This is a genomic window from Rhizobium sp. BK491, from assembly GCF_014194925.1.
Lineage (GTDB): Bacteria > Pseudomonadota > Alphaproteobacteria > Rhizobiales > Rhizobiaceae > Rhizobium.
On record NZ_JACIAR010000001.1, the window covers coordinates 1,019,765 to 1,076,630 of the forward strand.

Annotated in this window: 54 protein-coding genes and 1 tRNA gene (2 of these 55 cut by a window edge); 26 read left to right on the forward strand and 29 right to left on the reverse strand. The window is 59.9% G+C overall.

Annotation, left to right across the window (positions count from 1 at the left end):
* The 6 genes from FHX05_RS05080 to glpK all read right to left on the reverse strand — a co-directional run.
* A protein-coding gene (locus FHX05_RS05080) for a DoxX family protein (RefSeq protein WP_183870849.1) crosses the window boundary here: on the reverse strand, window positions 1–52 show its 5' portion. The gene continues 377 nt to the left of window position 1, outside the view; the window shows 52 of its 429 coding nt (coding positions 1–52); its start codon is at window positions 50–52; its stop codon lies beyond the left edge, outside the window.
* A gap of 30 nt (window positions 53–82) precedes the next feature.
* Window positions 83–553: an SRPBCC family protein gene (locus FHX05_RS05085; RefSeq protein ID WP_183870850.1), complete on the reverse strand. Its 471-nt coding sequence runs from the start codon at window positions 551–553 to the stop codon at window positions 83–85.
* A 99-nt stretch (window positions 554–652) separates the two neighbouring features.
* Window positions 653–1,909, reverse strand: a complete 1,257-nt coding sequence (locus FHX05_RS05090) for an RNA polymerase sigma factor (protein WP_183870851.1) — start codon at window positions 1,907–1,909, stop codon at window positions 653–655.
* A complete protein-coding gene (locus tag FHX05_RS05095; RefSeq protein ID WP_015340707.1) occupies window positions 1,906–2,280 on the reverse strand; it encodes a YciI family protein in 375 nt (124 codons plus the stop codon). Before FHX05_RS05095 ends, FHX05_RS05090 begins: the two co-directional genes overlap by 4 nt.
* A 153-nt stretch (window positions 2,281–2,433) precedes the next feature.
* Window positions 2,434–3,237: a membrane-anchored protein gene (locus FHX05_RS05100; RefSeq protein WP_112604735.1), complete on the reverse strand. Its 804-nt coding sequence runs from the start codon at window positions 3,235–3,237 to the stop codon at window positions 2,434–2,436.
* A gap of 184 nt (window positions 3,238–3,421) precedes the next feature.
* On the reverse strand, window positions 3,422–4,918 hold the full coding sequence (gene glpK / locus FHX05_RS05105) for a glycerol kinase GlpK (RefSeq protein ID WP_183709373.1): 1,497 nt from the start codon (window positions 4,916–4,918) through the stop codon (window positions 3,422–3,424).
* A gap of 222 nt (window positions 4,919–5,140) precedes the next feature.
* Between glpK and FHX05_RS05110 the strand changes: the two genes are divergently transcribed.
* The 3 genes from FHX05_RS05110 (at window position 5,141) to xdhB (ending at window position 10,055) form a co-directional block, all read left to right on the forward strand.
* Entirely contained in the window at window positions 5,141–5,917 is a 777-nt protein-coding gene (locus FHX05_RS05110) for a 3-hydroxybutyrate dehydrogenase (protein WP_183709371.1), read from the forward strand.
* A gap of 71 nt (window positions 5,918–5,988) precedes the next feature.
* Window positions 5,989–7,455 (forward strand): xanthine dehydrogenase small subunit, encoded by a 1,467-nt coding sequence (gene xdhA, locus FHX05_RS05115; RefSeq protein WP_183870852.1) that lies wholly within the window; start codon window positions 5,989–5,991, stop codon window positions 7,453–7,455.
* 260 nt (window positions 7,456–7,715) lie between these two features.
* Complete coding sequence (xdhB, locus tag FHX05_RS05120; RefSeq protein WP_183870853.1) at window positions 7,716–10,055, forward strand: xanthine dehydrogenase molybdopterin binding subunit; 2,340 nt, start codon at window positions 7,716–7,718, stop codon at window positions 10,053–10,055.
* A gap of 32 nt (window positions 10,056–10,087) precedes the next feature.
* Here xdhB and FHX05_RS05125 read toward each other — a convergent pair whose 3' ends face one another.
* A complete protein-coding gene (locus FHX05_RS05125) occupies window positions 10,088–10,291 on the reverse strand; it encodes a hypothetical protein (RefSeq protein WP_112604720.1) in 204 nt (67 codons plus the stop codon).
* Between the two features lie 102 nt (window positions 10,292–10,393).
* On the opposite strand from FHX05_RS05125, the gene FHX05_RS05130 reads away from it, so the two are divergent.
* Window positions 10,394–11,290, forward strand: a complete 897-nt coding sequence (locus tag FHX05_RS05130; RefSeq protein ID WP_183870854.1) for a LysR substrate-binding domain-containing protein — start codon at window positions 10,394–10,396, stop codon at window positions 11,288–11,290.
* A 3-nt stretch (window positions 11,291–11,293) separates the two neighbouring features.
* Here FHX05_RS05130 and FHX05_RS05135 read toward each other — a convergent pair whose 3' ends face one another.
* Entirely contained in the window at window positions 11,294–11,629 is a 336-nt protein-coding gene (locus FHX05_RS05135) for a hypothetical protein (protein WP_183870855.1), read from the reverse strand.
* A 217-nt stretch (window positions 11,630–11,846) separates the two neighbouring features.
* Between FHX05_RS05135 and puuD the strand changes: the two genes are divergently transcribed.
* From puuD to FHX05_RS05150, 3 genes are read left to right on the forward strand one after another with little or no spacing between them, the layout of a single operon-like run.
* Window positions 11,847–13,085, forward strand: a complete 1,239-nt coding sequence (gene puuD, locus FHX05_RS05140) for a urate hydroxylase PuuD (RefSeq protein WP_183870856.1) — start codon at window positions 11,847–11,849, stop codon at window positions 13,083–13,085.
* Window positions 13,082–14,389, forward strand: a complete 1,308-nt coding sequence (gene guaD, locus FHX05_RS05145) for a guanine deaminase (RefSeq protein ID WP_183870857.1) — start codon at window positions 13,082–13,084, stop codon at window positions 14,387–14,389. The genes puuD and guaD overlap by 4 nt, the downstream gene beginning before the upstream one ends.
* Before the next feature lie 47 nt (window positions 14,390–14,436).
* Complete coding sequence (locus FHX05_RS05150; protein ID WP_183870858.1) at window positions 14,437–15,576, forward strand: alpha-hydroxy acid oxidase; 1,140 nt, start codon at window positions 14,437–14,439, stop codon at window positions 15,574–15,576.
* Here FHX05_RS05150 and FHX05_RS05155 read toward each other — a convergent pair.
* From FHX05_RS05155 to FHX05_RS05190, 8 genes are all read right to left on the reverse strand, one after another.
* A complete protein-coding gene (locus FHX05_RS05155; RefSeq protein WP_183870859.1) occupies window positions 15,573–16,313 on the reverse strand; it encodes a metallophosphoesterase family protein in 741 nt (246 codons plus the stop codon). The genes FHX05_RS05150 and FHX05_RS05155 overlap by 4 nt on opposite strands.
* Before the next feature lie 3 nt (window positions 16,314–16,316).
* The gene (gene uraH / locus FHX05_RS05160; RefSeq protein WP_183709359.1) at window positions 16,317–16,673 is read right to left on the reverse strand and encodes a hydroxyisourate hydrolase; all 357 of its coding nucleotides are present in this window, start codon (window positions 16,671–16,673) and stop codon (window positions 16,317–16,319) included.
* Window positions 16,670–17,170, reverse strand: coding sequence for an ureidoglycolate lyase (locus FHX05_RS05165; protein WP_183709357.1), 501 nt, complete (start codon window positions 17,168–17,170; stop codon window positions 16,670–16,672). Before FHX05_RS05165 ends, uraH begins: the two co-directional genes overlap by 4 nt.
* A gap of 7 nt (window positions 17,171–17,177) precedes the next feature.
* Entirely contained in the window at window positions 17,178–17,540 is a 363-nt protein-coding gene (locus FHX05_RS05170) for a HepT-like ribonuclease domain-containing protein (RefSeq protein ID WP_183709355.1), read from the reverse strand.
* Window positions 17,541–17,769: 229 nt separating this feature from the next.
* Window positions 17,770–18,267, reverse strand: coding sequence for a 2-oxo-4-hydroxy-4-carboxy-5-ureidoimidazoline decarboxylase (uraD, locus tag FHX05_RS05175; RefSeq protein WP_183870860.1), 498 nt, complete (start codon window positions 18,265–18,267; stop codon window positions 17,770–17,772).
* Window position 18,268: 1 nt separating this feature from the next.
* Window positions 18,269–19,192 (reverse strand): allantoinase PuuE, encoded by a 924-nt coding sequence (puuE, locus tag FHX05_RS05180; RefSeq protein ID WP_183709352.1) that lies wholly within the window; start codon window positions 19,190–19,192, stop codon window positions 18,269–18,271.
* A 117-nt stretch (window positions 19,193–19,309) separates the two neighbouring features.
* Window positions 19,310–20,017, reverse strand: coding sequence for a DUF1045 domain-containing protein (locus FHX05_RS05185; protein WP_183870861.1), 708 nt, complete (start codon window positions 20,015–20,017; stop codon window positions 19,310–19,312).
* Between the two features lie 103 nt (window positions 20,018–20,120).
* Complete coding sequence (locus FHX05_RS05190) at window positions 20,121–21,305, reverse strand: FAD-binding oxidoreductase (protein WP_183870862.1); 1,185 nt, start codon at window positions 21,303–21,305, stop codon at window positions 20,121–20,123.
* On the opposite strand from FHX05_RS05190, the gene mnmD reads away from it, so the two are divergent.
* Window positions 21,304–22,038, forward strand: coding sequence for a tRNA (5-methylaminomethyl-2-thiouridine)(34)-methyltransferase MnmD (mnmD, locus tag FHX05_RS05195; protein ID WP_183870863.1), 735 nt, complete (start codon window positions 21,304–21,306; stop codon window positions 22,036–22,038). The two genes, FHX05_RS05190 and mnmD, sit on opposite strands and share 2 nt — an antisense overlap.
* 39 nt (window positions 22,039–22,077) lie before the next feature.
* Here mnmD and FHX05_RS05200 read toward each other — a convergent pair whose 3' ends face one another.
* A complete protein-coding gene (locus tag FHX05_RS05200) occupies window positions 22,078–23,007 on the reverse strand; it encodes an AraC family transcriptional regulator (RefSeq protein ID WP_183871189.1) in 930 nt (309 codons plus the stop codon).
* Window positions 23,008–23,089: 82 nt separating this feature from the next.
* Between FHX05_RS05200 and FHX05_RS05205 the strand changes: the two genes are divergently transcribed.
* On the forward strand, window positions 23,090–23,917 hold the full coding sequence (locus FHX05_RS05205; RefSeq protein WP_112604682.1) for an oxidoreductase: 828 nt from the start codon (window positions 23,090–23,092) through the stop codon (window positions 23,915–23,917).
* A gap of 68 nt (window positions 23,918–23,985) precedes the next feature.
* On the opposite strand, the gene FHX05_RS05210 is transcribed toward FHX05_RS05205, so the two are convergent.
* Window positions 23,986–26,799 (reverse strand): response regulator, encoded by a 2,814-nt coding sequence (locus FHX05_RS05210; RefSeq protein ID WP_183870864.1) that lies wholly within the window; start codon window positions 26,797–26,799, stop codon window positions 23,986–23,988.
* 217 nt (window positions 26,800–27,016) lie between these two features.
* Here FHX05_RS05210 and FHX05_RS05215 point away from each other — a divergent pair, with 217 nt between their 5' ends.
* The 3 genes from FHX05_RS05215 (at window position 27,017) to FHX05_RS05225 (ending at window position 31,080) form a co-directional block, all read left to right on the forward strand.
* A complete protein-coding gene (locus FHX05_RS05215) occupies window positions 27,017–28,603 on the forward strand; it encodes a trimethylamine methyltransferase family protein (RefSeq protein ID WP_112604676.1) in 1,587 nt (528 codons plus the stop codon).
* A gap of 146 nt (window positions 28,604–28,749) precedes the next feature.
* Window positions 28,750–29,064 (forward strand): hypothetical protein, encoded by a 315-nt coding sequence (locus FHX05_RS05220; protein ID WP_015340735.1) that lies wholly within the window; start codon window positions 28,750–28,752, stop codon window positions 29,062–29,064.
* A 375-nt stretch (window positions 29,065–29,439) separates the two neighbouring features.
* Window positions 29,440–31,080, forward strand: coding sequence for a DEAD/DEAH box helicase (locus FHX05_RS05225; protein ID WP_183870865.1), 1,641 nt, complete (start codon window positions 29,440–29,442; stop codon window positions 31,078–31,080).
* A gap of 51 nt (window positions 31,081–31,131) precedes the next feature.
* Here the strand turns inward: FHX05_RS05225 and FHX05_RS05230 are convergent, their stop codons facing one another.
* Window positions 31,132–32,025 (reverse strand): DMT family transporter, encoded by an 894-nt coding sequence (locus tag FHX05_RS05230; protein ID WP_183870866.1) that lies wholly within the window; start codon window positions 32,023–32,025, stop codon window positions 31,132–31,134.
* 398 nt (window positions 32,026–32,423) lie between these two features.
* Between FHX05_RS05230 and FHX05_RS05235 the strand changes: the two genes are divergently transcribed.
* The 3 genes from FHX05_RS05235 to FHX05_RS05245 are packed head-to-tail and all read left to right on the forward strand — an operon-like array spanning window position 32,424 to window position 35,618.
* Window positions 32,424–33,833: a circularly permuted type 2 ATP-grasp protein gene (locus FHX05_RS05235; protein WP_183870867.1), complete on the forward strand. Its 1,410-nt coding sequence runs from the start codon at window positions 32,424–32,426 to the stop codon at window positions 33,831–33,833.
* A gap of 6 nt (window positions 33,834–33,839) precedes the next feature.
* Window positions 33,840–34,781, forward strand: a complete 942-nt coding sequence (locus tag FHX05_RS05240; protein ID WP_183709339.1) for an alpha-E domain-containing protein — start codon at window positions 33,840–33,842, stop codon at window positions 34,779–34,781.
* A 12-nt stretch (window positions 34,782–34,793) separates the two neighbouring features.
* Window positions 34,794–35,618: a transglutaminase family protein gene (locus FHX05_RS05245; RefSeq protein ID WP_183870868.1), complete on the forward strand. Its 825-nt coding sequence runs from the start codon at window positions 34,794–34,796 to the stop codon at window positions 35,616–35,618.
* Between the two features lie 65 nt (window positions 35,619–35,683).
* On the opposite strand, the gene araD is transcribed toward FHX05_RS05245, so the two are convergent.
* From araD to chvE, 6 genes are all read right to left on the reverse strand, one after another.
* Window positions 35,684–37,429 (reverse strand): L-arabinonate dehydratase, encoded by a 1,746-nt coding sequence (araD, locus tag FHX05_RS05250; protein ID WP_112411546.1) that lies wholly within the window; start codon window positions 37,427–37,429, stop codon window positions 35,684–35,686.
* A 62-nt stretch (window positions 37,430–37,491) separates the two neighbouring features.
* A complete protein-coding gene (locus FHX05_RS05255) occupies window positions 37,492–38,925 on the reverse strand; it encodes an aldehyde dehydrogenase family protein (protein ID WP_112604662.1) in 1,434 nt (477 codons plus the stop codon).
* Between the two features lie 65 nt (window positions 38,926–38,990).
* Window positions 38,991–39,989: an AraD1 family protein gene (gene araD1, locus FHX05_RS05260; RefSeq protein WP_183870869.1), complete on the reverse strand. Its 999-nt coding sequence runs from the start codon at window positions 39,987–39,989 to the stop codon at window positions 38,991–38,993.
* Between the two features lie 116 nt (window positions 39,990–40,105).
* On the reverse strand, window positions 40,106–41,314 hold the full coding sequence (gene mmsB, locus FHX05_RS05265) for a multiple monosaccharide ABC transporter permease (protein ID WP_183870870.1): 1,209 nt from the start codon (window positions 41,312–41,314) through the stop codon (window positions 40,106–40,108).
* The gene (gene mmsA / locus FHX05_RS05270; protein ID WP_183870871.1) at window positions 41,311–42,849 is read right to left on the reverse strand and encodes a multiple monosaccharide ABC transporter ATP-binding protein; all 1,539 of its coding nucleotides are present in this window, start codon (window positions 42,847–42,849) and stop codon (window positions 41,311–41,313) included. Before mmsA ends, mmsB begins: the two co-directional genes overlap by 4 nt.
* A gap of 104 nt (window positions 42,850–42,953) precedes the next feature.
* Window positions 42,954–44,018, reverse strand: coding sequence for a multiple monosaccharide ABC transporter substrate-binding protein (gene chvE, locus FHX05_RS05275; protein ID WP_112334212.1), 1,065 nt, complete (start codon window positions 44,016–44,018; stop codon window positions 42,954–42,956).
* A gap of 274 nt (window positions 44,019–44,292) precedes the next feature.
* Here chvE and FHX05_RS05280 point away from each other — a divergent pair, with 274 nt between their 5' ends.
* Together FHX05_RS05280 and FHX05_RS05285 are read left to right on the forward strand one after the other, a co-directional pair.
* Entirely contained in the window at window positions 44,293–45,300 is a 1,008-nt protein-coding gene (locus FHX05_RS05280) for a LysR family transcriptional regulator (protein ID WP_112334211.1), read from the forward strand.
* A gap of 71 nt (window positions 45,301–45,371) precedes the next feature.
* A complete protein-coding gene (locus FHX05_RS05285; RefSeq protein WP_183709334.1) occupies window positions 45,372–45,833 on the forward strand; it encodes a hypothetical protein in 462 nt (153 codons plus the stop codon).
* On the opposite strand, the gene FHX05_RS05290 is transcribed toward FHX05_RS05285, so the two are convergent.
* Window positions 45,834–46,097: a hypothetical protein gene (locus FHX05_RS05290; RefSeq protein ID WP_132717250.1), complete on the reverse strand. Its 264-nt coding sequence runs from the start codon at window positions 46,095–46,097 to the stop codon at window positions 45,834–45,836.
* Window positions 46,098–46,325: 228 nt separating this feature from the next.
* Between FHX05_RS05290 and iolG the strand changes: the two genes are divergently transcribed.
* From iolG to FHX05_RS05310, 4 genes are all read left to right on the forward strand, one after another.
* The gene (gene iolG, locus FHX05_RS05295) at window positions 46,326–47,318 is read left to right on the forward strand and encodes an inositol 2-dehydrogenase (RefSeq protein ID WP_183870872.1); all 993 of its coding nucleotides are present in this window, start codon (window positions 46,326–46,328) and stop codon (window positions 47,316–47,318) included.
* A gap of 153 nt (window positions 47,319–47,471) precedes the next feature.
* Entirely contained in the window at window positions 47,472–47,786 is a 315-nt protein-coding gene (locus FHX05_RS05300) for a metalloregulator ArsR/SmtB family transcription factor (protein WP_183870873.1), read from the forward strand.
* Window positions 47,783–48,142, forward strand: a complete 360-nt coding sequence (locus tag FHX05_RS05305) for an SRPBCC domain-containing protein (RefSeq protein WP_112411543.1) — start codon at window positions 47,783–47,785, stop codon at window positions 48,140–48,142. The genes FHX05_RS05300 and FHX05_RS05305 overlap by 4 nt, the downstream gene beginning before the upstream one ends.
* A 44-nt stretch (window positions 48,143–48,186) precedes the next feature.
* Window positions 48,187–48,810 (forward strand): ATP-dependent Clp protease proteolytic subunit, encoded by a 624-nt coding sequence (locus FHX05_RS05310; protein ID WP_183870874.1) that lies wholly within the window; start codon window positions 48,187–48,189, stop codon window positions 48,808–48,810.
* 57 nt (window positions 48,811–48,867) lie between these two features.
* Here FHX05_RS05310 and FHX05_RS05315 read toward each other — a convergent pair whose 3' ends face one another.
* Entirely contained in the window at window positions 48,868–50,109 is a 1,242-nt protein-coding gene (locus tag FHX05_RS05315; protein ID WP_183870875.1) for an ROK family transcriptional regulator, read from the reverse strand.
* A gap of 223 nt (window positions 50,110–50,332) precedes the next feature.
* Here FHX05_RS05315 and xylF point away from each other — a divergent pair, with 223 nt between their 5' ends.
* The 5 genes from xylF (at window position 50,333) to FHX05_RS05340 (ending at window position 55,237) form a co-directional block, all read left to right on the forward strand.
* Window positions 50,333–51,373: a D-xylose ABC transporter substrate-binding protein gene (gene xylF, locus FHX05_RS05320; RefSeq protein ID WP_112604649.1), complete on the forward strand. Its 1,041-nt coding sequence runs from the start codon at window positions 50,333–50,335 to the stop codon at window positions 51,371–51,373.
* A gap of 288 nt (window positions 51,374–51,661) precedes the next feature.
* A complete protein-coding gene (locus tag FHX05_RS05325; protein WP_112604646.1) occupies window positions 51,662–52,990 on the forward strand; it encodes a sugar ABC transporter permease in 1,329 nt (442 codons plus the stop codon).
* A gap of 15 nt (window positions 52,991–53,005) precedes the next feature.
* Complete coding sequence (locus FHX05_RS05330; RefSeq protein WP_015340760.1) at window positions 53,006–53,788, forward strand: ATP-binding cassette domain-containing protein; 783 nt, start codon at window positions 53,006–53,008, stop codon at window positions 53,786–53,788.
* A gap of 161 nt (window positions 53,789–53,949) precedes the next feature.
* Window positions 53,950–54,026: transfer RNA gene (locus FHX05_RS05335), tRNA-Arg, on the forward strand.
* A gap of 458 nt (window positions 54,027–54,484) precedes the next feature.
* A complete protein-coding gene (locus FHX05_RS05340; protein ID WP_246698842.1) occupies window positions 54,485–55,237 on the forward strand; it encodes a hypothetical protein in 753 nt (250 codons plus the stop codon).
* Between the two features lie 251 nt (window positions 55,238–55,488).
* Here FHX05_RS05340 and FHX05_RS05345 read toward each other — a convergent pair whose 3' ends face one another.
* Window positions 55,489–55,800 carry a hypothetical protein gene (locus FHX05_RS05345; RefSeq protein ID WP_183870877.1) on the reverse strand — a complete coding sequence of 104 codons (312 nt, stop codon included), beginning with the start codon at window positions 55,798–55,800 and terminating at the stop codon, window positions 55,489–55,491.
* A 288-nt stretch (window positions 55,801–56,088) separates the two neighbouring features.
* Window positions 56,089–56,866, reverse strand: the 3' portion of a protein-coding gene (locus tag FHX05_RS05350) for a porin (RefSeq protein WP_183870878.1). Its footprint extends 323 nt past the window's final position; 778 of the gene's 1,101 nt are visible here — the last part of the coding sequence; its start codon lies off the right edge, out of view — the gene reads right to left on this strand; it ends in the stop codon at window positions 56,089–56,091.

Sequence of the window (56,866 nt, forward strand, 5' to 3'; positions counted from 1 at the left end):
CGCGCTGAGCCCGCGTAACCGAAGGCAAAGATGAATCGACTGCATAAGACATCGTCGTATCCCCCGGAATTGAATCGGAAATTCAGATTCTGGCTGCCAGTGCCGCGAGCTGCTCGGCGCACTGGCCCCATCCCTGATGGAAGCCCATCTTCTCATGCGCTTCGCGATCTTCAGCCGACCAATGCAGGACAGTCGCGGTGTAACGGGTCTTGCCGCCAACGAGATCGTCGAGTTGGATCGTCACCACCATGAAAGGCTTGGTCGACGGCACCCAGGCGCTGGCGAAGGCGTCGGTGAAGACGATCCGCTCATTCGGAACGACTTCCAGATAAACGCCGTTGCCCGGATAATCCTCCCCCTCGGGGCTGCGCATGGTAATCGAGCTTGAACCCCCGGCTCGAACGTCTACGCTGGCGGCCGACACTGTCCATGGCAGCGGCGCAAACCATTGCTTCAGAAGCTCCACTTCGGTCCAACAACGGAAAATCTTCTCGCGCGGCGCATCGATGACGCGGGTCAGGGAAAGCTCGTGGCGCTGGTGCTGCTCAGTCATATCTTGTTTCTCCCTGCTGTTTGACGCGGCCTGTTCGGCCTATACCTTAATGACGTTCGAGACTGCCGTTTCCCGACAGCACAGACGCAAATTTTTTGATTATTTTGCAGCCGCAAAAGCATCCGCGCTCAGACGATCGAGCTGATAACGAATATGAGCTGCTTCAGCGGGCGAACGGGCGAGCGCGATCGCCCTGTCGAAGGCGACGTGTGCCTCCTGCGAGCGGCCCAGTTGTGCAAGCAGGCCACCCCTGACGCCATGAAAGTAGAAATAGCTATCGAGCTGTGCTTCCAGCGTTGCAATAAGCGCCAAGGCGGCCTCCGGCCCATTGAGCTTCGAGAGCGCAACCGACCGATTGAGCGTGACGACGGGAGAAGGCGTCAGCCGCTCCAGCATCTGGTAGAGAAGGTCGATCTCTTCCCAGTCCGTATCCTCAGCCCGCTTTGCCCGGCAATGCAGCGCTGCGATTGCCGCCTGAACCTGATAGGGGCCGGGCCGGCGATGGCGGATCGCCTTGTCGAGGAGGGCCAGCGCCTCATCAATTGACGTGCGATCCCAGAGCGAGCGATCCTGATCTTCCAGAAGGATGATCTGTCCATTGGCATCGAACCGCGCCGCCTTGCGCGATTGCTGCAGGAGCATCAGCGCCAGCAGCGCCATAGTTTCCGGCTCGGAGGGAAAGATCCGCAACAGCAGCCGGCCAAGCCGGATCGCCTCGTCGGCGAAGGCGGCCGCCTCGCGATGCGTCCCTCCGGCCGAATAGCCTTCGTTGTAGATGAGGTAGATCATGGCGCTGACGAGCGTCAGCCTTTCGCTCCGCTCCACCGCGCCCGGCGTCTCAAAAGGAACACCTGCTGCGGCGACGCGCGCCTTAGCCCTTGTAATGCGCTGCTCCATCGCGCTTTCGCTGACGAGGAAGGCGCGGGCAATCTGCTGCACCGAAAGGCCGGAAACGATGCGCAACGCCAACGCGATCTGTTGCGTTGCCGGCAGATCCGGATGGCAGCAGATGAAGAGCAATCGCAAAATATCATCGCGATATCCGGAGCCATCGAGCCGCTCGGCAAGATCGCTTTCGGCATCGCTCGTATCGGAGATCGTCTCCTCATCCGGCAGGCTCTGCAATTTGGCCTGCTTTCGCACGGTATCGATACCGCTATTGCGGCCGACGAAAATCAGCCAGGCGACGGGATCGCGCGGCGGTCCCTTATCGGGCCAGGTCTTCAAGGCCCTGAGGCAGGCCTCCTGAAAGGCCTCCTCGGCGGTATCGAGATTGCGGAAATAGCGCAAGAGCGCACCCATCACCTGTGGCCGGGCATTGGTAAGCGCGATATCGATCCAGGCAATGTCGGTCATGTTGCAACAGCTCCCGGCCGGAAGACGTAAAGCGGACGGATTTCATAGGAGCCGACGCCGGGATTGGCCGCGGCAAGCTCCTTCGAAAAACCGATGGCTTCGTCGAGGGTTTCGAAATCGACCACGTAGAAACCGAGCAACTGCTCCTTCGTTTCAGCGAAGGGACCGTCGATCACGATCGGCTCGTTCTTGCCCTTGCGCAGGGTCGTTGCTGCCGTCGTCGGCATCAGCCGTGCCACGGGCCCTAGCTTGCCAGCCTTTGCCAGCGGCTCCTGCACGGCAATCAACCGTGCCATTGTCGCGTCTTCCTGTTCCTTAGACCAGGCAAACACGGTGTCTTCGTCGTTGTAGCATAGGATCGCGTAAAGCATTGAGATTCCCTTCTCCCTTTAAAGACGAAGGAATATCACCTGCACCGACAGGCTACGTCAAAAAAATATGGAAGAGGGCGTCAGGAGTTTCCGCACCGGATCGCCCGGCAAGCGCAGCGTCAGCCGCAGATTGACCGTTGGCGAGCCCTTATCTCAAGAATTGATGACGGCCGCAGCCGTTAGCGGTGCCGGCCGCTTGCCCTGGGCATCGGCTTCCACCGTCCGGCCGGCCCCCGTTTTGCCCTTCCATAAAGGTAGACCGATCGATTGCGACACGGCTGGGTCGCTTGTAAATACCGGATAGCCGCGCTCGAGAAGCCGCTCGAGAACCTCTCGGTCCTTGCGCACATGCAGCCGCGCCAGATTTTCCTGATTATAGACGTGCCCGCCGGAATCGGGATTGATGCCGGTGATGATGACTTCGGTCGCGCCGTTATAGATCGCGAAGAGCACGGCATTTATACCGTTCGAGCATTTGTCGTCCGCACCGAGCTCGCTGCATTTCACCCCGCCGACGCGGTCGAGCAGCGCCATGCGCTTGTAGCGATCGACGATCTCCAGCTTGTCGTAGCTGTAATTGAACTTCCGCAACCCCTCTTCCAGCCGCTCGCGCTCCTTCCGCCAGAGCAGGACGTAGAGCATCTTGGTCCGTTCGCCGTTCAAAACGCGGCGCACCTCGACGGCATTGGTGTTCGTGCCTTCGATCTGGTTGAACTGGACGAGCGTCACGTCGGGCGCCTCGATCCCCCAGGCCTTCGTCACCATCTGCGAACCGTTGATGGTGATAACCTTGAAGCTTTCATCGAAATCCACCGGCTTGTTCGAAACCGGCGCCGAGCCGACCACCAGAACAGGCCCATCGAACCGCTCGGCGAGCATCGGCGGCTTCGGCCGGGTCAGATGATATTTGATCTGCCGATAGTAATGTTTTTTCAGTTCAGAAAATTGAGCAGCCATTATTCGCTTTATCGTCTCTCGAGAAGGCGTCCGCCCTTAAAAGGCGCGGTCCGGCGAAACGTGGCCCGCAATCTTCCCCGAGCCACGAACAAGACGAGTATCGCTGCGCGCACTTATATAAGCAAAATAAAGAAATCTTACACGGCATAACCTGGGGTGAGCAGTCGATGAGTACCGATCACCTCTACCGTGTACTCAAGGTGCGCGAGACCGCGTTCTTCCAGCCTTTGAGCTTCGCATTTCGGGTCTTGGCGTCCATATCAGGCTCGAAGCGCTTGTCGCGTGCCCAGGCCTTGGCGAAACCGGCGCGATCCGGCCAGACGCCGGCGCGGCTGCCAGCAAGCCAGGCGGCGCCCAGCGCGGTCGTCTCGAGGATCGTCGGGCGATCGACCGGTGCGTCCAGCAGATCGGCAAGCCGCTGCATGGTCCAGTCGGAGGCGACCATGCCCCCGTCGACGCGCAATACTGTCCCTTCCCCGTTGCCGTTGCGCCAATCCCTATGCATGGCATCCAGGAGATCGCGCGACTGATAGCAGACGGCCTCCAGCGCCGCTCGGACGATTTCCTCAGGTCCGGTATTGCGCGTCAGCCCGAAGATCGCGCCGCGCGCATCCGGGTCCCAATGCGGTGCGCCGAGGCCGGTAAAGGCCGGCACCAGATAGACCTCCTGCAGCGGATCGGCTTTGGCCGCCAGTTCGCCGGAATCCGAAGCGCGCTGGATGGCCTTCAGCCCATCGCGCAGCCACTGTACCGCAGCGCCAGCAATGAAGATCGAGCCTTCGAGGGCATAGGTCGTCTCGCCATTCAGCCGATAGGCGATGGTGGTCAAAAGGCGATTCTTCGAGCGCACCATGTCCGCGCCGGTGTTGAGCAACGCGAAGCAGCCGGTGCCATAGGTGGATTTCATCATGCCGCGTTCGAAGCAAGCCTGGCCGATCGTCGCCGCCTGCTGATCGCCGGCAACGCCGAGGATTGGGATTTCAGCGCCGAAATGCGTGACCTCCGTGACGCCGAAATCGGCGGCACAATCCTTGACCTCAGGCAGCATGGCAGCGGGAACGCGCAGGATATCGAGCAGCTCCTCGTCCCATTCGTTCGCGCCGATATTATACATCAGCGTCCGCGAGGCATTGGTGGCGTCGGTGACGAAGCTCCTGCCGCCAGTCAGACGCCAGATCAGGAATGTATCGACGGTGCCGAAGCAAAGCTCGCCCTTGGCAGCGCGGGCACGCGCACTCTTCACGTTGGTGAGCAGCCAGGACAGTTTGGTGCCGGAGAAATAAGGGTCGAGCAGCAGGCCCGTGCGGCGAGTGAATAGCTTTTCTAGGTCCTGGCGCTTGAGCTTTTCGCAATAACCCGCCGTGCGGCGATCCTGCCACACGATGGCATTATGGATTGGCTTGCCGGTCTCGCGATCCCATACGACGACGGTCTCGCGCTGATTGGTGATGCCGAGGGCAGCAATATCCTTAGCGGTGATGCCGGCGGCTTCGATAGCCTTGCGGACGGTGACGAGAACGGACGACCAGATTTCTTCCGGATCGTGCTCGACCCAGCCGGGCTTCGGATAATGCTGGGTGAATTCTTTCTGCCCGACACCGGCAACCTTCATCTTGCCGTCGAAAACGATAGCCCGCGTCGACGTCGTTCCCTGATCGATCGCCAAGACATAACCGCTCATGCATTCCTCCCGCCTGTTGCATCCCGAAGCAACAGATACGCGAGCAAAACGAATGTGAAAAGAAAGCAAAACGAAATTTTTTCGCTGAAGGCTACACTTTCCGGTTCACGGCATCGTGGCCAAAGGGCTGGCAGCATTACGATTGCCATATCCGCGGGTTTGGGACTAGGCTGAAACGGTTTTGCACTGCAGCAGGAAGCTGCGCTGTCCAAGGAGAAGATCATGGCAAGAACAGTTGTCGTCACCGGTTCCACAAGCGGTATCGGCCTCGCCATCGCGGCCGCCTTCGCCGCCAAGGGCGATAACGTCGTCATCAACGGCTTCGGAAAGCCCGAGGAAATCGATGCGATCAAGGCGAAGCTCGAAGCTTCCGGCGGCGGCAAGGTGATCTATCATCCGGCTGACATGACGAAGCCCGCCGAGATCGCCGATCTGATCGCGACTGCCAACTCCACCTTCGGCAGCGTCGATGTCCTCGTCAACAATGCCGGCATTCAGCATGTCGAGAAAATCGAGGATTTCCCGATCGAGAAATGGGATCAGATCATCGCGATCAATCTCTCCAGCTCCTTCCACACCATCCGCGCCGCCATTCCGCTGATGAAAGCGAAGAAATACGGGCGCATCATCAACATCGCCTCGGCGCATGGCTTGGTCGCCTCGCCCTTCAAAGCCGCCTACGTCGCGGCCAAACATGGTATATTAGGCCTGACCAAAACGGCGGCGCTCGAGCTTGCCGAATTCGGCGTGACGGTGAACGCCATTTGCCCTGGCTACGTCCTGACCCCGCTTGTGGAAAAGCAGATCCCGGACACGGCCAAGGCACGCGGGATGACCGAGGAGCAGGTCAAGAACGAAGTCATCCTCAAGGCCCAGCCCACGCATGAGTTCGTCAAGGCCGAGGAAATCGGTGCCCTGTCGCTCTACCTTGCGAGCGACGAGGCGCGCCAGGTGACCGGCACGCATGTCTCGATTGACGGTGGCTGGACCGCGGAATAACCATTGACGGTTAGGGCCGGATTCGCGTGAGCGCCTCCGGCCCCGCAAAATGGACAATAAACGGGAACGACATGAGCGACAGCATCCGCTTTATCCTCAACGGCGAGGATATCATTCTATCCAGCCTGCGCCCCACCGAGACGCTGCTCGACTTCCTGCGTCTCAACCGGCGGCTGACGGGAACGAAGGAAGGATGCGCGGAGGGCGATTGCGGCGCCTGCACGGTGCTTGTGGGACGGCTGATCGATGGCGGGCTGTACTATGAATCCGTCAATGCCTGCATCCGTTTCGTCGGCTCGCTGCATGCGACCCATGTCGTCACCGTCGAGCATCTTGCAGCTCAAAATGGCACGCTTCACCCAGTGCAGCAGGCGCTGGTCGATTGCCACGGCTCGCAATGCGGTTTCTGCACGCCGGGCTTCGTTATGTCGCTCTATGGCCTCTGGCTGACGACGGAAAAGCCGAGCCGGGCGCAGATCGAAAAGTCGCTGCAGGGCAATCTCTGTCGTTGCACGGGGTATGAGCCGATCGTCAAGGCCGCCGAACAGGTGAGCCAGAAGCGGCCGAGCGCGCTCTTCGATCCGCTCGAAAAGACCAGGGCCGATATCATCGCCCGCCTCTGGGCAATGCAGGGTGGCGATACCATCGAGATTTCCGAGGGCGAGGATCGTCTCATCGTGCCCGGTTCAGTATCGGCACTGGCGCAGGTGCTTGCCGACGAGCCGACCGCGACCGTCGTTGCCGGGTCGACCGATGTCGGCCTCTGGGTCACCAAGCAGATGCGCCGGCTGAACCCGGTCGTCTTCATCAACCATCTGACCGATCTGCAGAAAATTACCCTTGAAGATGCAGGCCTGACCATCGGCGCCGGCGTCACCTACAGCCGCGCCTTTGCTGTTATCGCCGAAAAGATCCCCGCTTTTGCCAACCTCATCAACCGTATCGGCGGCGAGCAGGTGCGCAACATGGGCACGATCGGCGGCAATATCGCCAACGGCTCGCCGATCGGCGACACACCCCCGCCGCTGATCGCCCTTGGCGCAACGGTTAGGCTGCGTTCGACGGCAGGCACGCGCAACCTGCCGCTCGAAGATTTTTTCATCGATTACGGCAAGCAGGACCGCAATCCCGGCGAATTCGTCGAGAGCATCTTCGTGCCCTATCCGGCCAAGGATGCGCATTTCGCCGTCTACAAGATCTCCAAGCGCCGTGACGAGGATATTTCGGCCGCCTGCGGCGCCTTCCATCTGTCACTGGATTCAGCCGGTAATGTCGCAGATATCAGCATCGCCTTCGGCGGCATGGCCGGTACGCCGAAGCGCGCTCGCACCGTCGAGGCGGAATTGATCGGCAAGCCGTGGACGGAAGCAACCGTCATGGCCGCACGCAACGCCTTCGACGCCGATTACACGCCGCTCACCGACTGGCGCGCCTCGGCCGAGTATCGCCAGCTGACTGCCAAAAATCTTCTCATCCGCTTCTATCTTGAGACATCAGGCGCGCCGCAGGAATTGAGACGCTTCGAGGTGCTGGCATGATGACGGATTTCGGGTTTATCCGACCGTATTTCTCAGGCACGGCACGGCACTTTTCGCCGGATGACGGCAGCCGCTTCCTTCCCCCTTCTCCCCTCGGGGAGAAGGTGCCCGAAGGGCGGATGAGGGGGTTACACGGCAAAGAGCATGCTTCCTTTTATCCAGTCTCAGGACACGCATCGCTTCGCGATGCATCCCCCTCATCCGGCCTGTCGGCCACCTTCTCCCCACTGGGGAGAAGGGGAACCCTGGAGGCTTGAAGCATGGACAAATCCACCTTCGAAGAGCGCAAGGTTGTCATCAACGGCTCGATGCATGGCTCGCTACGCCATGACTCCGCGCACAAGCACGTCACCGGAGCCGCCGATTATATCGACGATATTCCCGAACCCGCCGGGCTGCTGCATGGCGCGCTCGGCCTTTCCGACCGTGCTCATGCCGAGATCGCCGGCATCGATCTCTCGGCCGTCAAAGCCTATCCCGGTGTCGTCTGGGTCTTCACGGGGGCCGATATTCCCGGCGTCAACGACACCAGCTCCAACGGTATGCATGATGAGCCGCTGCTCGCCGAGACCAAGGTCGAATTCCACGGACAGCCGATCTTCGCTGTCATCGCCGAGACCCGCGATGCCGCCCGGCGTGCCGCGCGCCTTGCCAAGATCGATTATCGCGACCTGCCGCATTGGAGCGATATCGATGGCGCGCTCGCCAATGGCGCACCGCTCGTCTACGAGCCGATGACCCTGAAGCGCGGCGAGCCCGAAACCGAGATGGCGAATTCCAAGCATCGGATCAAGGCGCAGATGCGCATCGGCGGTCAGGAGCACTTCTATCTCGAAAGCCATATCGCCATGGCGATCCCCGGCGAGGACGATGAGGTTGCCGTCTGGTCGTCGACGCAGCATCCGAGCGAAATCCAGCACATCGTCGGCCATGTCCTGAACATCCCGTCCAATGCTGTGACCGTCAATGTGCGCCGCATGGGTGGCGGCTTCGGCGGCAAGGAAACGCAGGGCAATCAGTTTGCGGCGCTCGCAGCCCTCGCCGCCAAGAAGCTCGGGCGTGCCGTTAAATTCCGGCCCGATCGCGACGAGGACATGAGCGCCACCGGCAAGCGGCACGACTTTCTCGTGGACTACGAAGTCGGCTTCGATGACGAGGGCCGCATCCACGCCGTCGACGCCACCTATGCCGCACGCTGCGGCTTCTCCTCCGACCTTTCCGGCCCGGTCACCGACCGCGCGCTGTTCCATGCGGATTCCAGCTATTTCTATCCGCATGTGCATCTGGTTTCGAAACCACTGAAGACGCATACCGTCTCCAACACCGCTTTCCGCGGCTTCGGCGGCCCGCAAGGGATGGTCGGCGGCGAGCGCATGATCGAGGAGATCGCCTATGCGCTCGGTAAGGATCCGCTCGAAATCCGCCGCGCCAATTTCTACGGCCAGCCGGGCTCGGGCCGAACGCTGACCCCCTATCACCAGGAAGTCACCGACAATATCATCAACCGCGTCGTCGACGAGCTCGAACAGAGTTCCGACTATCAGGCACGGCGCAAGGAGATCATCGAATTCAACCGTTCCAGCCGCTTCATCCGCAAGGGCATCGCGCTGACGCCGGTGAAATTCGGCATCTCCTTCACCATGACCGCCTTCAACCAGGCAGGCGCGCTGGTGCATATCTATCAGGATGGCTCGATCCACCTGAACCATGGCGGCACCGAAATGGGCCAGGGCCTCTATGTGAAGGTGGCGCAGGTTCTGGCCGATAGTTTCCAGGTCGATATCGACCGCGTGAAGATCACCGCGACGACTACAGGCAAGGTGCCGAATACATCGGCGACAGCGGCCTCCTCCGGCTCCGACCTGAATGGCATGGCAGCCTATGACGCTGCCCGGCAGATCAAGGAAAGGCTCGTCGCCTTTGCGGCCGAAAAATGGGGTGTCGGTGCCGAGGAGGTACAGTTTCTGCCAAACCGCGTGCGTGTCGGCGAAGACGAAATCCCCTTCCCCGATTTCGTCAAGCAGGCCTATTTCGCCCGCGTCCAGCTCTCGGCTGCCGGCTTCTACAAGACGCCGAAGATCCATTGGGATCGCAAGGCCGGCCGCGGCACGCCCTTCTATTATTTCTCCTATGGCGCCGCCTGCTCGGAAGTGTCGATCGATACGTTGACGGGCGAATACCTGATCGACCGCGCCGATGTCCTTCATGACGTCGGTCGCTCCCTCAACCCCGCGATCGATATCGGCCAGGTCGAAGGTGCCTTCGTGCAGGGCATGGGCTGGCTGACGACGGAGGAGCTCTGGTGGGATGCGAAGGGCCGGCTGCGCACGCACGCGCCGTCCACCTACAAGATTCCGCTCGCTTCCGACCGTCCGAAGATTTTCAATGTGCGGCTGGCGGAATGGTCCGAAAATACCGAGGCCACCATCGGCCGCTCGAAGGCCGTGGGCGAGCCACCTTTCATGCTGCCGATCTCGGTGCTGGAGGCACTATCGATGGCGGTCGCCAGCGTCGCGGATTATCGCATCTGCCCGCGCCTCGATGCGCCGGCGACACCGGAACGGGTGCTCATGGCGGTCGAGCGGCTGAAGGGGATGTGATTGTCCTTCTCTGGGCTTTCACTCCCTACCCCCTACAACAGTCGGCAGTCTTCATAACGCGGCTCCCGCCCATCAAGAAATCCAAGGTCCCGCTTCAGGCGGTCCGACATCTCATCAAGATCGAGATGCGGCGACGGCTCCGCGTGGCTGACAAAGGCCTGCGTCACCGATTCCAGAAGACGAGCCAGAATGCTTGGCCTTGCGGTTTCCACCTGTTCCACGACATAGCAATCCATGACGATACCTCAGTCAGATCAACGATATGAATTGCAGTCTGGCGCGAAAAATGCTGAAATTCCAATCGAACTATCGTCTGCATACATAAAGAGAACTTATCCATGAAATTGTCCATGCGCTTTCCGCTGAATGCGCTCCGCGTCTTTGAGGCCGCCGCCCGGCACGGCAGTTTCACGCGGGCCGGCGAAGAGCTTGGCATGACACAGACGGCGGTCAGCTATCAGATCAAGCTGCTGGAAGAGACTTTGGGCGAGCCGCTATTCCTGCGCCGCCCGCGGCAGATCCTGTTGACCGAAGCGGGAGAGCAGCTCGCGCCGAAAGTGGCTGAAGCCTTTGCCCTGCTACAGGAGGCCATGGCCTCGATCAGTGGCGATGCCGAGACGACGCTGCGCATTCATTCGACACCCACCTTCGCCTCGCAATGGCTGGCTCGTCATGTCGGCTCGTTTCAGCTCAAGCATCCCAATATCGCGGTCCGGTTGGATACCTCCGGCTCGATCATCGACTTCGCCCGGGAGCCCTCCGATATCGCCATCCGCCACGGGCGTGGTCAATGGCCGGGACTACGTGCGCACCTGCTGATGAAGGTTTATTTTACGCCGATGCTAAGCCCGGCGCTTGCGGAGACGATCGGCGGCATACACGAACCGGCCGATCTCCTGAAGCTCCGCATCATCGACGCAGGCGACCCATGGTGGGCTCAATGGTTTCAGGAAGCCGGTGTTCCAGACCCTGGCCTTCAGGGCCGGCCGCGCAGCAGGCTCGGCGCCCAGTCCTTCGAGGCGAGCGCGGCATTGGCCGGTCAGGGCGTCGCCATCCTGACCCCGGAATTCTATGCGGATGATCTCGCTTCCGGCCGGCTGATCCAACCCTTTGATATTCTTTCGTCCGACAATACGGACTACTGGATCGCCTATCCGGAAAACAGGCGTCATACGCCGCGAATCCGCGCCTTCAGGGATTGGCTCCTCTGCGAATTCGGCATGCCGCTGGAATAGCGCTCAGTAATCCATGTCGGGCGCATAAAAGCAACGCGGGGTGTTCTCGTCCGGAAACAGACAGAGATGATAGGCTCCGTCCGGGGAGCGCATCGTCTTACCCTGCGGCAGATTGAAGATATGCGCGTGCGTTACATAGCGATGGTCGCCAGGATTGAGCGTCACTCGATAGCCGCCGGGCACGATGGTGACGGTGCGCGACGGAATCATCTCGCAATCGCCCGTCTTGCTGTCGCCATTGCAGCAATAAGGGTCGTAGGACCAGCCGGAGGGCGCATCGTGCGCCAGAGCAAAGGTTGCTGAGAGAAGAAAAAATACGAACGCCAGAATACCACGCATGGGCAATTCTCCGTCGAAAAAATAGACGGCTGCCGCGGACACGGCCCGCTCCAAGCAGCCAAGGGCATTCTATTAAATAACTGCCATAATCTGATCTAATGCGCCCCGGACGCTAGACAAGACTGCTGCTTTTTACCGGCACATCAAACACCCCTCTTCCATCCGCTCTCAACATTCTGCAAGGTATCGAGTCGGAGGAAGAAAAAAGGGGAACTGAATGTATGAATACGCCATAGCGTGGGAATGGCTGGCCTTTGCTGCCCGCTGGTTCCACGTCATAACCGCCATTGCCTGGATCGGTTCGTCCTTCTACTTCATCGCGCTCGATCTCGGACTGGTGAAGCGCCCGCATCTTCCGCCCGGCGCCTATGGCGAGGAATGGCAGGTTCACGGCGGCGGTTTCTATCACATCCAGAAATATCTCGTGGCTCCCGCGCAGATGCCGGAGCACCTGACCTGGTTCAAATATGAGAGCTATTTTACCTGGCTATCCGGCTTCCTGATGCTGTGCATCGTCTATTACGGCGGCGCCAACCTCTTCCTCATCGATCGCCACGTGCTCGATGTCAGCGTTCCCGTCGCGATCCTGATTTCGCTGGCGTCGCTCGCCATCGGCTGGATCATCTACGACCTGCTGTGTAAGTCGCCGCTCGGCAACAACACCTGGGGGCTGATGATCGTGCTTTATGCCGTCCTAGTCTTCATGGCCTGGGGCTATACGCATCTCTTCACCGGCCGCGCCGCCTTCCTGCATCTCGGTGCTTTTACCGCGACGATCATGTCTGCCAACGTCTTCATGATCATCATCCCCAACCAGAAGATCGTCGTCGCCGACCTCATCGCCGGCCGCACGCCGGACCCGAAATATGGCCGCATCGCCAAGCAGCGCTCACTCCACAACAACTACCTGACGCTGCCCGTCATCTTCTTCATGTTGTCGAACCACTATCCGCTGGCCTTCGGCACGCAGTTCAACTGGATAATCGCAGCGCTGGTGTTCCTGATGGGCGTCACCATCCGTCACTGGTTCAACACCACGCATGCGCGCAAAGGCCGCCCGACCTGGACCTGGATCGTCACGATAATTCTTTTCATCGTCATCATGTGGCTCTCGACCGTTCCGAGGGTGCTGACTGGCGAGAAGGAAGCGAACGCAGTCGCTCCCGCCTTCCAGCAATTCGCCTCCGACGCCCATTTCCCAGCGGTCAAGCAGATGGTCTCGACGCGCTGTTCCATGTGCCATGCGGCCGAACCCGTCTATGAGGGGATTGTCCGCCCGCCGAAGGGCGTAACGCTGGAAAATGACGCGGAAATCGCTATGCATGCCCGGGAGATCTATATCCAGGCCGCCCGCAGCCATGCCATGCCGCCCGGCAACGTCACCGACGTCACGCCGGAGGAACGCAAGCTGCTGGTCGCCTGGTTCGAAAGCTCCATCGGAGAAAAGAGCCAATGACCACCCTTCTGCGCGGCCGCCTGCTTTCCTTCAAGCGCCTGCCGCAAAGCCTTGATGATACCGACAGCTACGCTTATGAAAGCGATGGCGGGCTGCTGATCGAAAACGGCCTGATCGTCGCGACGGGCCGCTATGCCGAAATCAAGGCGCAGGCGCCGGAAGGTGCAACCGAAATCGACCATCGGCCGCATCTGATCCTGCCGGGCGTCATCGACATGCACCTACATTTCCCACAGATGCAGGTGATCGCCTCCTACGCCGCCAACCTTCTGGAATGGCTGAACACCTATACATTCCCCGAGGAATGTCGCTTCGTGGAAAGTGCGCATGCGGAGCGTATCGCCACGCATTTCTATGACGAGATGATCCGCCACGGCACAACAACGGCCGTCGCCTACTGCTCTGTGCACAAGACCTCCGCCGACGCCTATTTTGCCGAAGCCATGCGCCGCAACATGCGCATGGTGGGCGGCAAGGTGATGATGGATCGCCATGCCCCGCAGGGCCTGCTCGATACGCCCGAAATGGGCTACGACGAGACCCGCCAGGTGATCGCTGACTGGCACGGCAAGGGCCGCAACCATGTCGCCATCACCCCACGCTTCGCCATCACCTCCACGCCGGCGCAGATGGAGGCAACGGCCGCGCTCGCCCGCGAATTCCCGGATCTGCATATCCAGACACATCTTTCCGAGAACCACGACGAGATCAAGTTTACCTGCGAGCTTTATCCGGACGCGATCGACTACACCGATATCTACGCGCATTACGGTCTACTTGGACCGAAAAGCCTGTTCGGCCATGCGATCCATCTTTCCGAGCGCGAAGCCGACGCAATGAGCGAAGCCGGTGCCGTCGCCGTGCATTGCCCGACCTCAAACCTCTTCCTCGGTTCCGGCCTCTTCCCGCTGAAGGCGCTGGCTCGCCGAGAGAAACCCGTTCGCATCGGTGTCGCCACCGATATCGGCGGCGGCTCCAGCTACTCCATGCTGCGCACCATGGACGAGGCCTACAAGATCCAGCAACTGCTCGGCGAGCGGCTGAACCCGTTGGAGAGCTTTTATTACATGACCCGTGGGAATGCCGAGTCTCTCTCCCTCGTCGATAAGATCGGCACGCTCGACTCCGGAACCGAAGCCGATCTCATCGTCCTCAACGCAGCCGCAACCCCGGCCATGGCGCTGAAGATGGAGGTGACGAAAAGCCTCACCGAAGAACTGTTCCTGTTGCAGACCATGGGTGACGACCGCGCCGTCGTCGAGACCTATATCGCCGGACAGCCGATGAAATCGACCCTGCAATGAGGCAATCCGAACCCACCTCCGTATAACTATTCAGAAGGCAAAGAGCCATGACCGCGCCGCTGACCATCGCCGAACTGAAGACGCTCGCGCAGCGGCGCGTGCCGAAAATGTTCTTCCAATATGCCGATTCCGGTTCGTGGACGGAGTCGACTTATGAGGCGAACGAGGCGGATTTCGCCAAGATCAAGCTGCGCCAGCGCGTCCTCGTCGACATTTCCGACCGGTCGCTGGCGACCACGATGGTCGGCCAAAAGGCCTCGATGCCGGTGGCGCTGGCGCCGACAGGGATGACCGGCATGCAGCACGCCGATGGCGAGATTCTGGCCGCGCGCGCGGCCGAGGAATTCGGCATACCCTTCACACTGTCGACCATGAGCATCTGCTCGATCGAGGACATCGCCTCGGTGACGAAGCAGCCCTTCTGGTTCCAGCTCTACGTGATGAAGGATCGCGATTTCGTCCTCGATCTCATCCATCGCGCCAAGGCGGCAAAATGCTCGGCGCTGGTGCTGACCGCCGACCTACAGATCCTCGGCCAGCGCCACAACGATATCCGTAACGGATTGTCGGCTCCACCGAAAATGACGGCGAAAAACCTTTGGCAGATGGCGATGCGACCGGGTTGGTGCATGGGCATGCTGAAGACGAAGCGCCGCTCCTTCGGCAATATCATCGGCCATGCCAAGGATATTTCCGATATGACGACGCTGTCGCACTGGACGCATTCGCAGTTCGACCCCAAGCTTTCCTGGAGCGATGTCGCCTGGATCAAGGAGCAATGGGGTGGCCCGCTGATCATCAAGGGCATTCTCGATGTCGAGGATGCAAAAGCGGCCGTCGATACCGGCGCCGACGCCATCATCGTCTCCAATCACGGCGGTCGGCAGCTCGATGGCGCCCATTCCTCCATCAGTATGCTGCCGCGGATCGTCGATGCCGTCGGCGACAGGATCGAGGTCCATATGGATGGCGGCATACGCTCAGGTCAGGATGTGCTCAAAGCCGTGGCACTCGGCGCCAAGGGCACCTTCATCGGCCGCCCCTTCCTCTATGGCCTCGGCGCCATGGGCAAGGACGGGGTGACGCTCGCGCTCGAGATCATCCGCAAGGAGCTGGATATTTCCATGGCCCTCTGTGGCAAGCGGGATATCAAGGCCGTGGATCGGTCGATTCTGGCTGATTTCTAACGCAGCCAGCCCGTCGCAAGACCGCTCGCCCACTCCTCGCGGCCGTTCCGCGCCGCGAGCTTCGCCATCGCCATGTGATCATAGGCGACCTGCCGGAAGACCGGCAGCCAATGATCACCAGTCTTTTCCAGAATGGCGTAAGAAGCAAAGGGATGGCCGGCTTCCACCTTATGAAAATAGGGTAGATCATCGTCATAGGCCGGGCAGCCGACACTGCCGGGATTGACGATCAAGCGCCCATCGGAAAGCCTGACGGCACGCGGAATATGGGTATGCCCGCACAGGATGAGCGGAAGATCGATGCCGGCAGCCAGCGCCTCGATCTCTTCCAGAGGCTTCAGATAGACCTGACCGTCCGTAGAGACGGATTCGAGCCAATAGACATTGTCATCAGCCGGTGTCGCGTGGCAGAGATAAGCCTCATCCAGATAAACTGTGCTGACCGGCAAGGCGCGCAGCCATTCAAGGTGACGTTCCGTCAATTCAGAATGCGCTGCCCGATCTGAAACATGCATCGCCTCCGGCGCCAGTTCGATCAGATAGCGGTCGTGATTGCCGCGCACCGTCGGCGCATTCAATTCCAGCAGCATGTCCGCCGTCTTGCCCGCGGTAAGCGGGCCGCTGAAGCAATCGCCCAGATTGACGATATTGGTGATGCCCTGTCTGCGGATATCCGCAAGCACCGCCTCGAGCGCTAAATGATTGCCGTGGATGTCCGCAATAGCTGCAAAGCGCATGTCTCAGCTCCCGCGATAGGTGGAATAGCCGTAGGGCGAGATCAGCAGCGGCACATGATAATGCGCCGTCGTATCGGCGATGCCGAAGCGGATCGGCACGAGATCAAGGAAAGCCGGCTCCGGCAACTTGGTGCCGCTGGCACGCAGATAGTCCCCGGCCCGAAACAGCAGCTCGTAAGTGCCTGCAACGAAGCTGTCGCCGATGAGAATTGGACCACCATCCACGCGACCGTCCGAGTTGGTCGTAACCGTCTTCAAATGCCTGCGGGCATCGCCGTCGATCCTGAAGAGATCTATCACCAAGCCTTCGGCCGGCTTGCCGAGAGCGGTATCGAGCACATGGGTGGTCAGTCCGGTCATAGCGTCGGTGCTCCGATGATGAAGGGCGTGTCGAAGAAGTACTCTTCCAAATTGTTTCCAGGCCCATCGCGATCCACGATAAGGAAATCGCTTGGCTCGTCGAGTGCCATCAGCGGATAATGCCAGGCATTGACCCGGTAATTCACGCCCTGGTCGCCGCGCGCCAGGAAAACCTTCGGCCTGCCGGGCTTGCCGCCCTCATCCTCTGCGACGACGACGAGGAACGGACGGCCGTTCAGCGGCACGAAACATTGGCTGCCGAACGGATGGCGCTCCATCATGTCGATCGAGAAGGGAAAAGCCCGCGGCTGGCCGTGAAAGAGGTTCAGGATAACCCGCGCTCCCTCTCCGATAGCCTCGGCGCTGGACAAAGCATGGAAACGCTCTGTCGTGCCGCCATTGATGTACCGCATGGTTGCTGGATCGGCCTCGATGACATCGCCGAACGGCGCGAATGCGGCCTTTGTCAAAGGATTGATATCGAGATGCTGTGTCATTGAATGATTATTCGCCCTCCGCTCGCCAGTGGCGAATGGAGTCCAGTTGCAGGAGCAACTCCGGAAGAGATTTGTGAGCGATATCCCACAGGGCCGCCAACTCGATGTCGACATACCCTTGCGCAATCCGATTCCGGAAGTCCTGCATCACATGCCAAGGCAGCTCCGGATGGTCAACAACAAACTCCGGATAGTCCTCGGCAATGCGTGTGGCAGCCTCACCGACCAGCAGAAGATTCATGCCGACGGCGCGCTGTTTCTCGACATTCTTGGAGAATGTCACTTGATTGATTTCCCTAAGGAAATGGCCGGTTTCGGATGCAGCCTCCTGCATGCGTTCGAGGTAGGTAATCAGTCGATCCAGGCTCATGCTGGCTTTCCTCCGCCAGCAATACCCGATTCCGGTGCGATGACGCGCCTCTTGGCGTCACCAATCATCCATCCGCTTCTATCTCTGTCCAATGCGTTCCGTGGCCCCATGGCTTAGTATCCTGCCAAGCGGATACTAAGCCATGAGTAGATCGAAAAATAGCGCGTACCTCAATGGGAAAACCCGCGCTGGGCCAGACGCAGGAAGGACGCAGCCCTGAGGCTATACGTCAGGCTTCAGGCAGCATGGATTGCAGACGCAGCAAGGCGATCTTTTCGACCTGAGCTGCTGCGGTCGCAAACTCCGCATCCCTGCTATTATCTACACGCGTCTCGAAGGCGGCAAGAATATCGTCCTTGCCGAGCCCCTTGACCGCGATGATGAACGGAAAGCCGAATTTCGTCACATAGGCAGCATTGAGTTCGGCAAACCGGGCGTGTTCCTCGGGGGTCAGCCGGTCGAGCCCGGCTCCGGCCTGCTCCTTGCGGCTATCCTCGGTCAGCTGGCCGGCAATCGCCAGCCGGCCGGCGAGATCGGGGTGTGCCCGCAGCACGCCAAGTCGCTCCGCCTCGCTGGCGGCACGGAAGGCCCGAATCAGCGCAGCGTGCACGCCGCCGGAGGTCAGCGGCTCGACTATGGCGCCGGCATCATAGGCGCGCTCGGCAACGAAAGGCGAATGTTCGAAGACACCGCCGAAGCGGCCGACAAAATCGTCCCGCGAGATCATATCAGCGCGCGCCCCCGGGAAGGTGATTCTCATACCAGTGGTTGGCGATCTCGATCCGCTTCGGGATCCAGACCTTGTCGTGCTTCTGCACATATTCGATGAATCGGCGCAGGGCCGCGGCGCGACCGGGGCGGCCGACGAGACGGCAATGCAGGCCGATAGACATCATCTTTGGGCTACCATGCTTGCCCTCTTCATAGAGCGTGTCGAAGGCATCCTTGAGATAGGTGAAGAACTGGTCACCGGAATTGAAGCCCTGCGGCGTCGCAAAGCGCATATCGTTGGTCTCAAGCGTATAGGGGATGATCAGGAACGGCTTGCCGTTGAGACCATCGACCCAGAAGGGCAGATCGTCGGCATAGGAATCGGAGGAATAGAGGAAACCGCCCTCCTCCATGACGAGCCGCAGCGTATTGTCGGACGGCTTGCCCTGGTACATGCCGTAGGGCCGCTCGCCGGTGAGTTCGGTATGCAGCCGTACGGCTTCGAGAATGTGCTTGCGCTCCAGATCCTCGGAGAAATCCTTGTATTCCAGCCAGCGATAGCCGTGGCTGGCGATTTCCCAGCCGGCTTCCTTCATCGCGGCAACCGCTTCCGGATTGCGCGCCATGGCCAGCGTCACGCCATAGACCGTCGCCTGAACCTTGAGTTCGGTGAACATGCGCCACAGCCGCCAGAAGCCGGCACGCGAGCCATATTCGTAGATCGATTCCATATTGAGATTGCGCTGGTTCGGCCAGGAGGCCGCGCCAACGATCTCGGACAGCAGGTTTTCCGACCCAGGATCACCGTCGAGAATGCAGCTTTCCCCGCCCTCCTCATAATTGATCACAAACTGCACCGCGATGCGGGCATCGCCAGGCCATTTCGGATCCGGCGTGTGGCGGCCGTAGCCGATAAGATTACGGGGATAGATTTCCGACATTGAAGCACCTTCTCTGATCGCGGAACGGTAGCATCCACGCCGCGAAAGTCGAGACGGAAAGTGGGAAAATCACTTTCGCTTCAAAGCGGGGTATTGGCGTGAACGCCATCCGCTAATCTAGGCGATCTTGCGGGCGCTGACCTTTCCCATAGGATGCAGCGAGTGTACTCGGAAGGGACCACCGGCGCCTTCTTCCATCATGAGCGCGATGTTGGAAACGGGGATGGACGCAGCCAAGGCAGGCTCGAAGAAATCGCGCAGCGCACGCTCGATGCGCGCCATGTCGGCGGGGCTTACCGTACCCGTCAGCATCATCTGAAAGCGGAACTCGTCCATGACGTGCGGATGCCCCCAGCGATGCAGATTGGCAAATTGCGTCGCCGACAGGCCATCCGGATCGATGCGCTCTATTTCGGCTTCGCTCAAGGGAGCCCTGTATTGATCGAAGGTCTGCACCAGCGATGCCGCCAGGAAATGCATCTGCTGGCTTGGAGCGGAGGGAACGAGGCCCAGCGCGCCGCCGAGCCGCGCGACCTCAAGCCTCGGGATTTCGAAGGGCGCGACCGTGCCGGAGAACCGCATCAGATCGCGCAGCAGCCCCGCCTCGGACATATCCTCGGCCAACCGGAACGGCGCCTTTAAAATTCCCATGAAGCCATAGCGGCGCGGAACCGCGGTGTAGAAAGCGATCTCATGGATACCAAGCCCACGGACCGCCGGCGGATCGACCATCTCGCCGGAATAGACGTTGCGGCCGAGCCAATTCGCCGCCACAAGCGTCAGCGGATCGCTCGCAGACGGTGTGAAGCAAATGGCATACCGCATAAAATTCCTCCAGGGCGTAACGTCAGGCAGACCGAACCGGCACTGATCGCCAAGGAGATAGGTGATTTGCGTGACAGATTGACGACCCGAAAGAGGCTTGAATTCACGTTTTATGTGATATGACTGAAATATGACTCGCTAAAGTGAAACTCGGCGGCAAGTTGAAGCAACCGGGTGCGCCCACCGCCTCACCCACCGCCGCCTCCGCAAGCCTATGCGCCAGCCCAAAGCTCACCTTGAAGCCACCAGTCAGGGCAATCAGCGAGGGATGATCGGGATGCGCACCCACCATCGGATCACGATCCACAGCCTTCGGGCGCAAGCCCGCCCAACGCTCAACGACGTCCGCGCCAGCCAGCACCGGCGCCATGATGCGCGCCGCATTGAGCAAGTTATCGAGCTGCCCGTCCGTCGATAAGGGATCGTCAAATCGGTTCTCGCTCGTGCTGCCGACCGCGACCAATCCATTCTCATGCGGAACGATGTAGAGACCATCGCGGAAGATAACAGGCATGTCGCCGTCGACATCAGCCTTCAGCATCGCCGCTTGCCCTTTGACCGGTTGGCCGAGCGAGGCTTTGCGTCCCTCCGTTAATTCATCAAGGATCGGAAACGAGCGAAAGCCGGCAGAAAGGATGCAACGGCCGAAGCGAATGTCGCTATCGCTTGAACGCGCAATGCCCCGCTCCGGATCGATATTCTCGACGGTAACGCCCTCGCAAAGCCGAACATGTCGCGCCGCTGCGAGAAACCTCCGCAGGACCTCCAGAAACGCGCGCGGCGCGACGCGCGCCGCCAGCGTATCGTGGACAAATCCGCTTTCGGCAAGGGACGGCTCGACCCAGCCTTCGACGGGCGCCGCATCCAGCACATGCCAGTGAAACTGCCGATCCCCATGCCGCCAATGCGTTTTCGCATCATGGGAATGGCCAAGCGCGATCTGCCTAAGATGCGGCTTCGGCAGCGGAATCAACCGGCCGGCGCGGCGATAGCCAGCCGAAAGACCGGTCTCCGCTTCCAGGATCGAGATCTCTTCCTCGAGTGCGACAAGCGCATCGAACTGAAACTGCTTCTTGTCCGACCATTTATCCGGCATGTGCGGCATCAGCGCGCCAAGCAGGCCACCGCTCGCCCCCTGCCCGAGACGGCCAGCTTCGACGAGCAGCACTTGGATACCAAGACGCTCGGCATGAACGGCCGCCCACAGGCCCATGATCCCGCCACCGACAATCAACAGATCGACGGACGATTGACCAGCAACTCTTGGAGGATTATCGGCTCTTTCCATGACAAATCCAGTTTCCGATCGGACCAAGGCGTCCGAAACGTCTGCAGCAAGCGCGGAGCTCGAATGGCGCGACGGCGATATGCCCTATTCGACCGCATTTGGCGACCATTTTTATTGCCAGACCGACGGCCGGCTGGAATGCGGCCATGTCTTCCTGGCCGGCAATGGCCTTCCCGACCGCTGGCAGGGACAGCAGGATTTTCTCATCGGTGAACTCGGTTTCGGCACCGGCCTGAATTTCTGCGAAACCTGGCGCCATTGGCGGCAGAAAGCTGCCCCCGGTTCGAACCTGCACTTCATGTCCTTCGAACTCTATCCGATGCAGGCCGAGGAAATCGACCGTGCCTTGTCGCACTGGCCCGAGATTGACAGGGAGCGCCAGGCGCTTGCCGCCGCGTGGCCGGACAAGCCGCAGGGTGTCGTGTCACTGAGGCTAGATGCGCATACGCGCCTCAGCGTCGTCTGCGGTCCGGCTCTCGAAGGTGTCAGCCGCGCCGAACAGGGTTTTGACGCCTGGTATCTCGACGGTTTCGCACCCTCTCGCAATGCCGACATGTGGTCGCCGGAACTGATGCAGACGCTTCACGATAAGACGGTTTCGAACGGCACCTTCGCCACCTATGCGGCGGCTGGCTTCGTACGACGAAACCTGCAGGCGGCAGGATTTGTGGTGGAACGACGCCAAGGCTTCGCCGGCAAGCGCGAAATGCTCTGCGGCATCAAGCCGGCCTGAGGCCGATGTACAGGCCAGGCGGCAACCATCTCGTGAGATTCAGATGAGCTCGCCAAGATGCTGGCGAACCCACTTGGCCTCTTCCGAGGCCGTCCGCCGGAAGTGCCGTTTGAAGTCTCGGCTGAACTGAGCAGGACTGGCATAGCCGACCGATGCCGCCACCTCCGCGATCGTCTTGTCCCGACGCGCGATCATCAACCGCGCCTCGTGGAGCCGCATCGCCTTCACATATTGCATCGGACTGCTGCCCGTCAGGGCTTTGAAATGGACGTGGTAGGAGGAAACGCTCATCCCCACCTCACGCGCCAGCGCGGCAACCGAAATCTCGGAATTATAGGCTTCGCGCAATCGGGTCAGACTTCGCACGATCTTCCCGGAAATGCCCTGTTGCTGAAGAGCTGAGATCATCGCTCCGCCTTGCGGGCCGACCAGAACCCGGTAGTGCAGCTCACGCAGGATGCCTGTTCCCAGAACCGCAAGCTCAACAGGATCGCTGAGCGCCCGCAGCAAACGCAGCAAGACATCCTCGATCATCGGCTCCATTCTGCTCGATATCAGGCTTCTCACTTTGCCGGTCGCTGCTCCGGACTGTCTCGCCCCTACGTCCGAGGCGATCTCCGCAGCGAGAAGCATATCGAACTCGAGATAAACGGCAAGCAAAGGGCGTTCGACGCTGGCTGACGATTCCATCCGGAACGGAACGGGCACCGACACGGCCAGATAATGCTGCTCATCGTAGAGATAGACCTCGCCTTCAAGCATGCCCTGCTTTCGGCCCTGCAGGACGAAGACCGCGCCAGGTTTGTAGAGCACGGGAACATCATGAAGGATCGCTTCGGTCCTGAGAATGCGGACACCGGCAAGCGCCGTTGGATTGTATCCCTGGCCGGGCGCAAGACGGCCTGCCAGCTCTACCAACTCCCGGCGCTTTGAACCCTCATCGCTCTGTTTCATAGGATTTGGCAAGATATCCATAGTTTTTGCAATCGCAGGCGATGATTTCGAAGATTATCTGTCATAGGCATCAAGCAATCAAGACGAGATTTCGACCATGTCACAGAAGACTTTTTTCATCACCGGAGCGAATTCGGGCTTCGGCTTCGCAATTGCAGCCGCCGCGATCCGGAATGGCCACAAGGTTATCGGCACCATCCGCTCGGAACAGTCGCGGGCAGCCCTGGCAGAACGCTTGCCGGCAGTACGACCCGTCCTGTGCGATGTGACGGAGTTCGACCGCATAGCGGATGTCGTTCGGCAGGCGGAGGAAGATCATGGATTGGTAGACGTGCTAATCAACAATGCCGGCTACGGCCACGAGGGAATTCTTGAAGAGTCGCCCATTGAGGAGATGCGGCGCCAGTTCGACGTGAACGTCTTCGGTGCCGTTGCGGTCGCGAAGGCCTTCCTTCCGCGCTTCCGCGAAAGGCGCAGCGGCTTCATCGTCAACGTCACCTCCATGGGCGGCATGATCACCATGCCCGGCATCGCCTATTATTGCGGAAGCAAGTTCGCCCTTCAGGGCATCTCGGAGGTCATGCGAGCGGAGATGGCACCATTCGGCGTTCGGGTGACCGCCCTTTGCCCCGGCTCCTTCCGGACCGACTGGGCCGGGCGCTCGATGGTCCGGACCGAGCGATCAATCGCGGACTATGATGCGCTGTTCGATCCGATTCGGCAGGCGCGGCAATCCAAAAGCGGTAAGCAGCTCGGCGATCCCGACAAGCTTGCGGCTGCCGTTCTGGACTTGATCGAGTCCGACACGCCCCCACCGCAACTCCTGCTGGGCAGCGATGCTCTTGGACTTGTGACTGATAGGATCGAGCGCCTCAAGCAGGAGATCGAAGCCTGGAAGGCCGTTACCGTTTCCACCGATGGCTGATGGCTGCGACAGTTGCGATTGCACAAAGGCCGCATTCAGCCATGCGCTCAAGTCTAAAGATCGGAACCCTAGTTCTTGGACCGATCCTCCCGGAAAACGATATCACCGAGATATTGCTGGATCTTCGTCTCAAGGAGTTCGGGGCTGATCGGCTTGGATATGCAATCGTCCATGCCCGACTGCATGCACATCATGCGATCGACATCCAGGGCCTGCGCGGTCACCCCGACGATGGGAACATGCCATCCCTGCCCGGCCTGCGTCTCGAGCTGCCGGATCGTACGGGTCGCCTGATGACCATTCATGACCGGCATGGATACATCCATGAGGATCAGCGACGGCCGGAGCTGGCGCCATGCGTCCACGGCCGCCTGGCCATTCTCCACGACGAGAAACCGCAGGCCGGTCGCCTGCAGGATCTGCGTGAAGACGATCTGGTTCACCTCATTATCCTCGGCGACGAGAACGTCGATGGTATTGCCTGACTTGGCCGACGTCATCCGATCGGTGGCCTCGATCGCGGCTGCGGCTTCCGTCTCTATCGGTAGCCGACGTTCAACGGGGCCTAATCGCTCTCCAAGTTTCTTCCGCCGCGACGCGCGCACGACATCGATGATCGTGCCGCGCAGCACATTGGCCCTCACAGGCTTCATAAGATGTGCCTGGCCGTTGACGGCGGCGAATTCCCTATCGCTACCGGCGACGCCCATCGACGTCAGGAACACGATCGGCAGAGCGCAAAAACGCGGATCGGCGCGCAATGCGCTCGCGATCTGATAGCCATTCATGCCGGGCATGCTGTAGTCGACGATGATCGCATCGACCGACACGCCCATATCGAAGGCAGCTTCCAGAATGGCGAGCGCGGTCCTGCCATCCTCGGCGACATGCCCGTCGAAACCCCATTGCAGCAACTGTTCGCTCAAGATGCGCCGATGGATCACGTCGTCTTCCACGATCAGGACGCGGGCATCCCTGACATTGGCCGGCAGCTCCGCGACTTTGCCGCGCGCGGCAACCAGCGGCATCGGCAGATGGACGGTAAAAACCGATCCCTTGCCCCATTCGCTCTCCACCGACAGCGAACCGCCGAACAGATCGACGAGACCGGCCGTGATGGCGAGACCAAGACCCGAGCCCTCAAGCCGCCGCGCAAAAGACGAATCCGCCAATGAAAATTTGTCGAAGATCGTATCGAGCTTTTCTTCCGGTATGCCGATCCCGGTATCTTCGACACGCAGCATGAGCAATATGTTGTCGTCCGATGAGGGCTGGCTATCCAGCTCGACCAGCACATGACCGCGCTCTGTGAACTTGATCGCATTGCCGACGAGATTGGTCACGATCTGCCGAAAACGACCGGCATCGCCGAGTATCGCCGCCGGCACACCGGGAGCGATGCGCACCATCAGCTCGATATTCTTCTCCGATGCAGCCGCAGCCAACAGGGTCGCGATATCTTCGACAGCCTCGGCGGGATCGAATGCCATCTTGCGCAGATGCATTTCGCCGGTATCGATGCGGGAAAAATCGAGAATGTCGTTGATGATGGTCAGCAGCGCATTGCCCGACTTGACGATGATATCGACGAAGGTCTTCTGCCTCGCATCGAGATCGGTCTTGCCAAGCAGTTCCGCCATGCCGAGAACGCCGTTCATCGGCGTGCGGATTTCATGGCTCATATGGGTCAGGAATTCGGATTTCGCGCGATCGGCGGCATTGCTGCGCGCCAGGAGCAGCTGCAAATCCGCCTCGCGTTCCTTCATCTCGGTGACATCGGTCAGCGCCACGGTCCAGCGGCGATGCTCGCCGAGAGCGGCGTCCAGTTGCATCCAGCGGTCGCCTTTGATCTGGAATACACAGGAGATCGGCTTGCCGACGGCAATGCTCTCCCCCCAGGACGCCCGCAAAGTCTCGGCATCCTCACCGAAGTCCCCGCGTTGCGCGCAATAATCGAAGGCCGCAGACCAGTTTTTACCGACGTCGAGGAGATCGGCTGGCAGCTTCAACATATCCTTCAGCCGGTCGTTGGCCAGCATGATCGTCCCGTCCTGAACGATCAGTAGGCCTTGGGACATGGCCTGCATGGCATCCGCCATCAGCTCGCCGAGGCGTTCCAGCGCCAGCCGGGCTTCGGTGATCTCACGGAATTGCTGCTTGACGGCGGAGATGTCCGTATAAGACATCAGCGTCCGCCCATTGGCGATGCGGCGCGCATCGATGATGACGGATTTGCCGTCGATAAAATTCACTTCCGTTTGCAGATGCTCGCCAGCCTTGCGCAGTGCCGCCAGGCGCGCTTGATAAATGTCGTCGATGCTACGGCCGTCGGAATCGAAACGCGCCAGCTCATAGTGTTTTGCGATGAGATCCCGATAGGGGCGGCCTTCGAAGCGCTCGTCCTTCGAGAATTCGAAAATGTCATAGAAGGCGTCATTCACGTATTCGACGACGTAGCCGCTGTCATGGATCAGAACACCGATCGGCATCGAGCGAAGAATATTGTCGAGATCCTGATGCAGTCTCCTCGCAGGCGCTTCCAGAAACACACCGAAAATATAGACGCGGTCTTCCGATGGAGAAAAACTCTCGATCTGAATGCGCGATCGCTCACGGCCAGATGCGTCGAAGCAGAGCGCTACCTCTTCCGAACCGAAGACCAGCGCACGGCGCTCCCTATCTTCCCTGTCGGCGCTCTCCCCGGCATCGAGAAGATCATGACTGCGACTGCCGATGAAATCGGAGATATCGTGCCCGAAGAACCGCGCATAGGCATCGTTGACGGCGACGTAACGAAGCTCGCTGTTCTTGATGTAGGCGGGCCTGTCCAGACTGGCGATCCGGCGGCACGCTATGTCGAGCAGTTCACCGTCCAAGGTCAAACGGAGCCTCTCTTTTCACCGCGCATGATAGTTCATGGAACGACGCTTTAGCACAATTGGCTTTAACAAGGCGTTAACCATGTTTAAACCATCGCACCGACGTCGCGTTCAGACCATGCACTGTCCTATAACGGTCATGCCTTGGTCGCAAACGACGGCGGCATACCGGGGGAAACTCTGCCAAGAATCCGTCAACGGATCATTGGGAGCGAGCGCCATGAGCGACGAAGAAAGCCTGACCTTGAACGAAGCGCAGATCGCAACGGCAACGGGCGAACGGCGGCGGCGGGCTGGAGGACGCGGGGCCGAGCGCAGCCGCAAACCGAGCGGCACGAAATACCTCAACCTCGTCAACAATCTCGCTCGCACGGAGCTGCTGTCGCCCGAAGCGCTCGACGATATCCACGAGGCGTCGCTGACCATTCTCGAAGAGATCGGCATGGATATCATTCTGCCGGAAGCGCGCGAGCGCATGAAGGCTGCCGGCGCGGACGTTACGCCCGGCAGGGAACGCGTTCGTTTCGACCGCAACATGATCATGGAGCTGATCGCTTCGATCCCCTCGAACTTCACGCTGCATGCCCGCAACCCAATGAGAAACGTAGAGATCGGCGGCCGCAATCTCGTCTTCGCGCAGGTTGCCTCCGCCCCCTTCGTCGCCGACCGCGACGGCGGCAGAAGAGCCGGCAATCAGGAGGATTTCCGCAAGCTCATCAAGCTCGCACAGTCCTTCGATATCATCCATATGACCGGCGGCTATCCGGTCGAACCCATCGATATCCATGCCTCGGTGCGCCATCTCGATTGCCTTTCCGACATCGTGAAGCTTACCGACAAGGCCTTTCATTGCTATTCGCTCGGCCAGCAGCGCAATCTCGACGCGATCGAGATCGCCCGCATCGGCCGCGGCATCAGCATGGAACAGATGGAGCGCGAACCCTCGCTCTTTACCATCATCAACTCCTCCTCGCCGCTGCGTCTCGACGGGCCGATGCTGCAGGGGATCATTGAAATGTCCTCGCGCGGCCAGGTGGTGGTAGTCACCCCGTTCACGCTTGCGGGCGCCATGGCGCCGGTGACCATCGCCGGTGCGCTGGTGCAGCAGAATGCCGAGGCGCTCTGCGGTCTCGCCTTCACGCAGATGGTGCGCAAGGGCGCGCCAGTCATGTATGGCGGCTTCACCTCGAACGTCGACATGAAGACAGGCGCACCCGCCTTCGGCACGCCGGAATATATGAAGGCGGTCATCGCGGGCGGCCAGCTCGCCCGCCGCTACGGCATCCCCTACCGCACTTCGAACACCAACGCCTCGAACACGCTCGATGCGCAGGCCGCCTACGAATCAGCGCTGTCATTGTGGGCATTGACCCAGGGCGGCGGCAATTTCGTGCTGCATGCGGCCGGCTGGAGCGAGGGCGGGCTGACCGCCTCCTTCGAGAAATTCATCCTCGATGTCGACATGCTGCAGATGGTCGCGGAATTCCTGAAGCCGCTCGATGTCAGTGCCGACGCCCTGGCGCTGGATGCCGTGCGCGATGTCGGCCCCGGCGGCCACTATTTCGGCACGGCGCACACGCTTGCCCGCTACGAAACCGCCTTCTATTCTCCGATCCTGTCGGACTGGCGAAACAACGAGACGTGGACGGAAGCCGGGAGCCCTACGACTTACGATCACGCCAACCGCGTCTATAAGGAAACGCTCGAGCGTTATGAACGGCCCCCGCTCGATCCGGCAATCGAGGAGGAACTCGATGCCTTTGTCGCTAAGCGCAAGGCAGAGGGCGGCGTTCCCACAGATTTCTGATTGAAAACAAAGGCTTTACGCCTCAAATCATGGACGAAATTTAATGTCGCGAACCTCTTTTTGGCCGCGACTTCGCCCCCTTTCCTGCACAACGTCAAACTCGGCTTAGGCTAGGAGCCAGCCTGTGTTTTGGGAAAGGGATGTCAATGTCTGTGCTTCGCACATTAACGACGGCCGGTTTGATCGCGCTGACGCTTGGCAGCGCCGCCACCGCAACCGCCACTTCCGCCAACGCGTCCGGCCGCGGCGCCTTCTTCGGTGGTCTTGCCGCCGGTGTTGTGGGCGGCGCCTTGATAGCCGGGGCTGCGCGACCCGCCTACCCCGCATATTATCCAGCATATCCGGCCTACTACGACGGCCCGGTTTACGAGCGCGTGTATGTACGCCCCTATCCCAGCTGCTACTGGGCATGGCGTCACGATGGCTGGGGCCGTCCTTATCGCGTCGAGGTTTGCCGCTAGGATCAGCAATCTCTGCATTGAGCGCATCGCCCTTATCGGATCTCGGATGCCGCCGGATTTCGGCGGCATTTTTGTACGTCTGATGAAAAGCTTTCGCTTACACCTCTTGACATTCCTCGCATTTAAGACCAAATGCGCCTCAGCTTTCACCTTCCGGCCGCCGCGTGAGCGTGCCCTGCGGGACAATCTGTACGCAAGAGAAGGACAAAAGCGCTTTTATGAATGAGGCCGCGCCAAGCGCTGCGGCCGATGCGCTGGGAAAGCTATTTCCAACTTACAAGTTCCCACTTCACGCGGGGTTCTTGACGCCAGAGACAGACCGGACCGCATGGTGCGATCCGGCCTATTTGCTTTGGCGCCCCGAAAGGTATTGAATTGACCGATTTTCACTCGCTTGGTCTCTCCAAGCAGATCGTCGATACACTGTCGCAGAACAACTTTGCGACGCCAACGCCCATCCAGGCTCAGGCCATCCCGCTCGTTCTCCAGGGCCGTGATCTCATCGGCCTCGCCCAGACCGGCACCGGCAAGACGGCCGCTTTCGGCCTGCCGATCATCGAGATGCTGCTGAAGGAAGCCAAGCGTCCCGACAACCGCACCGTCCGCACGCTGATCCTCGCTCCGACCCGCGAACTGGTAAATCAGATCGCTGACAACCTCCGTCTCTTCATGCGCAAGACGCAGCTGCGGATCAACCTCGTGGTCGGCGGCGCGTCGATCAACAAACAGCAGCTTCAACTCGAGCGCGGCACCGATATTCTGGTCGCAACGCCTGGCCGCCTCCTCGATCTCATCAACCGCCGCGCCCTCTCGCTCGGCCATGTCACCCACCTCGTCCTCGACGAAGCCGACCAGATGCTCGATCTCGGCTTCATCCACGACCTGCGCAAGATCGCCAAGATGGTTCCGGCCAAGCGCCAGACCCTGCTGTTTTCGGCCACCATGCCGAAGGCGATCGCTGACCTCGCATCCGACTACCTGACCAATCCGGTCAAGGTCGAAGTCTCGCCTCCGGGCAAGGCGGCCGACAAGGTGGAGCAATATGTCCACTTCGTTGCCGGCCAGAACCACAAGACCGAAATCCTCAAGGAAACGATCTCGGCCAATCCGGATGGCCGGGCCATCGTCTTCCTGCGCACCAAGCATGGCGCCGAGAAGCTGATGAAGCACCTCGATCACGTCGGCTTCGCTGCTGCCTCCATTCACGGCAACAAGAGCCAGGGCCAGCGCGAGCGAGCGCTCAAGGGCTTCCGTGATGGTGACGTCCGCGTTCTCGTCGCAACCGACGTCGCCGCCCGCGGCATCGACATTCCCGGCGTTTCCCATGTCTACAACTTCGATCTACCCGAAGTGCCCGACGCCTACGTTCACCGCATCGGCCGTACCGCCCGTGCTGGTCGCGACGGCATCGCCATCGCCTTCTGCGCGCCCGATGAAATCCGCCTGCTGCGCGACATCGAGCGCCTGATGGGCATCGAAATCGCCGTTGCCAGTGGCGAAGCGCCCGCCGATCGCGGTCGCCCCGTTCGCGGTAAGGGTCGCGGTGGTCAGGGTCAGGGCCAAGGCCGTGGCGCAGGCCAGGGTCGCGCCGAAGGTCGCCCGGCTCGTCCCGCCCGCCGTCCGTTCTTCGACAAGGAAAGCGGCGAGGCTCGTGGTGAGGCTGGCGATCGCCAGGATCGCCGCCCGCGCAACGATCGCCCGCAGCGAGAAAACAATCGCAATGCCGATTTCCGTGGCCAGCGTCGCAACGAACCGACGCCGCGTCCGGAACCCGACAACGACCTCGCCTCGACCTCGGACTTCCGTCCCGCTCGCAAGCAGCACAACGGCCAGTCCAACGGCAACGGTGCCGCGCATGAGGGCGGAGCACATCGCGGCCAGCGCCATTCCCATGGCCGTCCCGCAGGCCGCCACAACGGAGAGCGCGGCGCCCAGGGCGAGCAGCGCAATGGCGGCAACGGCCGCATGAAGCGTCGTGGCCCAGGCAATGGCGGCCAGCGCCGCGAACGTGCTTGACAAAGTTCAAGGGGGCCCACCGGCCCCCTTTTTTTTCGGAATGATGCAGATCTATTCCGGCACGATTTCCACCTGACGCCGGTTGGTGAGGTAAACACCGATCACCACAATCACCGTGCCAACGATAATCGGCAGTGTCAGTGGCTCGCCGAAGGCGATTGCCGCCTCGATGGCGACAGCGGGCGGCATCAGGTAGATGAGCGATGCGGCGCGCGACACCTGCCCGCGGCGGATGAGATAGAGAAGCAGACCGACGGCGCCCATGGACAGGCCGAAGACCGACCAGAGCAGAGACAGGATCGCCGTCTGTGTGCCGTCGAAGCGCAGGCCTTCGAAAATGAAGGCGAGCGGCACGGTGACGATCAGCGCGCCGACATATTGCAAGGTCGCGATGGTTCTGAGGTCGCCGGTCTGCAGGTGCCGCTTCTGGTAGAGCGTACCGTAAGTCACAGAAACCATAGCCAACAGATTGACGACGAGTGGCACCGCCGATTGCCAGAGATTGGCCGTGTCCGTCGCTAGAAGTTTCGGCGAGATCGCGATGGCAATGCCGAGGAAGCCGAGCAGCAGTCCGACCTTCTGGATCGGCCCCAGCCGCTCACCGACGAGAAGCGGTGCGGCCATGGCGGTCATCAGCGGCTGCAGCGCCGCAATGACGCCGGCAATGCCGGCCGGCACGCCCTCGGCAATCGCCCACCAAAGGCCCGCCAGATAGATGCCATGCAGAAAAATCCCAGAATAGATGGCGCGAAACACGCTCGTCCAGTCACGCGGCCACCGGGCGCCGACAATCGAACAAAGCAGCACGAAGGCAAGCGCCGACAGGCTGTAGCGGATCATCAGGAAGGTGAAGGGGCCTGCATGCTGCGAGGCATATTTTGCGACGATCCAGCCGGTGGACCAGAGAAGGACAAAAATCGCCGGCGCAAGTTTATCGAGGGACATGAAAATCGGACCGATATATTTGGCGCTTCGGAGCCGGAATCCTGGTCGAACTCAGGGTGTCGCGCGGAGGGGTTGAAGGCTGATAGCCGATGGCGGTTGAGCGGTCAAAATCGATCTGCTGAACACAGCAATCAATTTTTCTTCACGTCCGGCAAGCTACCGTCCTGGCTTCAGAAGCCTCAGCCACTACCCAGGCGCTCAGTCCGCAAAAGAAGCAGATGCTTAAATTTTGATCCGAACATTGCGACAAGAGCCGGCAGGCAACAGCGCCATTACTCTTAAATGCCTGTAAATCCGGCATTTTTCGATATTCAGAAATTCGCGATGGCAACTGCGCATAGTTCTTGCATTGTAAAAACCGTTGTATTCAAATGGGTAAAAACACGGGGACCGCACCTTTGGCATTTGATGAAATGATTACTGCGGATGAAAGTCCGCGCGCGCCTTACGAGAAATACTTCGAGTGGTACTCAGGCCAGGACAGGGGCCACCTCATTGCCAAATCCCGCGATGCGGAAACCATCTTCCGGAAGACGGGCATTACCTTCGCGGTCTACGGACACGCAGATTCCTCCGAAAAGCTCATTCCCTTCGACATCATCCCCCGCATCATATCAGGCCGCGAATGGCGCAAGCTCGCCCAGGGCATCGAACAGCGGGTCGTCGCCCTCAACGCCTTCCTCGACGACATCTACCACAAGCAGGAAATCATCCGCGCCGGCCGCATCCCGCGCGAGCTGATCGAAAAGAACGACGCCTTCCTGCCTGAAATGATCGGCTTTCGTCCGCCGGGCGGTGTCTACACCCATATCGTCGGCACCGACATCGTGCGCACCGGCGAAGACCAATTCTATGTGCTCGAGGACAATGCCCGCACGCCTTCCGGCGTCAGCTACATGCTGGAAAACCGCGAAACGATGATGCAGATGTTCCCCGAACTGTTTCACCAGAACAAGGTGCAGCGCGTCGAGGACTATCCGCTGCTGCTCCGCCAGAGCCTGGCATCGCTCGCCCCTCCCGGATGCAAGGGCAAGCCTCGCGTCGCCGTGCTGACGCCGGGCATCTATAACTCCGCCTATTACGAGCATTCCTTCCTCGCCGACATGATGGGCGTGGAGCTGGTGGAAGGCTCCGATCTGCGCGTCATCGACGGCAAGGTGAAGATGCGCACGACGCGTGGCTATGAGGCGATCGACGTGCTCTACCGCCGCGTCGACGACGATTTCCTCGATCCCCTCACCTTCCGTCCGGAGTCCGCGCTCGGCATCCCCGGCATCATGGACGTCTACCGCGCGGGCAACATCACCATCGCCAATGCGCCCGGCACCGGCATTTCCGACGACAAGGCGATCTACTCCTACATGCCTGAAATCGTCGAATTCTACACCGGCCGCAAGCCGATCCTCGAGAACGTGCCGACATGGCGCTGTTCGGAGCCAGACAGCCTGAAATATGTACTGGAGAACCTGGCTGATCTCGTCGTCAAGGAAGTCCACGGCTCCGGCGGTTATGGCATGCTCGTGGGACCGACCGCCTCGAAAAAGGAGCGGACGGAATTTGCCGAAAAGCTGAAGAGCAGGCCGAACAACTACATCGCCCAGCCGACACTGTCGCTGTCGACCGTACCGATCCTGGTCAACAAGGGCATCGCGCCACGGCATGTCGACCTGCGCCCCTATGTGCTCGTCTCCGACAAGGTACGGATCATCCCCGGCGGCCTGACCCGCGTGGCGCTGAAGGAAGGCTCGCTGGTCGTCAATTCCAGCCAGGGCGGCGGCACCAAAGACACCTGGGTTCTGGAGGACTGATCGGACATGCTTGGAAGAACCGCCAATGGCCTCTACTGGATGTTCCGTTACATCGAGCGCGCCGAAAACATAGCCCGTCTCGTCGATGCCGGTCAGCGCATGTCGCTGACGCGCAGCGACGCCGTCGATGATGATTGGGACGGCGTCCTGCAAAGCGCTGGAGTGCGCGAAGCCTACGATGAGGTGCACGACAAGCTGACCGGGACCGACGCGATCGATTATCTGATGCGCGACCGCTCCAATCCATCGAGCGTCATGTCCTGCATCGAATATGGCCGCAACAATGCCCGCATGGTGCGTACTGCGCTGACCCGCGACACCTGGGAAGCGACCAACGAATGCTGGATCGAGCTGAAGTCGCTGCTCGGCAAGAAGCTGAAGACGGCAGAGCTACCGGAGACGATCGACGTCATCAAGCGGCGCGCCGGCTTGATCCGCGGCGCCTTCCACGGCTCGATGCTGCGCAACGAACTGTATAATTTCGCCCGCATCGGCACCTTCATCGAGCGCGCCGATAACACGGCCCGCATCCTCGATGTCAAATATTACGTGCTGCTGCCATCCGTCTCGCATGTCGGCTCCTCGCTCGACAATGCGCAATGGGAGTCGATCCTCAGATCGGTCTCCGCGCACCGGGCCTATAAATGGGCTTACGATCCCGAATATAAGCCGGCCAACATTGCCGACTTCCTGATCCTCAACGGGCAAATGCCGCGCTCGCTTGCCTATTGCTATGAGAAGATCGTCAGCAATATCGGCTATCTCAGCGCCGAACATGAAAAACGGCTACCCGCGCACGATACCGCGGAGGCCATCCGCCAGTCGCTGCAGAAGCTGACGATCAAGCGCATCATGGACCAGGGCCTGCATGAGTTCCTCGAGGATTTCGTAGCCCAGAACAACAAGCTGGGCGCCGAGATCTCCGACGGCTACCGGTTCTACGAATAGGCGGGCGATATCATGAGACTGACGATCAGCCATATCACGGAATATCGCTACGACGAGCCGGCGCAGTTTTCCCTGCAACGGCTTCACCTGACGCCGCTGACGGGCGTGGGACAAACAGTTATCGACTGGAAGCTCTCGGTCGAAGGCGCCAAGCCGGAAGTGGAATATGACGACCAGTTCGGCAATCGCGCCACGCTGGTTTCCCTCGACGGGCAGCAGGACGCAACGAAGATCATTGCCTCAGGCGAAGTCGAGACGCAGGACCTCAACGGCGTTGTCGGGCCGCATCAGGGCTTCAGCCCGCTCTGGCTCTTCCTGCGGGAATCGCCGCGCACCAAGGCGGGTAAGCTGACGAAGGAACTGCTGCGCAGCGTTTCAGGCGACAACGAACTCGGCAAGATGCATGCGCTGATGACAGCGATCCACGAGACCGTGGAATACAAGCCAGGCACCAGCAATACGGAGACAACGGCGGAACAGGCACTGGAGGCAAAGAGCGGCGTCTGCCAGGACCATGCGCACATCTTTCTAGCCGGCGCCCGTGCATTGCAGATCCCTGCCCGTTACGTCTCCGGCTACCTGATGATGGAAGGCAAGAACGAGCAGGCTGCTACCCATGCCTGGGCAGAGGCGCATATTGCCGGCCTCGGCTGGGTCGGCTTCGATCCGGCCAACGACGTCTGCCCCGACGCCCGCTATGTCCGCATCGCGACCGGCCTCTGCTATCGCGACGCCGCTCCCGTGTCCGGCATGCGCATCGGCACGCCGGGCGAAACCCTTATGGTCAAGGTAACAGTCGCGACCCAAGGGCAGAGTCAAAGCCAGAGCCAGAGTTAGCGGCTCACAGAAGAAAAAGGGCGGAGCTTTCGCCCCGCCCCCTTTCTTAATTCAAAACACAAATCTTAGTGGCTGTCGCGATTGTTCGGGATTTCCGAGCCGCGCGGGCCGACGAGGAAGTCCAGGTCGGCGCCGGTGTCGGCCTGCATGACCGACTTCACATAGAGACCGCCGTAGCCGCCGGTGAGCGGCTTGACCGGGGAAACCCACGCAGCGCGGCGCTTTGCCAGTTCCTCATCCGAAACCTCAAGCTGGATGGTACGGGCGGGAACGTCGACGGCGATGATGTCACCGTTCTGCACCAGCGCCAGCGGGCCGCCATCGGCAGCTTCCGGAGCCGTGTGCAGGATGACGGTGCCGTAGGCCGTGCCGGACATGCGCGCATCGGAAATGCGGATCATGTCGGTGATGCCCTTCTTCAGCACCTTCGGCGGCAGGCCCATGTTGCCGACTTCGGCCATGCCCGGATAACCCTTCGGACCGCAATACTTCAGCACCATGATGCAGTTCTCGTCGATGTCGAGATCGTCACGGTTGATGCGGGCGTGATAGTCCTCGATGCTTTCGAAAACGACCGCGCGGCCCTTGTGCTGCATCAGATGCGGCGAAGCGGCCGATGGCTTCAAGACGGCACCCTTCGGCGCGAGATTGCCGCGCAGGACAGCGATGCCGCCCGACTGCGTCAGCGCCTTTTCGCGCGGGACGATAACGTCGTCATTGTAGTTGACGACATCCTTGACGCCCGCCCAGATCGTGTCGCCCGTCACGGTGATGGCGTCCTTGTGGAGCAGGCCCATTTCGCCGACAGCCTTGATGACGACAGGCAGACCGCCGGCATAGTAGAACTCTTCCATCAGGTGCTTGCCCGAAGGCTGCAGGTTGACGATGGTCGGCACTTCGCGGCCCAGACGATCCCAATCGTCAAGCGACAGGTCGACGCCGATGCGGCCCGCGAGCGCGAGGAGGTGCAGAACGGCGTTGGTCGAGCCGCCGACGGCGCCGTTGACGCGGATCGCGTTCTCGAATGCTTCCTTGGTCAGAATGTCCGATGGTTTCAGGTCTTCCTTGACCATGTCGACGATGCGGCGGCCTGACAGTTGCGAGATAACACGACGGCGCGCATCGACAGCCGGAATGGCGGCATTGCCGGGCAAGGTCATGCCGAGCGCTTCGGCCATAGACGCCATGGTGGAGGCCGTACCCATCGTCATGCAGCTACCGGCCGAGCGAGCCATGCCCTGTTCCGCATCCATGAATTCATCCAGCGACATCTCGCCGGATTTAACCATTTCCGAGAACTGCCAGATTGCCGTGCCGGAGCCGACATCCTTGCCGCGCCACTTGCCGTTCAGCATCGGGCCGCCGGAAACGAGGATGACCGGAATGTCGACGGAAGCGGCGCCCATCAGCAGGCTCGGCGTGGTCTTGTCGCAGCCGCCGAGCAGCACGACGCCATCGACCGGATTGCCGCGGATCGCTTCTTCGACGTCCATGGCAGCGAGGTTGCGGAACATCATGGCCGTCGGGCGCAGCGTGCTTTCGCCGACGGAGAAGACCGGGAATTCCACGGGGAAACCGCCCGCCTCGTAGACACCGCGCTTCACACGCTCTGCAAGATCGCGCAGATGCGCGTTGCAGGGCGTCAGTTCCGACCAGGTGTTACAGATGCCGATGATCGGACGTCCGTCGAACGTATCGGCCGGCAGGCCCTGGTTCTTCATCCAGGAGCGATGCATGATCGCATTCTTGCCGGTGCCGCCGAACCAATCGTAGGAGCGCAGCTTGCGCGGCCATTCAGCTTTCTTTTTCATGTCTCAGTACCCTTTGCGTCGCCCAGGCCGCCTCGTTCGCGCCTGGACTTTGAAATCGATGATCAGGCGAGCGTGTAAGCCGTCTTGACGGTGGTGAAGAATTCAGCGGCATATTTGCCCTGCTCGCGCGGACCGAAGGACGAGCCCTTGCGGCCGCCGAACGGCACGTGGAAGTCGACGCCGGCCGTCGGTAGGTTGACCATCACCATACCCGCTTCCGCATTGCGCTTGAAATGCGTCGCATGCTTCAGGCTCGTCGTGGCAATGCCCGAGGACAGGCCGAACGGCGTGTCGTTGGCTGTTGCCAAAGCTTCTTCGTAATCCTTGACGCGGATGACGGAAGCAACCGGGCCGAAGATCTCTTCGCGGCTGATGCGCATCAGGTTCGTCGCTTCGGTGAACAGCGTCGGCTGCAGATAGAAGCCGGGTGTGTCGCGGCTGACGAGTTCGCCGCCGAAGGCAAGCTTGGCGCCTTCCTGTTTCCCAATCTCGATATAATCCGTATCCGTCTTCAGCTGCTTGGCATCGACGACGGGGCCGATATGCGTGCCGGACTTCATGGCATTGTCGACGTTGAGCGTCTTCAGCTTTTCCGTCAGCGCCGCCACGAACCTGTCGTGAATGCCTTCGGTGACGATCAGGCGCGACGAGGCTGTGCAGCGCTGGCCGGTCGAGAAGAAGGCGGAATTGGCAGCCGCTTCGACGGCGACCGTCAGATCAGCATCGTCAAGCACGACCATCGGGTTCTTGCCGCCCATTTCGAGCTGGTACTTACGACCGTGCTCGACGGAGGAAAGCGCGACGCGCTTGCCGGTGCCGACCGAGCCGGTGAAGGTGATACCCGAAAGAACCGGGCTGTCGAGCATAGCTTGACCGACGACCGAGCCCTTGCCCATGACGAGGTTCAACACACCCTTCGGCAGACCGGCGCGGTTCAGAATATCAACGATTGCCCACGAGCAGCCGGGCACGAGATCGGCCGGTTTGAAGACGATGGTGTTGCCGTAGCAGAGCGCCGGCGCGATCTTCCATGCAGGAATGGCGATCGGGAAGTTCCAGGGGGTGATAACGCCGATGACGCCGAGCGGCTCGCGGGTGATCTCGACGCCGATGTTCGGGCGCACGGAAGGAAGCACCTCGCCTGCCAGGCGCAGCGCCTCGCCGGCGAAGAATTCGAAGATCTGCGCGGCGCGGATGGTCTCACCGATCGCTTCCGGCAGCGTCTTGCCCTCTTCGCGGGCGAGCAGCGCGCCGAGTTCATCCTTGCGTGCCAGGATCTCGTCGCCGGCCTTCTTCAGGATCGTGTGGCGCTCCAGAATACCAGAACGCGACCATGCTGGAAAAGCGGCCTTGGCGGCAGCGATCGCATCCGTGACATCCTGCGCGCTTGCGCTCGCATAGAGGCCGACGACCTCGTTCGTATCCGACGGGTTGATGTTCTCGGTGCCGTTCGTCCCCGTCCACTCCCCGGCGATCAAGTTCTGATGAATGGTCATGGCGTCATGCCTTCCTGGATCGTATTGGAAATCCCGGCCGATCCCTTGCGGCCGGGCTCGATGCATTACAGCTGGCGAACAGCCACTTCTTCCTCGGCATCGATCGCCAGCGGATTGCGCAGCGGCAGGCCGAATTCGCCAACCTCGATTTCAAAGACGTCGCCGACTTCGGGCTTGATGCCTTCCGCGAAGGAAAGCGTCGCCGTGCCGAACATGTGCACATGCACATCGCCGGGAACACGGAAGATACCGTACTTGAAGTGGTGATATTCAAGGTTCGCAAAGGTGTGCGACATGTTCGCTTCGCCCGATAGGAACGGCTTTTCGAAGATTACCTTGTCGCCGCGCTTGATGCGCGACGTGCCGCGAATATCTTCCGGCGCCACACCAACGCGGATTTCCGGGCCGAAGCTTGCCGGACGGAGCTTGGAATGGGCGAGATAGAGATAGTTGATCCGCTCGGTGACGTGATCGGAAAATTCGTTCGAGAGTGCAAAGCCGATACGGAACGGCGTGCCATCCTTGGCAATGACGTAGACACCGGCCATTTCGGGCTCTTCGCCACCGTCGAGCGCGAAGGATGGAGACACGAGTGCCGCACCCGGGGCCGCAGCGCCGTAGCCATTGCCCTTGTAGAACCACTCTGGCTGTACGCCCTTCTCGCCCGCCTTCGGCTTGCCGCCCTCGATGCCCATCTTGAACATCTTCATGGAGTCGGTCAGCGTCTCCTCGGCAGCTTCCGTCGTCTTCTTGTGCATGGAATCGCGCGTGGCAGCGGAGCCAAGATGCGTCAGGCCGGTGCCTGTCAGGTGCAGATGAGCTGCGTCGGGATGCGTGATCGGCGGCAGGAAGCGGCCTTCGGCATAGGCTTTTTCGAGATCGATTGACTCGCCGAGACCATGGGCCTCGATGACCGATGCCAGCGACTTGCCGCTATCGGCGGCTTCGATCGCAAGCTTGTAGACGCTGCCGCCATTGACGACGGCCTTGGCAGCTTCGCCGGGTCCATTGCGGACCGCAACGACGATCTCGCCGTTCGAACCCTTGATCTGCGAGATGAGCATGTCTTTCATCCTTTCCTAACAGACAGAGATCGGATGCGTTCTACCGTTCCGGCTCTCAGCGAGAGCCGGACTCTGTCATGGATTTGGTTTTAAAAGCTAAGTTGATCGCTAGACGATCAACCCTTGTTCTTGTTGTAGACGTCGATGAACACGGCAGCGAGCAGCACCGCACCCTTGATCATCTTCTGGGAGTCCGTCTGGTAGCCGAGGATTGACATACCCTGGTTCAAGACACCCATGATCAAGGCGCCGATGACGGCACCCGTTACCTTGCCGACGCCGCCGGAGGCCGAAGCGCCGCCGATGAAGCAGGCCGCGATGACGTCGAGTTCGAGGCCGTCACCGCCTTTTGCGGTTGCCGAATTCAGGCGCGTCGCGATGATGATGCCGGCGATGCTCGCCAGGATACCCATGTTGATGAAGGTGTAGAAGGTCAGGCGGCGGGTATCGATACCCGAAAGCTTCGTCGCCTTCTCATTGCCGCCCATGGCATAGATGCGGCGGCCGATCGTCGTGCGCTGTGTGGCGAAGCTGTAGAGCGCGATCAAAAGCAGCATGAGAACCAGAACGTTCGGCAAGCCCCTGTAGGAGGAGATCTGGTAGCCGATAAAGATGGCGGCGGCGGCAACCACCAGATTCTGGCCGACGAAGAAGCTGAACGGCTCGACATCGATACCGTGCTTCTCGTTCACACTGCGGCGACGCCATGACAGGAAGAACATGATGATCGGGATGGCGACCGTCAGCAACATCGATGTCGAATGGATACCGCCCATATCGACGAAATCCGGAATGAAGCCCGTTGCGACGATCTGGAACGCCGGCGGGAACGGACCGATGCTGCTGCCGTTGCCGGTCGTATTGATGATGGTATAGGTCAGGCCGCGGAAAACCAGCATGCCCGACAATGTCACGATGAACGACGGAATGCGGTGATAGGCGATGAAATACCCATGCCAGGCGCCGACCGCGGCACCCATCAGCAGACAAATGACCGTCGCGAGTGCGAGATTCATATGCATCTGCACGACAAGAACACCGGCGACCGCCCCGACGAAACCGACGACGGAGCCGACTGAAAGATCGATATGACCGGCCACGATGACCAGCAGCATGCCGAGCGCCATGATGACGATGAACGAGTTCTGCAGCACGATGTTGGTCAGGTTCTGCGGCCTGAACAGAACGCCGTTCGTCAGGTACTGGAACAGCAACATGATGACCACGAGCGCGATCAACATGCCGTATTCGCGGATGTTGTTGCGGATGTGGTCGCCGATGGAAACCACGTGGCTGCTTTCTGTGGCTGGGTTGGCCGAACTCATTGTTGTTTCTCCCCTGAGCGCATGATAGCGCGCATGATGCTCTCCTGGCTTGCCTCTGCCTTCGGCAGTTCGGCGACGATGCGACCTTCGTTCATGACGTAGATGCGGTCGCAGGTGCCGAGAAGCTCGGGCATTTCCGATGAAATCATCAGAACGCCCTTTCCGTCGGCGGCAAGCTGGTTGATGATGGAATAGATTTCGTATTTGGCGCCGACGTCGATACCGCGCGTCGGCTCATCGAGGATCAGCACTTCCGGATCCGAGAACAGCCATTTCGACAGCACCACCTTCTGCTGGTTGCCGCCGGAAAGATTGCCCGCTTCCTGGAAGACGCCGGCCGAACGGATGCGCAGCTTGGAACGATAGTTCGTCGCCACCTGCAGCTCCCGCACGTCATCAATGACGGTCGCCTTGGAAACGCCAAGCAGATTGGCAAGCGTCGTGTTGTGCAGGATGCTGTTGGTCAGAACCAGGCCAAGCTGCTTGCGGTCCTCGGTCACATAGGCAAGACCGACATCGATCGCCTTGCGCACCGTGCTGGTATCGACCAGCTTGCCGTCAAGGAAGACTTCGCCGCTGATCTTGTGGCCATAGGACTTGCCGAAGACGCTCATGGCGAACTCGGTGCGGCCTGCGCCCATCAGGCCGGCAATGCCGACCACCTCGCCCTTGCGCACATTGATGTTGATATCGTGCAGCACCTGACGATCGCGATGCTGCTGGTGGAAGGCATTCCAGTTCTTCACTTGGAAGATCGTCTCGCCGATCGGCACCGAGCGCGGCGGATAGCGATCCGCCAGCTCACGGCCGACCATGTTGCGAATGATGATGTCTTCGCTGATCTCTTCCTCATGACAGTCCAGCGCCTTCACCGTCATGCCGTCGCGCAACACAGTGATCTGGTCGGCCACCTTCCGCACTTCGTTGAGCTTGTGCGTGATGATGATCGAGGTGATGCCTTGATTGCGGAACTCCATGAGGAGATTGAGCAGCGCATCGGAATCGTTTTCGTTCAGCGATGCCGTCGGCTCGTCGAGAATGAGTAGCTTGACGCTCTTCGATAGAGCCTTAGCGATCTCGACGAGCTGCTGCTTGCCGACACCGATGTCGGTCACGAGCGTATTCGGAGATTCCTTAAGGCCCACCTTGGAAAGAAGCTGCTTGGTCCGGCTGAAGGTTTCCTGCCAATTGATCATGCCATTGGCGACAACTTCATTGCCGAGGAAGATATTTTCAGCGATCGACAGAAGCGGAACGAGCGCCAGCTCCTGGTGAATGATGATGATGCCGATATCTTCGGAATCTCTGATGGTCTTGAACTGACGGACCGCGCCATCGTAATAGATATCGCCGTCGTACGTGCCGGCCGGATAGACACCCGACAGCACTTTCATGAGGGTGGATTTGCCGGCTCCGTTTTCACCGACCAAAGCATGAATCTCGCCCTGACGGACTTTCAAATTCACATTTTCCAAGGCGTTCACACCGGGGAACGACTTGGTTATGTTCCGCATTTCGAGAATGGTATTGTCCATTGTCCGTATCCAACGCCGCGATCAAACATAGCAGACCGCGCGATCGTCTTAAATATCAAAGCCAGGGCTCGCATTGAGCGAGCCCTGACCGCTATGTCGGAAGACTACTTCAGCTGATCAGCCTTGTAGTAACCGCCCTCGACGAGAACCTTCTCGTAGTTGGTCTTGTCGACTGCGACCGGGGTCAGCAGGTAGGACGGAACAACCTTGACACCGTTGTCGTAGGTCTTCGTGTCGTTGACTTCGGGCGTCTTGCCTTCCATCAGCGCGTTGACCATGCCGACTGTGACCTTTGCGAGGTCACGGGTGTCCTTGAAGATCGTCGAGTGCTGCTCGCCAGCGATGATCGACTTCACCGACGGGATTTCGGAGTCCTGACCGGTAACGATCGGGAGCTTCACGCCGCCGGAACCGTAGCCGACGCCCTTGAGCGCGGAGAGGATGCCGATCGACAGGCCATCATACGGAGACAGGACGGCGTCGACGTGGCTGTCGGTGTAGTAGGCCGACAGCAGGTTGTCCATGCGGGCCTGGGCCGTTGCCGGATCCCAACGCAGCGTACCGACCTTATCCATGCCCATCTGGCCGGACTTTACGACCAGCTTGCCGCTGTCGATGTAGGGCTTCAGGACCGACATTGCGCCATCATAGAAGAAGAAGGCGTTGTTGTCGTCCGGAGAACCGCCGAACAGCTCGATGTTGAACGGGCCCTTGCCGTCCTTGAGGCCGAGGGCGTCAACGATCGAGTTTGCCTGCAGAACGCCGACCTTGAAGTTGTCGAACGTCGCATAATAGTCGACGTTGCCGCTGTTGCGGATCAGGCGGTCATAGGCGATGACCTTGATGCCGGCATCGTGAGCCTTCTGCAGGACGTCGGACAGCGTGGTGCCGTCGATCGAAGCGATGACGAGGACCTTATCGCCCTTGGTGACCATGTTCTCGATCTGCGAGAGCTGGTTCGGGATATCGTCGTCGCCATACTGAAGGTCGGTGCCGTAACCAGCAGCCTGGAGCTGCTTGACGATGTTGTTGCCGTCATCGATCCAGCGCGCCGAAGCCTTGGTCGGCATGGCGATGCCTACCGTGCCCTTATCCGCCGCGAAGGCAGGTACCACCAGCGTAGCGACGCCGAACGCAGCGCCGGCCATCAATGAGATAATGGATTTCATTACTCTCTCCCTTGTTGTTAAATGCGGCGGACAAAAAATGCCCGCCCGAAACTGCGGCAGGTTCCGTAGATGGAATGATTTACTTCTAATTGTGAGAAACGAAGTAGGTCTCCTCCACGCTCTCACGGTTTATGAGCTGTACCCAGCCCACAATCGGCAAACTCGTACGATTTCGTATAACTGTCAAATAGAATAACTGGCTAAACATATACCAACTTTGGTATAATGTTAAAAAATAGTACTTTTTTGCCGGCGAAGGGGAAAAATGGCCGTTATGGAGAAAATATATAACGATTATTTGAGCGAAGGCATCGAGATTCATTCCGATAATTTTCGCGACGACGCGTTGTTGAAAGCCGGTTTGAAGCTCAATCACCTGCGGATGATCGTCACGATCGAGGATCACGGGCAAATTTCCGCGGCCGCTGAGTCCATGAACATGTCACAACCTGCGGCTTCACGCATGCTCTCAGAAATGGAGTCGATTGTCAAAAGCCCGCTTTACGAGCGTGTTGCCAGGGGCGTCGTTTTGACCCCTTTCGGGCTCGCTTTGGCCAAGCGGGCACGCAAGATCCTACTGGAGCTGCGCGAGGCAGGCCGGGAGCTTGGCGCCTTGCGAACCGGCAGGGGTGGCTCGGTCTTTCTGGGGGCGGTGACCGCGCCGGCAATCAGCCTTGTCGTCCCGGCGATCCAGCGCGTGACGCGCACCTATCCCGGCATAGAGATCAATATCGAAGTCGAGAACAGCAATGTGCTCGCGCGCGAGCTGCTGGCGGCCCGCCATGACTTCATCATCAGCCGCATCCCGGACGATCTCGATCCGCGTCTGTTCACGGCCCATGAGATCGGTGTCGAAAAGGCCTGCCTGGTGGTTCGCAACGGCCATCCGCTGCTTGAAAGAGGTGTAGCCAGCCTGCACGATCTGGCCGGTTACGACTGGGTATTCCAACCGCCGGGCACATTGCTTCGCCGCAAGGTGGAAGACATTTTCCTCGCTGCTGGCGTGCCCCTGCCGGAAAATGTCGTCAACACCTCATCCTTGCTGCTGACGCTGGCGGTGGTCTGCAAGACGGACGCGATCGCGCCGATTGCGCTCGACATGGCGCAATTCATCTGCGGGCAGACGTCCCAGGCAGGCGAATCCTCCATCCTGCCGATCGATTTCGATATCGACGTCAGGCCCTACAGTCTCATCACCGCCCGCGAACGCGCCATGCCGCCGAGCGCGCGGCTGCTGCATGACATGATCCTGGAAGAGAGCCGGCATCTCTCGCCGACATGAACGGAGAACCGTTGCCGCCATAAGCTCCACGCCAACTTGCGCTCCTATGAAGCTTGGCGTGGAGACCACGTATGCTGTTCAAGCAATCATTGTTTCAATCCGTGCTCGATCGCCTCGATAGCGAACAGGAGCCTGCGGAACAGGAAGAAGCCGCGCACCGCATCCGCGGCCTGAACGTCAGCTTTGCCGCAACTGTGCTGGGCGGCGAGACGCCGGACGCCCATCGGCCAGACGAAGCCTACCGCGACAATCTCGGCGACCCTAACATTCTGCCGGAACCCGAACCCGCTCCGCAAGAACCGGTACTGCCGGTCATGCCCGAGCATCTGGCACGAACATCGCGGGAAGAAGTCGCCACTGAGCTCGCAATCACCTCTGACCTCACGCGCGAAGCCCTGCAGGAAAAACGCCGCAGTTTTGCAAAGGCCAATCACCCCGACAGCGTCGCAGCCCTCTTCCGCGAACAGGCGACGATCCGCATGACGCTCGCCAATCAACTGATCGATGAAGCCATACGTCGCCTCAGACGATGATTATTTCTTGTCTTCGGAGGGCGGCTCATCATCCTCGGCAGCATCGTCCTGCGCTGGCGCATCGCTAGTCGTCGCAGGCGGTTGCGGCTTGAAATTCAAGAGCAGCATCCACGCCGAATAGGCGCCGAGCGCCCCGGACAGCATTGCCCAGAACGGCTGCGAGCCCAGCGTTTCGACGGCTGCCCAGCCAAAGCAGACAGCCACGATGAGAATGCGCACCCAAAGCGGCTTGTAGATGGGATGGCTGGGATCGATCAGTTGCATGGGTCACTTTTGCCTGTTTAAGAAGACATGTCTTTAGCGCATCCTCAGGAAAATTGTGAAGTCGTCCGCATAAAATAAGGTTTCACGTCCGGATTTCGGCTAAGCCGAGAGCCGGAATTTTTCAGAATTGTGAAGTCCAGGCGGCTTGACGCCGCCGCCGGAAGATGGAATGAAAATTCCATAGCAATTGATATTCGGTCCATTTATTCCGAATTCAGGGAGGTAATAATGACTGTCAGATTTGGTCTGCTCGGCGCCGGACGCATCGGCAAAGTGCATGCGAAAGCCGTCAGCGGCGATGCCAACGCCAAGCTCGTCGCCGTCGCGGATGCCTTTCCGGCGGCTGCGGAAGCAATCGCGTCCGCCTATGGCTGCGAAGTCCGCACCATCGAAGCGATCGAAGCCGCCAAGGATATCGATGCCGTCGTCGTCTGCACGCCGACGGATACCCATGCCGATCTGATCGAGCGCTTCTCCCGCGCCGGTAAGGCCATCTTCTGCGAAAAGCCTGTCGATCTCGACGTCGCGCGCGTTCAGGCCTGCATCAAGGTTGTCAATGAGACCAAGGGCAAGCTGATGGTCGGCTTCAACCGCCGCTTCGACCCACATTTCATGGCTGTCAAGAAAGCCATCGACGAAGGCCGCATCGGCACGGTCGAAATGGTGACGATCACCTCGCGCGATCCGGGCGCCCCGCCGGTCGATTACATCAAGCGCTCCGGCGGCATCTTCCGCGACATGACGATCCACGACTTCGATATGGCGCGCTTCCTGCTCGGCGAAGAACCGGTTGCCGTCACTGCAACTGCCGCAGTTCTGGTCGACAAGGCGATCGGCGAAGCCGGCGATTACGACAGTGTTTCGGTCATCCTTCAGACGGCATCGGGCAAGCAGGCAATCATCTCCAACTCGCGCCGCGCCACTTACGGCTACGATCAGCGGATCGAAATCCATGGCTCGAAGGGTCTGGTTTCGGCTGAAAACCAACGCCCCTTCTCCATCGAAGTCGCCAACGGCGATGGCTACACCCGCCCGCCGCTGCACGATTTCTTCATGACGCGCTACACCGAAGCCTATGCCAACGAGATCGCAAGCTTCATCGCTGCGATCGAAAAGGGCGCCACAATCACACCATCGGGCGCCGATGGTCTTGCTGCACTGAAGCTGGCGGATGCCGCCTTGCAGTCGGTCAAGGAAGGCCGCCTCGTCAAGATTAACTGAGCCGTCTCCATTCCTCCAGGAATACGATCCTCCCAAAAGTCCGCCGCGATCTCCATTCGCGGCGGACTTTTTCTTTGGCGCGATCCAGAGCTCACGAAGAGGCTTCGATAAAAACCTCTTGCGAATCACATAAGTCCATGCTTATCTGTCGTCATGGTAGAGAATGAGATATTCCGGGCTTTGGCCGATCCGACTCGCCGCGCCATCTTCGAGAAGCTGGCGACAGGCGGCATGAATGCCAGCGCCCTGCGAGACGGTATCGGCATCAGCCAGCCGGCCATGTCCCAGCATCTCGCAGTTCTGCGGAGCGCCGGGCTGGTCAGGGAAGAACGACAGGGGCGTTTCGTGAACTACGAAGTCGATCCGGAAGGGCTTGCCCTCATCGCCCAATGGCTGGCGAAATACCGCGCATATTGGCCCGCCCGCATCGAAGCTCTCAAGGTGTTGCTGAAGGATATGGATCAATGAACAATCCCAAGATCCCCGAGCGAAAGAACGGCATCGAGCTGGAATACCAGCTCGACGAACCGCCGCAAAAAGTTTGGCGTGCAATCAGCACCCCTGAGCTTCGCCAAAACTGGCTGCCGCAGGAGGCCTTGGCCAATCCCGAGGCTATATCGGTCACGCCGGGCAAGGAAGTCACCTACAGGCTGCGGGACGATGCAGCGCCCTTCCTCGAAAGCACCGTGACTTTCAAAATATCTTCGAATGCAAACGGCGGCACCAGCCTGCGGATCATCCACGAGCTCGATGACGTTCGGCTTCGCGAAACGGAAAGAACTGCAGCAAACAATAACCGCCTGACCGTCATGCGCGCCGCCTGACGCGCTAGATTTATCAACAATTTCAAGAACATTGGAGTTCGCCGATGCGCGAAGCGATGCAACTCGTCCCTATGGTCGTTGAGCAGTCTAGCAGAGGGGAACGATCTTTCGACATCTACTCCCGCCTGCTGCGCGAGAGAATCATCTTCCTGAATGGTGAGGTGAACGACGACGTCTCGGCCCTCGTCTGCGCGCAACTGCTGTTTCTCGAGGCCGAAAATCCCAAGAGACCGATCCACCTTTATATCAATTCGCCCGGTGGCGTCGTAACCAGCGGTCTCGCGATGTGTGACACCATGCGTTACGTTCGTGCGCCGGTACATACGCTTTGCATGGGAACCGCCCGTTCGATGGGCTCCTTCCTCTTGATGTCTGGTCAGCCGGGTGAGCGCACCGCGCTTCCAAATGCCAGCATCCATATTCACCAGCCATTGGGCGGTTTCCAGGGACAGGCATCGGACATCTTTATCCACGCCGAAGAAATGAGGCGAACGAAGCATCGCATGACGCGGCTTTATGCCGAGCATTGCGGACGCTCCTATGAGGAGTTCGAACGCGCCATGGACCGCGATCACTTCATGACGGCGGAAGAGGCTCTGGAATGGGGGCTGATCGACCGTATTCTTCAGGTCCGCGAAGACGAACAGCCTTTGGGCTTGGCAGATTGATTGAGATGACAATCCTGCGGCCAAGCGCAGGGCCACAGCTTGCGGCGCCCTCGCCTCTCAACCCGCCTGGTCGTGCAGCTCGACGACCGAGGCTCCCCTCTTCACGATGTCATTGTCGATGATCGAAAATGCGCGGTTCAGATGCCCTTCGAAAACGAGTGTCGGCTCGTCGGCGATGACGCGCAGCTCCGGCATGCCCTCCATGCGCACGACATGCGATTCCGCCAGGCCCTCGGTTATGCCCTCGATCAGCAGATCGTAGTACCTTGCGCCAGGGCCGGTGATGACGATCGGCATCCGCTCGTGCAGACTCAAGACACGCGAAAGGCCATTGCCGAGCGCCAGGCCCGCCTGGCGGAAGGCCAGTACGTTGCGGCGCCCGCCCTGGCGCGCACTCGTAGCGATCTTGTCGAGCTCGGCAATCGGCACGAACTTCGCCGGGATCGTGTCCAGCGGCACGTCGAAGGCCGTCCGCAGCATCGCGTAGAAACCGGCATAGGCCTCGATACATCCCCGCGCGCCGCAGCGGCAAAGACCGCCGCCGGGCACATGCATCATATGCCCGAAATTGGGCGCCGATATATGATGGCCGCCTTCATGTTCCCGGCGCACGATGCCAAGCCCGATACTATGGCCGAGCGACAGCGCCGCCAGCGAGCGGAAGTCGCCGCGGGTGTTGATTTCCTCCTGCCGCCCAAGGGCTGCAGCCACAAGCAGGGTTTCGTTGCCGAGAATGACTTGCGCAGGCCATTCATCGCGCAGCACGTCAGCGAAATCGATCTCGTCGCGCCCGAAGATCGGAGACCAGCGCAGCACCGGCGCTGAAATATCGACGAGCCCCTTGCTGCTGATCGAGATCATCAGCACCTTGTCGCGCGGCAATCGCGATCGGGTGACAATGCGGTTCAAGGCATCGCGCAAGGCTGCCACGAAGCGCTCGACGCCCGCAACGTTCTGCTGCCTATCCTCGGTAAAGCGGTCGATGAGGCGGCCGGTATAATCGACGAGAGAATATTGCACGGCATCAGACGAGATGACGACGACGATGAGATAGCCGCAATCGCGCCGCTGCGAAAACAAAACACGCGGCCGCCCGCGGCCGCTGGCCGGCTGCTGCTCCGCCTTTTCGATGATCTGCGCCCGCTCAAGATCGGCAGTGATGACCGATACGGTCGCGGAAGAGAGCCTGGTGAAATCAGAGAGCTCGGTATGGGCGAGCGGGCCGTGCCGGCGCAGCGCCGACAAGACCAAGGCGCTGTTCTTCTGACGGACCAATTCGGTGCTCGATTTGGCCAGCATCGGCAAACTCCCTGCTCATTCAACCCTCCTCCTGCGCAGCCCCTGATAGCTTTTTCGGACGACCGATTAAACCTAGCGGCGCGGGTGTTGACAGCTGAAAAAATCTCTGACACTAAATTTCTCGACTGTCGAGAAAAAAGTCCAAGACTTTTCTTGTCAGCATTTTCGCCGCGGCCGACGGGAGTTAAGGATACGTGCGGTCGCATTCACTCGGGAGGATCACATGAAAGCTTTCATCAAGCTGGCTGCGGGCGCGGCCATCGTTTTGACCATGCAGACGACCGCCTTCGCCAAGGATCTCGTCGTCGGCGTTTCCTGGTCGAATTTCCAGGAAGAACGTTGGAAGACCGATGAGGCAGCCATCAAGAAGGCTCTGGCAGCCGTCGGGGCCAAATACATTTCCGCCGACGCCCAGTCGTCCGCTTCCAAGCAGCTGACCGACGTCGAGTCGCTGATTTCGCAGGGTGCCAACGCCCTCATCATTCTCGCCCAGGATTCCGATGCCATCGGCCCGGCCGTTGAAAAGGCTGCCGACGAAGGCATTCCGGTTGTCGGCTATGACCGCCTGATCGAAAATCCGGCAGCCTTCTACATCACCTTCGACAACAAGGAAGTGGGCCGCATGCAGGCTCGCGAAGTCCTGAAGGCAAAGCCGGCTGGCAACTACGTCTTCATCAAGGGCTCGTCGTCCGATCCGAACGCCGACTTTCTCTTCTCCGGCCAGATGGAAGTGCTGAAGCCTTCCATCGACGCCGGCAAGATCAAGAACGTCGGCGAAGCCTATACGGACGGCTGGCTGCCGCAGAATGCGCAGCGCAACATGGAGCAGTTCCTGACCGCCAACAACAACAAGGTTGACGCGGTCGTCGCCTCCAACGACGGCACCGCCGGCGGCGCTGTTGCCGCTCTCGACGCCCAGGGCCTTGCCGGTTCCGTTCCGGTTTCCGGCCAGGACGCCGACAAGGCAGCGCTCAACCGCATCGCGCTTGGCACGCAGACCGTTTCCATCTGGAAGGACTCGCGCGAACTCGGCAAGCGCGCCGCTGAAATCGCCATCGACCTCGCCAAGGGCAAGAAGCTCGACGAGATCTCCGGCGTTCAGACCTTCAACGGCGGCCCGAAGCACGTCGCCATGAAGTCGGTCTTCCTGACCCCGGTTGCTATCACCAAGGACAATCTGAACGTCGTCATCGACGCCGGCTGGATTTCCAAGGCTGAAGCCTGCCAGGGTGTCAAGGCAGGCGCTGTCGCGGCCTGCAAATAAACCGACTTTAGAACGAGCTTACTCATCGAAAGAGCGACGCCGCAGCGGCACACCGTTGCGGCGTCGAATGCGGATTGGAAGCCGACAACCCTCCCTTGCAGCTGGAGGCGGAGCTTCCCCGCAGTGTGGTATGCAGCCGCATCCCTTGGTCCGTCGGACGGCGGCCAGCGGGACCGGGATAAAGGCCGGGTTGCAGGCGATGGCAGACATTTTTGAGATTGGCGCGATTGCCAGCGATTGCCAGAATGCGTCGCCGGCCGCGCCCGACAGAGGGAGAACGGCAAAGCGATGGCCGACATGACACAGTCCACCACATCGAGCGGGCCTAGGAACGCGGATGCCGGCGCGATCACCCGGTTTCTGCGCGCCACGGAAATCGATACCCGCCTGCTCGGCATGATAGGAGCGCTACTGATCATCTGGATCGGCTTCGATCTCTATCTCAGGGTCTTCGACGGCCGGGAATTTCTGACGGCGAGAAACCTTTGGAACCTTTCGGTGCAGACCTGCGAAATCGCGGTTCTCGCCACGGGCATGGTACTGGTCATCGTCACGCGCAACATCGACCTGTCGGTAGGCTCCGTGCTCGGTTTCGTCGCCATGATCATGGGCGTCATGCAGGCAAAATGGCTGCCGCAATATCTCGGCTTCGACAGCTCCTGGACGTGGATCATCACCCTCCTCTGCGGCCTGGCGATTGGCACGGCCATCGGCACCTTCCAAGGCGCGATCATCGCCTTCATGAACGTTCCCTCCTTCATCGTGACGCTTGGCGGCCTTCTCGTCTGGCGCGGCCTTGCGTGGTACGTCACCAGCGGCCAGACCGTGGCGCCGATGGATTCCACCTTCGTCATCATGGGCGGCAGCGGCGCCACCGGCTCGATCGGCGCCACCTGGAGCTGGGTGGTCGGCGTGATTTCCTGCCTGCTGATCATTGTCGGCATCGTCGGCTCACGCCAGCAAAGAAAGCGCTTCCACTTTCCGCGCCGCCCCCTCTGGGCGGAATACTTCCTTGCCGGCCTCGGCTCGCTGCTCGTCCTCGGTACCGTCTATCTCTTCAACAGTTATGACTGGCCGGTCGGCATCGCCAAGCGCTACGCCACCGAGCACAATATCACGTGGCCCGAGAACGGCCTCGATATCCCCTATGGCATCGCGGTTCCGGTCCTCATCGCCGTTCTCATCGGCATCGTGATGACTTTCATCGCAACGCGCCTGCGCTTCGGCCGTTATGTCTTCGCGATCGGCGGCAACCCGGAAGCCGCAGAGCTTGCCGGCATCAAGACCCGCTGGGTCATCGTGAAGATCTTCGCGCTGATGGGCCTGCTCGCCGCCGTCGCCGCCGCGATTTCGACCGCCCGCCTCAATTCGGCGGTGAACTCACAGGGAACCACCTACGAACTCTTCACCATCGCTGCTGCCGTTATCGGCGGCACGTCGCTCGCCGGCGGCAGCGGCACGGTCGCCGGCGCCATGCTTGGCGCGCTGGTCATGCAGTCGCTGCAATCGGGCATGGGGCTCGCCAATGTCGACACACCGATTCAAAACGTCGTCGTCGGGGTGGTCTTGGTGGTCGCCGTCTGGCTCGACATCGTCTACCGCTCGCGCGCCAAGTAAAAGGAATTCTGAACCATGACGGATCAAACCACTCCGCTTGTGGAAATGAAGAACATTTCCATCTCCTTCGGCGGCATCCACGCGGTCGACAACGCCTCGGTGGACCTCTACCCCGGCGAAGTTGTCGCCCTTCTCGGCCATAACGGCGCCGGCAAATCGACGCTGATCAAGATTCTCTCCGGCGCCTACAAGCGCGACAGCGGCGATATCCTGATCAACGGCGAGCCCGCCGATATCCGCACCCCGCGCGACGCCAAGAAATACGGCATCGAGACGATCTACCAGACGCTCGCCGTCGCCGACAATGTCGACGCCGCCGCCAACCTCTATCTTGGCCGCGAACTGCAGACCCGCTGGGGTACGCTCGACGACGTCGCGATGGAAGCCAAGGCACGCGAAGTGATGGGACGCCTCAACCCCAACTTCAAGCGCTTCAAGGAGCCGGTGAAGGCGCTTTCCGGCGGCCAGCGCCAGTCGGTGGCGATCGCCCGCGCCATTCTCTTCGACGCCCGCATCCTGATCATGGACGAGCCGACCGCAGCACTCGGCCCCCAGGAGACGGCGCAGGTCGGCGAACTGATCAAGCAGCTGAAGAAGGAAGGCATCGGCATCTTCCTCATCAGCCACGACATCCACGACGTCTTCGACCTTGCCGACCGCGTCTCGGTCATGAAGAACGGCCAGGTTGTCGGCCACGCCCGCACCGAAGACGTCACCAAGGACGAGGTGCTGGGCATGATCATCCTCGGCAAGGTGCCGCCCAAAGCCATCCCCGGCCCTGGCGCGATGAAGGAATGAGCCGGAACGGCCGATGATACCAAGGCCGCGCGCTCAAAGCCCGCGGCCTTATCCAAACAAAACGTCCGATCTCACGCTTTCCTGAATTTTCTCGATTGAAGCCAAGCCTTTCCTAGGCTAAGAACCAGCCATCGGACAGGCGATTCAAACCGCCACGGCATGCACCCGTAGCTCAGCTGGATAGAGTGTTGGATTCCGATTCCAAAGGTCACAGGTTCGAATCCTGTCGGGTGCGCCAATCATTTCAAAGACTTGCTGTCGTTTTGATGGTGCTCGTTTCTTCGTAGGAAGCATATAGGAAGCATACATATCTATCTGGCCTGCACGCGAGCCTGAGACACCAGAGCCGTCCCCTCACATTTGCTATACTCAATTGACGCTTACAATTTTCAATGGCAATTGCCCTTTTGCAGTCCGAAGCTTTTGCTTAATATTGGCTTCAATAACACTCCCTTGTAGATGGCGGTGGGCTGCATGTTATGCATTTTCTGCACAACGGAACAACCACCGAGTATTGAGCATGTTTTTCCTCTTGCGATTGGCGGACCCCTGGAAATCGAACGCGTTTGCCAGACGTGCAATTCGAAACTGGGAAGTCGTGTAGACTCGGCTCTTACCGAGTTTTTTCCCATCCGTATGCGAAGAGCAAAACTTGGGCTCGCGGGAAATAGCGGCGCTATACCTCAGTGGCAGGAGATGTTCGAGGGCAGCGCTACTCTGGTTGGCTCACCCGAAAAGAAAGTGCGTATTTCCCTCAACGAACGAACCGGCAAACTGGACATTGAGCAGCTTTATCACTCTACCTCGACTGTTGCTGCAGATGGAACAATAGCGCGGCAGATTACAATCGATGTCCGGAAGAAGAGCGAAATCACAAAAATCATTCAGCGGGAAAGAAAGAGAAGCGGCCTTAAACCTTTACCTCCCGAGGAATTAGCGGCACAAGCTGAAAAATGCGTGTCCGAAACAGTAGTGAATCCCGTCATTCAAAAAACTTTTGTATTGAAGTTCTCCTTTTTGCGCCATGCACTGTTCAAGATTGCCTATGAATTGGCTTTTCTGTGGCTCGGCGAAGCCTACCTCGATGACCCTACGGCAAAGCAATTGCGCGAAGCTATTTTAGCGGACGACGTAGCGTCAACAGACGACATTCCTGGCTTTGCAGGTGAGGCCGGCGAGTGTTCAGCGTTTCAATTCTGGGAGCCGCACGAGGCGCAACACCTCGCCTATGCATCGCGCGCGGGCAACAGCATCGCCATCGCAGTCCGAATATTTGACATTTACGCTGGCGTCGTAGTCATAAGCAAAGAGGCCGACCGATACCTTCGTGCGCCTAACGACTATGAGCAATTGCGATTTCTCACAATCGATGCCAACAACGGCAACTCGCTCACTACATCATTTGCAGACGAGCTCCTAAAAATTTCAAAGGCTCGAGCAGGTCAATAAGCTACGCGAGAGCTGCGAACCCTATCTAAATTGTCCATGGGGACTATGTACGCTTATCCCCCTAATAAAAGAGCTTACGCGGTCGATGCAGGTCGCGAACGGCGATCAGCCAGTCACGCCGGAAGAGATCGCCAGAAAGATCGAAGCAGCCCGGCATCCGAAGGCGTCAACACCGCGATCGCGCTGCGGCAGCAGAAATCTCCCGCCGCAGCGATATTCCTTTAGGCGCTGGTTGACCCCGCGCCACCACCTCAATGGTTCTTGTTCGGCCCCTTGCCGGTCGCAAAGCTGCAGGTCTTGATCTTGCAGCTGGGATCGTCGCTGGTGGGCACGCTGGCGCTGGCCATCGAGCCCTGACCTAGGCAAGCCATCGAATTCGAAACGGTCCGATGGTACATCATCAGGCCCGGATGGTGTGAGGGATATCGCAGCACGATCGACCCTTCCTGAGCCATCTTTTCATGCACGGTGGCGCAGGTCATCGACTTGGAATTATAGGCCGACATGGCCATGGCGTTCGTGGAGAACATTCCAATTGCGGCAAGTAGGATGATCGTCTTCATGGGGCTTCCTTTGGTCGCGCCGAAGGGCGCTATCGAAAATGAGATAGTCGTTGATTAGCATTGGATTTATGACAGCGAGCCGACTTCCCTTTATCGGCCGTTTGACCACTGACAAGGGTGACCTGGCGCCCGTCTGGGTACGATTGCGCTGGAGGTCATTAGCACCGCATGGTGCCTGTCGGCAGGATGCGGTGCGAACGGAGATTTAGAAATCGTCCGTCACGCCAGATAGGGCCCGATATGAAGACCGGGCCTCATTTCTGTGAAGATCAGCCGAGACCAGAAGCCTCAGAAGGTCCGCTCGAAGCGCAGGATGCCCGAGAAGGTATCGTCGCTCGGCAGATCGTAGTGAACGTAGGTGAATTCCGGCTCGACCAGCAGGTTCTTGACCGGATTGAATTTGACGTTCGTGGTGGCTTCGAAAATCTTGGAGTCGGTATAGGCGAGCTGAACATTCCACTTCAGCTTGTCGTTGATCGGAACGCCGACGCCGCCCCAGACTGCCCAGTCACCCCAGCCGCAATCCGCGCCGTGAACGACGCCGTCGGAAGTCGTGCAAGCAGAGACGTTCTGGTTCGAGCCTGCATACTGGTTGAGCTTGTCGCCGTCAGTGTTCCAGCCACCCATCAGGAAGGCTGAGAAGACGCCGAAATCGGCGTCGATACGAGCCTTGATGGCACCCTCTTCGACGATAGAGTCATAGCCGCCGACCACGCGGAACTGCCAGGCGCCGGCCTTGTAGCCGAGACCGGCAACGACGTTCGGAGCGTAATGATCGCTCTTGGAAAGCTGCCAGCTTCCGCCATACGCGCTGGTGGTGGTTCCGGAGTTGCTGTCTTCGAGCGAGATGACACCCGTGAAGCCCGTGCCGCTGTCGTAGTTATAGGTGAGCTGGTTCAGTTCATACGGACCGTCATAGATGACGTCGTCCTGGATCACGTCGCCGGCATAGCCGATGAACTGGTTGTACTGCGAGTCCGTCTTACCCACGCTGAAGCCGCCGAGGGTGATGTAGGCCCACAGCAGGTTCGTGCCGGTGGAGCCACCGTCGTTCCAGTCCCAACGA

What these genes read in the sequence shown, in the direction of transcription:
- FHX05_RS05085 (WP_183870850.1), bottom strand. Translation starts at nt 553, where the DNA reads ATGACTGAGCAGCACCAGCGCCACGAGCTTTCCCTGACCCGCGTCATC.
- FHX05_RS05090 (WP_183870851.1), bottom strand. Translation starts at nt 1,909, where the DNA reads ATGACCGACATTGCCTGGATCGATATCGCGCTTACCAATGCCCGGCCA.
- FHX05_RS05095 (WP_015340707.1), bottom strand. Translation starts at nt 2,280, where the DNA reads ATGCTTTACGCGATCCTATGCTACAACGACGAAGACACCGTGTTTGCC.
- FHX05_RS05100 (WP_112604735.1), bottom strand. Translation starts at nt 3,237, where the DNA reads ATGGCTGCTCAATTTTCTGAACTGAAAAAACATTACTATCGGCAGATC.
- glpK (WP_183709373.1), bottom strand. Translation starts at nt 4,918, where the DNA reads ATGAGCGGTTATGTCTTGGCGATCGATCAGGGAACGACGTCGACGCGG.
- FHX05_RS05110 (WP_183709371.1), top strand. Translation starts at nt 5,141, where the DNA reads ATGGCAAGAACAGTTGTCGTCACCGGTTCCACAAGCGGTATCGGCCTC.
- xdhA (WP_183870852.1), top strand. Translation starts at nt 5,989, where the DNA reads ATGAGCGACAGCATCCGCTTTATCCTCAACGGCGAGGATATCATTCTA.
- xdhB (WP_183870853.1), top strand. Translation starts at nt 7,716, where the DNA reads ATGGACAAATCCACCTTCGAAGAGCGCAAGGTTGTCATCAACGGCTCG.
- FHX05_RS05125 (WP_112604720.1), bottom strand. Translation starts at nt 10,291, where the DNA reads ATGGATTGCTATGTCGTGGAACAGGTGGAAACCGCAAGGCCAAGCATT.
- FHX05_RS05130 (WP_183870854.1), top strand. Translation starts at nt 10,394, where the DNA reads ATGAAATTGTCCATGCGCTTTCCGCTGAATGCGCTCCGCGTCTTTGAG.
- FHX05_RS05135 (WP_183870855.1), bottom strand. Translation starts at nt 11,629, where the DNA reads ATGCGTGGTATTCTGGCGTTCGTATTTTTTCTTCTCTCAGCAACCTTT.
- puuD (WP_183870856.1), top strand. Translation starts at nt 11,847, where the DNA reads ATGTATGAATACGCCATAGCGTGGGAATGGCTGGCCTTTGCTGCCCGC.
- guaD (WP_183870857.1), top strand. Translation starts at nt 13,082, where the DNA reads ATGACCACCCTTCTGCGCGGCCGCCTGCTTTCCTTCAAGCGCCTGCCG.
- FHX05_RS05150 (WP_183870858.1), top strand. Translation starts at nt 14,437, where the DNA reads ATGACCGCGCCGCTGACCATCGCCGAACTGAAGACGCTCGCGCAGCGG.
- FHX05_RS05155 (WP_183870859.1), bottom strand. Translation starts at nt 16,313, where the DNA reads ATGCGCTTTGCAGCTATTGCGGACATCCACGGCAATCATTTAGCGCTC.
- uraH (WP_183709359.1), bottom strand. Translation starts at nt 16,673, where the DNA reads ATGACCGGACTGACCACCCATGTGCTCGATACCGCTCTCGGCAAGCCG.
- FHX05_RS05165 (WP_183709357.1), bottom strand. Translation starts at nt 17,170, where the DNA reads ATGACACAGCATCTCGATATCAATCCTTTGACAAAGGCCGCATTCGCG.
- FHX05_RS05170 (WP_183709355.1), bottom strand. Translation starts at nt 17,540, where the DNA reads ATGAGCCTGGATCGACTGATTACCTACCTCGAACGCATGCAGGAGGCT.
- uraD (WP_183870860.1), bottom strand. Translation starts at nt 18,267, where the DNA reads ATGATCTCGCGGGACGATTTTGTCGGCCGCTTCGGCGGTGTCTTCGAA.
- puuE (WP_183709352.1), bottom strand. Translation starts at nt 19,192, where the DNA reads ATGTCGGAAATCTATCCCCGTAATCTTATCGGCTACGGCCGCCACACG.
- FHX05_RS05185 (WP_183870861.1), bottom strand. Translation starts at nt 20,017, where the DNA reads ATGCGGTATGCCATTTGCTTCACACCGTCTGCGAGCGATCCGCTGACG.
- mnmD (WP_183870863.1), top strand. Translation starts at nt 21,304, where the DNA reads ATGACAAATCCAGTTTCCGATCGGACCAAGGCGTCCGAAACGTCTGCA.
- FHX05_RS05190 (WP_183870862.1), bottom strand. Translation starts at nt 21,305, where the DNA reads ATGGAAAGAGCCGATAATCCTCCAAGAGTTGCTGGTCAATCGTCCGTC.
- FHX05_RS05205 (WP_112604682.1), top strand. Translation starts at nt 23,090, where the DNA reads ATGTCACAGAAGACTTTTTTCATCACCGGAGCGAATTCGGGCTTCGGC.
- FHX05_RS05215 (WP_112604676.1), top strand. Translation starts at nt 27,017, where the DNA reads ATGAGCGACGAAGAAAGCCTGACCTTGAACGAAGCGCAGATCGCAACG.
- FHX05_RS05220 (WP_015340735.1), top strand. Translation starts at nt 28,750, where the DNA reads ATGTCTGTGCTTCGCACATTAACGACGGCCGGTTTGATCGCGCTGACG.
- FHX05_RS05230 (WP_183870866.1), bottom strand. Translation starts at nt 32,025, where the DNA reads ATGTCCCTCGATAAACTTGCGCCGGCGATTTTTGTCCTTCTCTGGTCC.
- FHX05_RS05240 (WP_183709339.1), top strand. Translation starts at nt 33,840, where the DNA reads ATGCTTGGAAGAACCGCCAATGGCCTCTACTGGATGTTCCGTTACATC.
- FHX05_RS05245 (WP_183870868.1), top strand. Translation starts at nt 34,794, where the DNA reads ATGAGACTGACGATCAGCCATATCACGGAATATCGCTACGACGAGCCG.
- araD (WP_112411546.1), bottom strand. Translation starts at nt 37,429, where the DNA reads ATGAAAAAGAAAGCTGAATGGCCGCGCAAGCTGCGCTCCTACGATTGG.
- FHX05_RS05255 (WP_112604662.1), bottom strand. Translation starts at nt 38,925, where the DNA reads ATGACCATTCATCAGAACTTGATCGCCGGGGAGTGGACGGGGACGAAC.
- araD1 (WP_183870869.1), bottom strand. Translation starts at nt 39,989, where the DNA reads ATGCTCATCTCGCAGATCAAGGGTTCGAACGGCGAGATCGTCGTTGCG.
- mmsB (WP_183870870.1), bottom strand. Translation starts at nt 41,314, where the DNA reads ATGAGTTCGGCCAACCCAGCCACAGAAAGCAGCCACGTGGTTTCCATC.
- mmsA (WP_183870871.1), bottom strand. Translation starts at nt 42,849, where the DNA reads ATGGACAATACCATTCTCGAAATGCGGAACATAACCAAGTCGTTCCCC.
- chvE (WP_112334212.1), bottom strand. Translation starts at nt 44,018, where the DNA reads ATGAAATCCATTATCTCATTGATGGCCGGCGCTGCGTTCGGCGTCGCT.
- FHX05_RS05280 (WP_112334211.1), top strand. Translation starts at nt 44,293, where the DNA reads ATGGAGAAAATATATAACGATTATTTGAGCGAAGGCATCGAGATTCAT.
- FHX05_RS05285 (WP_183709334.1), top strand. Translation starts at nt 45,372, where the DNA reads ATGCTGTTCAAGCAATCATTGTTTCAATCCGTGCTCGATCGCCTCGAT.
- FHX05_RS05290 (WP_132717250.1), bottom strand. Translation starts at nt 46,097, where the DNA reads ATGCAACTGATCGATCCCAGCCATCCCATCTACAAGCCGCTTTGGGTG.
- iolG (WP_183870872.1), top strand. Translation starts at nt 46,326, where the DNA reads ATGACTGTCAGATTTGGTCTGCTCGGCGCCGGACGCATCGGCAAAGTG.
- FHX05_RS05300 (WP_183870873.1), top strand. Translation starts at nt 47,472, where the DNA reads ATGGTAGAGAATGAGATATTCCGGGCTTTGGCCGATCCGACTCGCCGC.
- FHX05_RS05305 (WP_112411543.1), top strand. Translation starts at nt 47,783, where the DNA reads ATGAACAATCCCAAGATCCCCGAGCGAAAGAACGGCATCGAGCTGGAA.
- FHX05_RS05310 (WP_183870874.1), top strand. Translation starts at nt 48,187, where the DNA reads ATGCGCGAAGCGATGCAACTCGTCCCTATGGTCGTTGAGCAGTCTAGC.
- FHX05_RS05315 (WP_183870875.1), bottom strand. Translation starts at nt 50,109, where the DNA reads ATGCTGGCCAAATCGAGCACCGAATTGGTCCGTCAGAAGAACAGCGCC.
- xylF (WP_112604649.1), top strand. Translation starts at nt 50,333, where the DNA reads ATGAAAGCTTTCATCAAGCTGGCTGCGGGCGCGGCCATCGTTTTGACC.
- FHX05_RS05325 (WP_112604646.1), top strand. Translation starts at nt 51,662, where the DNA reads ATGGCCGACATGACACAGTCCACCACATCGAGCGGGCCTAGGAACGCG.
- FHX05_RS05330 (WP_015340760.1), top strand. Translation starts at nt 53,006, where the DNA reads ATGACGGATCAAACCACTCCGCTTGTGGAAATGAAGAACATTTCCATC.
- FHX05_RS05340 (WP_246698842.1), top strand. Translation starts at nt 54,485, where the DNA reads ATGTTCGAGGGCAGCGCTACTCTGGTTGGCTCACCCGAAAAGAAAGTG.
- FHX05_RS05345 (WP_183870877.1), bottom strand. Translation starts at nt 55,800, where the DNA reads ATGAAGACGATCATCCTACTTGCCGCAATTGGAATGTTCTCCACGAAC.